A 50,903-nucleotide genomic window follows, 5' to 3' on the forward strand; every position below is an offset into this window, starting at 1 on the left:
CCATGATCCGTATGCGTATCTGAAAGATGTGTTGGAGAAACTGCCAACACAGAAGAGCAACCGGATTGAGGAATTGCTGCCGCATAATTGGAGTGAGTCGGTCAAGGGGTGATGACCGGACGCTTACAATAGTCCTGCAGCTCAGCCAGGTAGATATTTTCAGCCTCTCCCAGCAAACGGCTCACAGGCTCTTGAACATTAGGGTTCAAATGAACCGGGTAAAGTATCTGAGCGTCTGGATATGCCTGAGATACCTTGAGAAGCGCGAGACACATATCTTCAAAACCTTGTCCAAAATTCTCCCTACGGTGTCCAGTAACCAAAATAAGCTTCTTCTGAGCATCTAAAAATGGGTATAACTGCGACAGCTTTTCCCCAAGCAGCTGATCTGACTCGATTTTTCTCGACACCCAAAATAGGGCATCAATTACTGTGTTCCCCGTAATATGGACTGAAGACTTATCCACACCTTCGCCATACAGGTTATCTCGAGCAATAGACGTCGGTGCAAAATGGTATTCCGTGAGGCTTCCCGTCAACTTTCTATTCGCCTCCTCTGGCCAAGGGGAATAAATATTGCCAGTTCGTAAGCCAGCCTCTACATGCCCTACAGGGATTCGCATATAAAAAGCAGCTAGAGACACCGATAGAGTTGTAGTTGTATCTCCGTGCACGAGAACAATATCAGGCTCAAAATCTTCCAGTACAGGCTTAATAGAGGTAAGAATGCCTGACGTAACATCAAAAAGGCTTTGGCCAGGCTTCATGATATCCAGATCATAATCCGGAATAATTTCGAATAACTCTAATACCTGATCAAGCATTTCACGGTGCTGTGCCGTCACACACACTTTAACCTCAAAGCGTGGATCACTTTTCAGTTGATGGGCTAAGGGAGCCATCTTTATAGCTTCCGGCCTTGTTCCAAATGCGAGCAATACTTTCTTAATCATTGATTTTTAAGAGGTTAGCCACTTATCTCTATACTGAGCCTTTCCAGTTCCAATACTGGATTCTGCGCCTGAGTAATCGGTCGGCCAATTACCAAGTAGTCTGAGCCGTTTGTAATAGCTTGTTTCGGAGTAACAATTCGCTGCTGATCACCAGCACTGCTGCCTGCAGGGCGGATTCCCGGAGTGACAAGCTGAAAATCCTTGCCATAGGCGGCTTTCAAGCTCGATGCCTCTTGCGCTGAACAAACCACGCCATCCAAGCCACTCTGCTTAGCCAACCCTGCCAAGTGCAATACCTGTTCTGCAGGTGAGCGGGATACTCCAATTTCGCTCACATCTTCCGCAGACATACTGGTCAATACAGTTACCCCTATCAACAAAGTATCACTACTCTGCCCTTCCAGCTTGGCCTTCGCCGCCGCCATCATTTTACTGCCACCGGAGGCGTGCACGTTGACCATCCACACACCCAGATCTGCTGCGGCAGCAACCGCATTAGCTGTAGTATTAGGAATATCGTGGAATTTCAGGTCAAGGAATACATCAAAACCTTTCCCCACCAAATTACGAACCAGCTCTGGGCCAGTAACAGTGAACAGCTCTTTACCCACTTTCAAGCGGCAGAGTGATGGCTCCAGCCTGTCCACCAACTCGTAAACCGAATCGGGGTTGTTGTAATCCAGGGCAACGATAATTTTGGGATCAGAAGGCATGGGCTACTCAGAGTACCAGGAAAAAAGTCGAGGCATTCTACAACAAACAGTGAAAAGTCACGAGATTGCCGCGTCGCCTACGGCTCCTCGCAATGACGATGGTGTTACCTGTCAGCGCGAAGCGAGCCCTGTCACCTGTAGCCTGTAACCTTTCAATGGCCGTTCGGCTTTACCGCCCCCCACTGTTTACAAGTCGGACAAAGCCAGTGCATTTTCTGGGCGGAAAAGCCGCAGCTGCGGCAGCGGTAGTTATGGCGCTCGGCCAATTGCTGCTGGATAGCAGTTATTGATAATAACCCACTGTCTCGTCGCTCTCCCTGCTCGGGGCGTTCCCAATGCATCAGCTGCAGCAGCGCAGGCAGGGACGTCTTTTTGTCCAGTTGCTCACGCAAAAAGGCGATAGCCTGTTCCTCGCCCTCTACAGCTTTCAATTGCTCGGCCAAAGCAAGCAGCAATTTATCCGTGGGGTACTGACCAAACAGCTCCCTCAGATATCCCACCAGGTCTTTTTCTCTACCCAGCTCCTGATAAGCCCGGCAGATAGCATCTACCGCTTCTGGCAGCAGCTCATGATCCTGGGTCGGAATTCGCTCCAGGCGCTTAAGCGCGCCGGCGCAATTTCCCTGGTCCACATCCAATTGCGCCAACAGCAAGCTGGCCCTCACCGAGCTCTTGTCATACTTCAAAGCCTGGCGGAGGTGCTGCCGTGCCTGCACAGAGTCACCGTGCTGCAATGCCTGTTGTGCCAGTTCACAGCAAAAATGGCCACGTTCCAAGCTGCCTCCGCCACTGGAAAATAATCGCCGGCGAGGCCACAATCGGTCTGCCACACCAATGGCGTTTTGCCATTCCTGCTCGTCCCGGTAGATTTCCAGAAGGTGTTCTAGGGCTTGCTGTCGATAACGATCGGACATTTCTGCCAAGTCCAGCATTAGCCGCTCTGCCCGATCCAGCAGCCCCGCCTGCATAAAATCCCGCGCCAATTCCAACTGAACCTGATAGAGCTGCTCTCTGTTTAATCGTGGGTGAGATAGCAGGTTTTGGTGAATGCGAATGGCCCGTTCCACCTCCCCCCGGCGACGCATCAGTGCGCCCAGCGCCATATGGGTTTCCAGAGTGTCGCTATTGACTTCCAGGGAGTGGATGAAAGTATCGATGGATTCATCCGGCTCTTCGTTGAGCAGGAAGTTCAGGCCGCGAAAATAACTGTCTTTGGAAAGAGGTTTGTTGCTGGAGTGTTGCTTACGAACCCCCTTGAGCGTACCGAGATACCAGGCCGTCAACAGTGCAGCGCAGGAGGCCAGAACAACAATTGCTACTTCCACCGCCCCCATCATCAAGCGCTACTGCTGCTGTTTGGAGAGCTTCACTTCGGCCGCCAACAGCTTTTGCCGATAACGCTTGGCGGCATGACGATGTTTAAGCATGGAGGGGAGCGTTAACAGAGTACCGAAGGAAACAAACAGAATAAACAGCAAAGCCACAAACATGCCCAACTCTACACCGGGCAACTGAAAACCCAGCAAGATAAAGCTAACCTCCTGAGTATTATCGCGGCCAATCCAGATACCCAGCAGCAGGACGACTAGAAGAGAGATATAAAGGAGGATTTTTTTCAGCAGGGCCATGCCGGGCTCCGAGCAAGGAGATAGTATTACCGGGATAATAGCGGCGGATTACGCCTTTGGCTAATCTGCCCTACGGAAACCAAGGAAATTAGACAGATTGCTCACGCAACATACTGTCATTTACCCGCTCGCGCAGCTCTTTACCGGGCTTGAAGTAAGGCACATATTTGCCAGACAGCTCAACAGAATCGCCGGTTTTCGGGTTACGGCCAATACGCGGCGCCCGGTAGTGCAGGCAGAAGCTACCAAAACCGCGCACTTCAATACGGCGGTTATCCACCAGCGCGTCGGTCATACTCTCCAGGATCATTTTTACCGCAAACTCCACATCCTTGGGCATCAGCTGATCCTGACGAGTGGCGAGTCGTTCGATTAATTCGGATTTAGTCATTACTTTCCCCATTGCAACTCGCTGAAAATATTATATTTTTTGTTGAGATGCAACAAAAAGGGAGACAAATGGGCAGGATGCCCGATTTGGGCGCCGAAGGCGGGTGCAGCCCGAGCACCAAGGAAGGTGCGAGTCACTAAAGACGGGAGATGAGAGACGTAAGGACACTGTCATCCTGAGCGGCGCAGCCGCGTGAGGATCTCAGAGCTTGAAAATTTTGAGATCCTCACGTCGGCTTCGCCTCCTCAGGATGACGACCTACTAACAAAAAAGGGGCCGCCGAAGCAGCCCCTTTTTCAAGACTTGATACAAGGATACAGACTTAGTCTTTCCCTTCCATCTGCGCCTTAATCAGGTCACCCAGAGTCGCAGGCTGTGCCGCTTCAGCGGACTGCTTGCTGTGCTCTTTGATGGCGGCCTTCTCTTCGGCAAAGTCTTTGGCCTTGATCGACAGGCTGATCACGCGGTTCTTGCGGTCAACGTTAACGATCTTGGCTTCTACTTCTTCACCTTCTTTCAGCACGTTGCGGGCATCTTCTACCTTCTCGCGGCTGATTTCGGAGGCTTTCAGAGTGCCTTCGATTTCGTCCGCCAGGGTGATGATGGCTGCTTTGGCGTCAACTTCTTTGATCACACCAGTAACGATAGAACCTTTATCGTTGGCGTTCAGGTAGTCGTTGAACGGGTCACTGTCCAGCTGCTTAACGCCCAGAGAGATGCGCTCGCGCTCGGCGTCGATAGACAGGATAACGGTTTCCAGCTCGTCGCCCTTCTTGAACTTGCGAACCGCTTCTTCGCCAGTTTCGTTCCAGGAGATGTCGGACAGGTGAACCAGACCATCGATACCGCCGTCCAGGCCAATAAAGATGCCGAAGTCGGTGATGGACTTGATCTTGCCGCTGAGCTTGTCGCCTTTGCTGTGCTTGGTACCAAAGTCGTCCCAGGGGTTAACCTGACACTGCTTGATACCCAGAGAAATACGGCGACGCTCTTCGTCGATATCCAGAACCATCACTTCCACTTCGTCGCCCAATTGAACAACTTTGCTTGGGTGGATGTTCTTGTTGGTCCAATCCATTTCGGAAACGTGTACCAGGCCTTCTACGCCGTCTTCAAGCTCAGCAAAGCAGCCGTAGTCAGTGAGGTTGGTGACTTTCGCCTTGGTGCGAGTACCTTCCGGGTAACGACCAATGATGTTCACCCAGGGATCTTCGCCCAGTTGCTTCAGACCCAGAGAAACGCGGTTGCGCTCGCGGTCGAATTTCAGCACTTTCACATCGATCTCGTCGCCAACAGCAACGATTTCGCTTGGGTGTTTGATGCGCTTCCAAGACATATCGGTAATGTGCAACAGGCCGTCGATACCGCCCATATCTACGAACGCACCGTAGTCGGTCAGGTTCTTGACGATACCCTTCAGCTGTACGCCTTCTTCCAGCTTGCCCAGCAGTTCTTCACGCTCGGCGCTGTTCACTTCTTCCATCACAGCACGGCGGGAAACCACTACGTTATTGCGCTTGGCATCCAGCTTGATAACTTTGAATTCCAGCGGCTTGTCTTCCAGGTGAGCGGTTTCGCGAATCGGGCGAACGTCAACCAGAGAGCCAGGCAGGAAGGCGCGCAGGCCTTGTACGTCAACGGTGAAACCACCTTTAACCTTGCCGGAAATAACACCTTTAACAACTTCGTCCGCTTCGTGGGCTGCTTCCAGAGCAATCCAGGCTTCAGCACGGCGGGCTTTTTCACGGGACAGTCGGGTAGCACCGAAGCCGTCTTCAACAGCTTCCAGGGCAACCTGTACTTCGTCACCAACTTCGAGAGTGCATTCGCCGTTCTCATCCAGGAACTGGCTGGCGGGAATAACACCTTCAGATTTCAGGCCGGCGTGTACGGTAACCCAGTCGCGGTCAACATCGATAACAACGCCAGTAACGATGGCGCCAGGGGCCATCTCAACGGTTTTTAAACTCTCTTCAAAGAGTTCTGCAAAGCTTTCGCTCATGAACATCTACCTATAGTAGTGAGCCTGCGTCTTTTGAATAGGCGACGCGGAAGCTCTCAGCCGTACAGTCAGTTATACGGGTCATCAATATTAAGGACGTTAGCGCGCAATTCTGACTGATCACGCCAACATCCAGCTTTATAATGCCAATTTGGTTTATAAGCCCCAAGCCGGGATGCCTCGTTGAGAGACAATAAGCAACACCGAATTCAGCACTTCTTCAATGGCCATGGACGAAGAGTCAATCACCACTGCATCGTGGGCCGGTACCAGCGGCGATACTTCACGGGTTCTGTCCCGTTCGTCTCTTGCCCGCACCTGTTCCACGAGGGCGGCGAGATTAACAGATTCACCCTTATCAATCAACTGCTTATAGCGGCGTTCTGCACGCACTTCCGGGCTGGCATCCAGGAAGATTTTCACCTGCGCCAGAGGGAACACCACCGTACCCATATCACGGCCATCGGCCACCAGACCCGGTGCCTGCACAAACACCCTCTGACGGTGCAACAGTGCGTCTCGCACCGCCGGAACCGCAGCCACTTTCGAGGCATCCGCTCCCGCATCTTCCGTGCGAATATCGCGGCTAACATCTTCACCCTCCAGGCGCACTTTGACGCCCTTGTCGGTGGTATCAAACGCAATATCCAGGTGCGCTGCCAGCACTGCCAGCGCTTCCACATCGTCCAGGGCAATACCGTGGCGACGGGCCGCCAGGCCCAGCAAGCGGTATAGAGCACCGCTATCCAGATAGTGATAACCCAGGTGTTTCGCCAGCAGTTGGCAGATGGTGCCCTTGCCAGAACCGCTGGGACCGTCGATGGTGATTACCGGTACTTCTATAGTCATAAATACGTTCCGTGTGAGATTCAGTATCTCAGCTCTATTCAATAGGCACGCTTGCTGCGCAAGCTACAGCACGGGCTTCGCCCTACAGGACGCCCGCTTAGCGGGCTACAGCTTAAAGGGGTGCTTTTCCTGTAGCGCGTCAGCGCGTCCTGTCTTCTGTAACCTGTATCCCTGTTTTTTGCGCCAATTCCACAAAACCGGGGAATGATGTGGCCACATTGTTACAGTTGTTAATACGTACCGGCCCGGTGGCGCGCAAGCCTGCCACAGCAAACGCCATAGCAATGCGGTGGTCGTCACAGCTTTCTACTTCGCCACTGCCAATTTTTCCGCAACCAGAGTCGCCACCATTGATAATCATGCCGTCGGCGGTTGGCTGAGCATCCACGCCAAGAATCTGCAAACCATCCGCCATGGCCTGAATGCGGTCACTTTCTTTCACTCGCAGCTCTTCCGCGCCGGTCAATACGGTTTGCCCTTCCGCACAAGCGGCAGCCACAAACAGGGCCGGGAATTCATCGATGGCCAGCGGCACCTGATCTTCGGGTATGGCAATACCTTTCAACGGCGCGTAGCGAACACGGATATCCGCTACCGGTTCGCCGCCAATCTCACGCTCATTATGCAGGTCAATATTGGCACCCATCAGGCGCAGGATATTAATCACACCTATTCGGGTGGGATTAATGCCTACGTGTTGCAGGGTAATATCGGAGCCAGGGGCAATGGCAGCAGCCACCATAAAGAACGTAGCGGAAGAAATATCCGCGGGTACATCAATGGTGGTGGCGCTGATCTTGCCGCCGGAGCGAACCGTGGCACTGGCACCGTCCCGTTCTACCGGGTAGCCAAAGCCAGACAGCATGCGTTCAGTATGATCACGGGTGGGGGCTGGCTCGGTGGTGCGAGTCTCCCCTTGTGCATAAAGTCCTGCCAACAACACACAGGATTTCACCTGAGCGCTGGCCATGGGCAGCTTGTAGTCAATGGCTTTTAAATGGCTGCCACCTTTAATACGCAACGGCGGCCTGCCATTTTCGGCGGTTTCAATGCGAGCACCCATGGTGCGCAGCGGTTCCGCCACTCGGTTCATGGGGCGGCCAGATAGAGAGTGGTCGCCGGTCAGCTCCGTATCAAACGCCTGCCCAGCCAATAAGCCCGATAGCAAACGCATGGAGGTGCCGGAGTTGCCCAAATACAGTGGCCCAGCAGGTTGCTTCAATCCGTGCAAACCAACGCCGTGAATGGTGACGCGGCCATTCCCTTGTCCATCACCTCCACCTTGATTAGTGGGCCCTTCAATCACTACCCCCATATCCCGAAACGCCTGCAAGGTAGCGAGGCTGTCTTCCCCTTCCAGAAACCCAGTGACCTCGGTAACGCCCTCGGCAAGAGAGCCCAGCATAATGGAACGGTGGGAAATGGATTTATCACCAGGCACTCGCACAGTGCCATTAACGGCTCCGCCCGGTTGCACAGTAAAAATTACGTTGTTGTCGCTTTCTGGTTCCATATAGGCTTTCATTTCCAGCATTTTAGTAAAGTGGTTGCGGGCTTCCCGGGCGCGGGTAAACACCCCCAGCAGGTACTCGCTGTCACCAGCGTCAATGGCCTGGCGCATCTCCGCGAGATTACCCATCAAGTGATCGATTGTTGATACCAGTGCGCCCCGGTTCGCCTGGGCAATGTCGTGCCACATCACCGGATCGCTGCCAGCAATGCGGGTAAAGTCGCGAAAACCACCGGCGGCGTAACGAAATATCTCGCGGTTGTCTCGCATTCCAGCCAGAGTATCCACCAGCAAAAAAGCCAGCATATGAGGAAGATGGCTGGTGGCGGCCAACACTTCATCGTGCTCGGCCACAGACATTTGCTCAGTGGTTGCACCGGCGCCCTGCCAAAGCTGGACAATACGTTGCAGGTGTTGCTCACCGGTGGAGTCGCTCGGGGTCAGGATGACTTTGTGATTTTCAAACAGCTGACTGTTAACCGCTTCAATGCCGCTGTTTTCACCACCAGCGATGGGATGACCAGGAACAAACTGACTGGGTAGCTGACCATAAATGCGAGTGGCATCAGCAACCACGCTGCCCTTTACACTGGCCACATCGGTGATCGTGACCTGATCACTGACAATTTGCGATACCTCCGCCATTACCTTGGCAACCGCCAGGGTGGGCACCGCAATCACCAGCACATCTCCTGCCGCCAATTCCCCGGCAATATCAGCCAGTGAAGTGACTGCGCGATCAGCTACAGCGGTTTCCAAAGCACGGTCGCACACCTGCTGGCTGCGGGATACGCCGATAACTTCAGTACACAGCTGGCGCTCGCGGGCCGCCTTGGCCAAGCTACCGCCAATCAGGCCAAGGCCGATAACGACCAGTTTGTTGATTACAGGGGAAGACATGCGTTTTGTTCAGTGCTGTATGTCATCGCGAGCGCAGCGAAGCGAACCAGAGACTTTTCATTGAAGCCACTAGATTGCCGCGTCGCTTCGCTCCTCGCAATGACGGAATCATTTATTACACTCATGATGACAGTATTCAGTGGGCTGCCCGTAACCCGTAACCCCAACCCGTAACTCGCGACTCAAAGCACGCCCTTCGGATAGGAACCCAATACTTTCAAATCTGCCACTTTATCCCGCACCTGCTGCAACGCCTGACTTACCACAGGGTCATCCACATGGCCTTTAAAGTCGATAAAGAACACGTAGTTCCACTTGGTTGTGCGGGATGGCCGGGTTTCGATACGGGTCAGGTCGATACCAGCATCGTGAAACGGCAGCAACAGGTCGTGCAGAGCACCAGCCTGGTTGTGGGCGGTAACAATCACCGAGGTTTTGTCATCGCCACTGGCGGGCACATGCTCGCGGCCAATAATAAAGAAGCGGGTGGAGTTGTCCGGACGGTCTTCAATGTTTTCACGCAAACGAGATAAACCAAACAGATCTGCCGCCATATCACCGGCGATGGCCGCCGAGTTCCACTCCCCTTTAACAAACTTGGCCGCCTCCGCATTGCTGCTTACCGCTATTCGCTCGATGCTGGGGTAATTGGCGTCGAGCCACAGACGGCACTGGGCAAGGGACTGGGCATGCGAGTAAACCCGGGTAATGTTTTCCGGCCGGGTGTTTGGCCCCACCAAAAAGTGCTGGTGAATACGCAATTCCACTTCACCACTGATGCCAACGTTGGAATCCAGGAAGCTGTCCAGGGTGTTGTTCACAACACCTTCGGTAGAGTTTTCCACCGGCACCACGCCGTAGTCCACGGCACCGGCGACTACTTCGCGAAACACATCGTCGATGGCGGCCATGGGCATGGTCACCGCCGAATGGCCAAAGTGCTTTATTGCTGCTTGTTGGGTAAAGGTACCCTCTGGCCCCAGGTACGCGACTTTGATCGGGTCTTCCAGCGCCAGGCAGGCGGACATAATCTCCCGGAACAGCCGCGCCATTTCCTCGTCGTCCAGTGGGCCCTGGTTTTTTTCCAGCACCTTGCGCAATACCTGTGCTTCCCGCTCCGGACGGTAAAACGCCGATTCGCCGGCAGCCTGCTTTACTTCAGCCACTTGTTGCGCACAGTTCGCGCGCTTGCTGATCAGTTCCAGCAGGTCTTTGTCGATACCATCAATCTGCTGGCGCAGGGCATCCAATTTGTTATCGTCAGACATGTTACGACTCACTGTCAGAAGGCGCGTCGTCGCCCTCTTCGTCTTGTTCTTCAATTCGTGCCAAACCCACCAGTTGCTCACCTTCTTTAAGGCGAATCACCCGTACTCCCTGGGTGTTACGGCCAGAGGTGGAAATCTCTTCGCAGCGGGTGCGCACCAGTGTGCCCTGATCGGAGATCAGCATGACCTCGTCCCCTTCAAACACCTGTTCGGCACCTACCAGCTGACCATTGCGCTCGGAACTCTGAATGGCAATTACGCCCATTCCGCCGCGGCCTTTGGTGGGGTAATCTTCGATGGGGGTCTGCTTGCCGTAGCCGTTTTCCGACACGGTGAGTACGCGCCCGCCCTCTTGAGGAATAATCAGCGACAACACTTGCTCACCTTCCGGCAGACGAATACCGCGAACACCTCTGGAGATACGCCCCATGGAGCGCACATCCCCTTCCTGGAAGCGCATGGCCTTACCACCAGAGCTGAACAGCATCACTTCGCTGTCGCCATTGGTGATAGCGGTGCCCACCAGTCGGTCGCCTTCCACCAGGTCGAGGGCAATCAAGCCAACACTGCGGGGGCGAGAGAAAGCCGACAGCGGAGTTTTCTTCACGGTACCGAACTTGGTGGCCATAAAGATGAATTTGTCGTCACTGTACTCATCCACTGGCAGGATAGAGGTCACCCGTTCCCCCTCTTCCAACGGCAGCAGGTTGACCATGGGCCGGCCGCGAGACTGACGCCCCGCCACTGGAATCTGGTACACCTTCAGCCAATACACCTTACCGGCGTTGGTAAAACACAGAATGGTGGTGTGAGTGTTGGCGATCAGCAGGTGTTCGATAAAGTCCTCATCTTTCACCTGGGTGGCGGATTTGCCCATGCCACCACGGCGCTGGGCCTGGTAATCGTCCAGCGGCTGGGTTTTGGCATAGCCACCGTGGGAGATGGTGACCACACGATCTTCTTCGCTGATCAGGTCTTCAACGGTCAGATCGTGCTTGGATTCGATAATTTCCGTACGGCGCTCGTCGTTAAATTCGCTGACAATGGCTTCCAGTTCTTCACGAATGACTTCCATCAGCCGTTCCGGGCTGGCCAAAATGCCGAGGTATTCCGCAATTTCCGCCAGTTTGTCCTGATACTCCGCCAGCAGTTTGTCGTGCTCCATACCGGTGAGGCGGTGCAGGCGCAATTCAAGAATGGCCTGGGCCTGTTCCGGTGACAGGTAGTACATGCCATCCCGCTGACCAAACTTGTCTGACAGCTCTTCCGGGCGACAGGCGTCGGCGCCAGCGCGTTCCAGGAATTCGCTGATATTGCCCGAAGCCCAGCCGCGGGCGATCAACGCCTCTTTGGCTTCCGCTGGAGACTGGGAGGATTTGATCAGCTCGATCACTTCATCAATATTGGCAATCGCCACTGCCAAACCTTCGAGAATATGGCCGCGCTCGCGAGCTTTTCTCAGCAGGTAAACGGTGCGGCGGGTGACGACCTCTCGACGGTGGCGAACAAAGTTTTCCAGCAGCTCTTTGAGGTTGAGCAACTTGGGCTGGCCGTCCACCAGGGCAACGGTATTGATGCCAAAAACAGTCTCCAGTTGGGTTTGCGCGTACAGATTGTTGAGCACCACATCGCCCATCTCGCCGCGCTTGATTTCAATGACCACCCGCAGGCCGTCTTTGTCGGATTCATCTCGCAGTTCAGAGATGCCTTCAATCTTTTTGTCTTTTACCAGCTCGGCGATTTTCTCAATCAGGCGCGCTTTGTTCAGCTGGTAGGGAATCTCATGAATGATGATGCGCTCTTTGCCCTTGGTATCGGTTTCCACCTCTGCCTTGGCGCGCATGTAAATACGGCCACGACCGGTGCGGTAAGCCTGCAGAATTCCCGCTTTGCCGTTGATAATGGCACCGGTGGGGAAATCCGGCCCCGGCAGGTGCTCCATCAACTCATCGATGGTGATGTCTTCGTTTTCAATCAACGCCAGACAAGCGCGAATCACTTCACCCAGGTTGTGGGGCGGAATATTGGTGGCCATGCCCACAGCAATACCGGAGGAGCCGTTTACCAGCAGGTTGGGCACCCGGGTAGGCAGCACGTCCGGCATCATTTCGTTGCCGTCGTAGTTAGGCACGAAATCGACGGTTTCTTTATCGAGATCCGCCAGCAGAGAATGGGCAATCTTGTCCATGCGGATTTCGGTGTAACGCATGGCCGCCGGGGAATCACCGTCGATGGAGCCGAAGTTGCCCTGGCCGTCTACCAGCGGGTAGCGCAGGGAAAAATCCTGGGCCATACGCACAATGGTGTCGTACACCGCGGTGTCACCGTGGGGGTGGTATTTACCGATGACGTCACCCACCACACGGGCGGATTTTTTATAGGACTTGTTCCAGTCGTTCTTGAGTTCGTTCATAGCGAACAGAACCCGGCGGTGCACCGGCTTGAGGCCGTCGCGCACATCCGGCAAAGCCCGACCGACGATCACGCTCATGGCGTAATCCAGATAGGATTGACGCAGCTCGTCCTCGATATTTACCGGCAGGATTTCTTTGGCGATTTCACCCATGCTTGTGTGTATTCCTTATGATTTTTTATGGCCCACCAAGGGCCAGACACAAGCGCGGGATAATAGCATAAAAAAGGTGTCAGGACGCAGGCTTTACCCGCTTATAAAACAGGCTTTGGCCGACAGCTTGGAGGGTGTTCTACTGCCTGTATCCCCGCACCTTAGCCCTGTATACTCCGCGGGTCGTCAACAGGTAGAAAACCATTATGACCCCCACTCCCGTGGACCTGATTATCAACGCCCGCTGGCTGGCTCCGGTGGTGCCCCGCAACCAACTGCTGCAAGACTGTGCTGTGGTGGTTGAGCGCGGCGACATTATCGCCATCACCACGCAAAAAGAAGCCGCCAAACAGTATCAGGCCAGCGAAACCGTAAACCTGGATGAGCACTTGCTGATTCCCGGCCTGGTAAACGCCCACGGCCACGCTGCCATGAGCCTGTTGCGCGGCTACGCAGATGATCAGCCACTGCACACTTGGCTCAGCGAGCATATCTGGCCGGCGGAGCAACAGTGGGTAGACGAGCACTTTGTACGCGATGGCACTAATCTGGCTATGGCGGAGATGATTCGTAGTGGCACTACCTGCTTTGCGGATATGTATTTTTTTCCGGAAGCCATTGCCGAAGCCGCCAGCCGCACCGGTATGCGCGCCCAGGTCGCCTTTCCGGTATTCGACTTCCCAAGCAATTGGGGCAGCGGCCCCGACGATTACATACACAAAGGCCTGGCGCTGCGGGATGACCACAAAAACGACAACCTGATTCAGATTGCCTTTGGCCCTCACGCGCCCTACACCATTTCCGATGAGCCGCTGCAAAAGGTAGCCACCTATTCCGAGGAGCTGGCTACACCTATCCATATTCACCTGCACGAAACCGCGCAGGAAATCAGCGACGAAAAAAGCAAAAGCGGCCTGCGCCCTATCGAACGCATCAACCAGCTGGGGGCGTTGTCACCGCTGACCCAGTGCGTGCATATGACTCAGGTAAACGACAACGACCTGACGCTGCTGCAAAACACCGGCGCCCATGTGATTCACTGTCCGGAATCCAACCTGAAACTGGCCAGCGGCCTGTGCCCGGTTCAGCGATTGCTGGACAGCAACATCAATGTGGCCCTGGGTACCGATGGCGCCGCCAGTAATAATGACCTGAGCTTGCTGGGCGAAATGAAAACCGCCGCTCTGCTCACCAAAGCCGTTGCCGACAACGCCGCCGCACTGGACGCTCACAGCGCCCTGCGCATGGCCACCCTCGGTGGCGCCCAGGCACTGGGCATGGCAAATCGCATCGGCTCCATTGAAGCAGGCAAAGCCGCAGACCTTACCGCTGTGCGACTGGATGAACTGGAAGCCCTGCCGCTTTACAACCCGGTGTCGCAGCTGGTGTATACGGACTGCAGCCACCGGGTCAGTCATGTGTGGGTAAATGGCAAGGCGCTGTTGAAAGATCGTCAGCTGACAACACTGGATCAAAGTGAAGTCATTGCAAAAGCAAAAGAATGGCAAGAAAAAATAACTAACCGTTAGCGTCATTCTGAGCGCAGCGAAGAATCTCGTACTTCGTATACAACACAGAGATCCTTCGCTACGCTCAGGATGACGTAATGACAACGAAGTGAATTTATGTCCGAACAAAACGTAGACCAGGCCGAAATCGCCAAATTTGAAGCACTGGCCAGCCGCTGGTGGGATCCAAACAGCGAATTCAAACCCCTGCACGACATCAACCCGTTGCGCGCCAACTGGATTGATCAGCATTCCCCGGTAGCCGGTAAAAAAATTCTCGATGTGGGCTGCGGCGGTGGCATTTTAAGTGAATCCCTGGCCCAGCGTGGCGCACATATGACTGGTATTGATATGGGCGAGGCACCACTTAACGTCGCCAAACTACATGCACTGGAAAGTGGCGTTGCGGTGGATTACCGACAAATCACCGCTGAACAACTCGCGGAACAAGAAGCCGGCGAATACGATGTGGTGACCTGCCTGGAAATGCTGGAGCACGTGCCAGAGCCTGCTTCAGTGATTAACGCCTGCGCACAACTGGTCAAACCCGGCGGCCATATTTACTTTTCCACCATCAACCGCAACCCCAAAGCCTACCTGTTCGCCATTTTGGGAGCGGAATACGTACTCAAGCTACTCCCCAAAGGCACCCACGAGTACAGCAAGTTTATTCGCCCTTCCGAACTCGGCAATTGGGCGAGGGAGTCGGGGTTAAGCGTCGAGCATATGACCGGCATGGTCTACAACCCACTCAGCAAAAAGTATCGCCTGGATAACCGTGATGTGGATGTGAATTATCTGGTTCATTGCCATAAAGAAAGTTGATGCTTTACGTCATCCTGAGCGGCGTAGCCGCGTGAGGATATCACAAGCCCGAAAGTTGTGAGATCCTCACGGTCGCTACGCTCCCTCAGGATGACATTATCCAAAGAGACAAATATGCCAAAAATCGACGCAGTACTTTTTGACCTGGACGGCACCTTATTAGACACCGCGCTGGACTTTACCGATGTGGTTAATCAACTGTTGCAGGAAGAAAATCGCGCCACCATGGACTATTGCCAGGTGCGCAGCGCGGTTTCCCACGGCTCTGTGGGGCTGATCGAAACTGCTTTTCAGTTATCTACCGACGACCCAGCGTTCAACCCCTTGCGGCAACGACTGCTGGATTTGTACATCAACTGTCTGACCAACAAAACACGACTGTTTCCCGGCCTGGAAAAATTGCTCAGCCGCCTTGCGAAAGGCAGTATTCCCTGGGGCATCGTTACCAACAAGCCGGTGCTCTACACCACGCCTATCGTTGAAGGCTTACAGTTAAAACCAGCAGCAGTTATCTGCCCGGATCATGTCACCCATACAAAGCCCCACCCGGAATCGGTGCACCTCGCCTGCCAGCAGATTGGCTGCTGTGCCGAGAATACCGTCATGGTAGGCGATCATTTGCGGGATGTGGAGGCAGGTCGCAATGCAGGAGCAATCTCCATCGCCGCCGCCTATGGATATCTCAATCAAAACGAAGATGCCAGCGATTGGCAGGCAGACTATATTGCCCACCACTCGGAAGACCTTCTTCCTATTCTGGAACCACTGTTATGACCGATAGCTCCATCGCAAAAAACTACCAGGCAAACGACAACTGCCTGGCCAACCGCATTATTCTGGTAACCGGCGCTGGCGATGGCATTGGTCGTACTGCGGCTCTGACCTTTGCCAGTTACGGCGCGGAAGTGATTCTGGTGGGCCGAACTGTTGCCAAGCTGGAACAGGTGTATGACGAGATTGTCGCATCCGGCGCCCCGAAGCCGGCTATTTACCCCATGGATCTGGAGGGAGCAACGGAAGATCACTACCAGGAAATGGCAGGAAAGTTGTTCGAAGAATTTGGCCGCCTGGATGGCCTGTTACACAATGCCGGGTTGCTTGGGCAACGCACCCCCATCGCCAATTACAAACTCAGCACCTGGCAACAGGTGATGCAGGTAAATGTTACCGCCGGGTTTGCCATGACCAAAGCGCTGCTGCCACTGCTGGAAAAATCTGAAGACAGTTCCATCATTTTCACCAGCTCCGGTGTAGGCCGCGTGGGCCGGGCCTACTGGGGTGCTTATGCGGTATCAAAATTCGCCACGGAAGGGTTGTGTCAGGTACTGGCTCAGGAGCTGGAAGGCGTTGGCAATATTCGCGTCAATTGCATCAACCCCGGTGCCACCCGCACCGCCATGCGTGCCGGAGCTTACCCGGCGGAAGATCCAGGCACACTGCCTGCACCAGCAGACATTATGCCAACCTATCTGTATTTGATGAGTGCAGAAAGTCAGGGAGTATCGGGAGAGAGTTTGGATGCGCAGTAATACCAGAATACGTCATTGCGAGCGCAGCGAAGCAATCTCGTGACGCTTCTGGAGATTGCTTCGCTACGCTCGCAATGACGGGTTTGACTTAGAACTTAACCGTTGCCTGAATTGCCACGCTGCGGTCGCGGTTAATAAAGCCGTAGTAGGCGTTACCGCTACGCTGGGTTAGCAGTGAAGCCAGCGGTGCATCGCCACCGAAATTAATCACTTCTTCATCCGTCAAGTTGCGACCCAGCAGAGACACTTCCCACTTGCCATCACTGGGGCCAAAGCCAATACGGGCATTTACTTCAGTGTAGGCATCCTGCACATTGCGCGGGTCGAGCGTTGGATTCCACAGGTAGTCATCCACATAGAGAACGTCTACCGTGGTACGCAATTGATAATTATCCATAACCGTTGCCGTGTGATCGGCCACAAAGGTGGCTCGCCATTCCGGCGTGTATTCGCGGGTTGAGCCCGCCACATTACACAAGCCTCTAACCGGATCAGTCACCGAACCGGGGTCAGTAACAGCCTGGCCGAAGAAGCACTGACTGTCGTTAAAACTGTCGTACTCAAAATCCAGGTAAGAAAGCGAGCTGCTCAATACCAAACCATCGGTGGCCTGCAGGCGCCCTTCCAATTCCAAACCTTTGATACTGGCTTCCGCGGCATTGGTAACATTAAAGCCCAGGGTGCCATCGAATTGAGAGACTTGAAGATCTTCATAGTCGGTAAAGAAAATCGCGCCATTTAATTCAGCAGCACCATTGAGTAGTGTCAACTTGGTACCCAGCTCAAAGTTGGTGGCTTCCTCTTCCTCAAACTCAAAACTGCCCTGAGGGCCGGGGTTAAATACAGGGCCAAGAGCACTTAGCACGGTCACACCAACCGCTGCATCCGGGTGGGCATTGGAACGCACATCGAAACCGCCGGATTTAAAGCCGCGCGTCCAGCTGGCGTACAGCAGTGCATCATCAGAGGCTTGCCACTCCAGGGTTACCAGTGGCGTGAAGGAGTTTTCACTGCGGCTGCCACTCAATGGATCGTAGGCCTCAATACCAACGATGCCGTAAAAAGTGTTGAGAATCGGGTCTGCATTGCCAACATCAACACCCGCCTGATTGACATTAAACTGGCGTCGGGTGGCGTCTTTATCTTCACTGGTATAACGTCCCCCGGCTGTCAGGCTCCAATCCTCAGCCAGTTGCCAAGTGCCTTGGGCAAACACCGCCCACACATCGGTATCCTGTTGGAAGGAACGTTGAGATGAGGAGTTGGGCAAAAAGCCAATAATGGGTGCCAGTGCAGCGTTAGCGGCAGGCAGTGCCACATTGAGCAAGGAATCCTGGGGAATAAACAGGCGGTCGTTAAAATCCAGCTCGCTGCTTTGGTAATAAATGCCAGTGATGTATTCAAAGGTATCGCTGGCAGGGGAAGTCAGGCGAATCTCTTGGCTAAATTGTTCGAAACTCTCGTCGCCAAACGCCTGGAATAGAGAGGCACCGGTAAAATCGCAATCACACAATTCACTGTGATCATACTCGAACCAACCGGTAACAAATGTCAACTCATGGTCGCCCGCCTGATAGTCCAGCTCCACCACGTAACTGTCGACGGTGTCGCTGCTGTTATCGCCGTTGGAATCACGCACCCGATCCAGGGTGCTGTCAACCAGTGGACGTCCGAGAAGCGCCTGTAGACCATTAACTGCTTGCACATGGGTAATCGCACCGGGAACCGGCAGAGTGACCGGATCAAACAATTCAATATTGCGCCCATCTACATCAAATTCGGTGCGCTCGGCTTTAAAGTACAGCGACAAATCGTCGTTGATATCCCACTCCACGCCCAAGCGGAATACCTGCTCATTTTCGCCTTTTTCGTCACGATTGAGGGTGGTGTTGCGTACAAAGCCGTCGATACTGCGATCCATTAACGCCACTCGAGCGCGCACGTTATCGGAAAATGCTCCGGACGCTACAAAACGCAGTTCCTGCTCACCATCGCTGGGTTCGTAGAGGGCGGAAACAGAACCTTCAAATTCTTCTGTGGGTCTGGCGGACTGAATACTGATGGCACCACCAATGCTGTTTTTACCAAACAGGGTGCCTTGGGGACCACGGAGTACTTCGATGCGTTCCAGGTCAAGGAAAGGAGCGCGACTGACCGCTGCACGGCCGTAGTAAACGCCATCTACATATTGGCCAACGGATTGTTCAAAACCCTGGTTGATACCGGAGCTGATGCCGCGAATGGTAATGGTGGAACCGATACCGGTCTGGTTCATGCTGAAGTTGGGAACGTAAGCGGTGAGCTTTTCCAGATTGGTAATACCAGTATCTGCCAGTTTGGCACCGCTGACGGTATTTACTGAAATGGGAACACTCTGCAGGCTCTCTGGCCTTTTTTGAGCAGTAGAGACAATCTCCTCAAGAACACCTGATCTGGTTTGTTGTTCTTCCGCTACAGCAACTTGGCTGGCCACAATCGCGGCCACACAGGCGGCCAATGACTTACCAGAGAACCCTCGACAAAAACCTGATGGCTTCACCATACCGCTACTCTCCTTCATCTATTTAGTATTTTTATTTCGTCCAGCGCGACCACAATGGAGTTCCGCAGCTTCTGTGACCAACCGGTATTTATCTGTGGCAGGCGCGCTGAATGCAAACTGCTTTTTAGCGTTTTATCGAGTGTATACGGGGTCACTATTGGTGGCAAATCCGTTAGATACAGGTCGGTTTTAGCCGAGTGGCATTGATTTTAGTTTGTCACCCCCGCGAATGCGGAGATCCATAGCAATGGAAGCACGAAATACAGAGATATCTGTATTTGTAAGAAGAATGTAAAAGCATAGATGATTTAGTTTTTGCGGCCGCGGGCACGCAGGCGCTCTTCCTGGCGTTGGCGTTTTTTACGTTCTTGGGGAGTGATATTGGCGATACGCACATTGTCGATGCCCGCCTGGCGGCAGAGTGCTTTGATGTCCTGCGGTTCCAGGTCCATCCACTGCCCTTCGCGCAGGTAGGATGGAAAGAATATGGGGCCGAAGCGCACCCGCTTCAGGCGGTTAACTTCCACCCCCTGAGATTCCCACAACCGGCGTACCTCGCGGTTACGCCCTTCCATCAAGGCAACGGTAAACCAACGGTTGGCGCCATTGGCCTCACCAGGAACAATATCGCTAAACTTAGCCATACCATCATCCAGCAACACGCCGTCACGCAGGCGTTTAAGGCCATCTTCATCCACATCCCCGTGAACCCTCACCAGATATTCACGATCCATGTTGCTGCTAGGGTGCATCAGCTTGTTGGCCAGCTCGCCGTCATTAGTAAACAGCAGTAAGCCACTGGTATTGATGTCCAGGCGGCCAACAGACACCCAGCGCTCGCCACTGAGTTTTGGCAGGCGTTCGAATACCGTGGGCCGACCCTCTGGGTCGTTGCGCGTGCAAATTTCCCCCAGGGGTTTGTTGTACAGCAGCACTCGTAGGCGAGAATCGGCGGATTTGCGGGCAAAGGGTTTGCCATCTACCTGAATGTTGTCTTCCGGAGCAACGCGATCCCCCAAGGTTGCTGGCTGGCCATTGACCATCACACGGCCATCAGCAATCCACTGTTCCATGGCCCGGCGCGATCCCAATCCGCCCGCTGCCAGGACTTTCTGCAGTTTTTCAGTGACCACGCCCTCAGACATCGTTGTGCCTGTCCGGGTTGTGCTCCTGCTGTTGCTGAGTTGGCAGCTCGCTATGGTCGATTTGATCCTCGTCCATATCCGCCTCGGCGGCCTGTTCCTCTGTACCCTGTTGAGGCTGATCAATATCCAGGCTCAGCTCCGGGTCGATGTCTTCCAAATCCCGAAGCTCTCCCAGAGTAGGAAGTTCTTCCAGGCTGGCCAGATTAAAGTAGTCGAGAAACTGTTTGGTGGTGGCGTACAGTGAGGGGCGACCCGGCACATCGCGATGGCCAACCACCCGTATCCACTCTCGTTCGTGCAGTGTTTTGATAATCTGGGAGCTCACCGACACCCCGCGAATTTCTTCAATATCGCCGCGGGTAATGGGCTGGCGATAGGCGATCAGCGCCAGGGTTTCCAACATGGCCCGCGAGTACTTCTGAGGTTTTTCTTCCCACAAGCGGTTCACCCACTGGGAGAGTTCCTGACGCACCTGAAAGCGATAGCCGCTGGAGACTTTTTTCAGTTCAAAACCGCGGCCGGCACAGTCTACTGCCACTTCTTCCAGAGCAGCGCGAATGTCGTCGCGGCTGGGGCAGGCATCTTCTTCAAAGAGCTGCTCGATGTGGGATATATCCAGCGGGCGCGCTGCCGCCAGTAAAGCACCTTCGATAATATTTTTTAGTCGGGTGATATCCATAAACACTATCTTTGTTGTCCGTCATCCCCGCGAAAACGGAGATCCATCTTGCAGATGGTGGATTATACGCTTCACTCGCCCTACGGGCGCTCAATGCAAAAAGCGCATTAGTCCCGCCTGCGCGGGAATGACGAAAATTAATAATCAGGCAGATCGGGCCTTTACATGTATCGGGCCAAACATTTCGCTCTGCACAATTTCCACCAGCGATTCCTTGATCAGTTCCATCACCGCCAGGAAAGTGGTTACCACCCCCACTTTGCCTTCGTGGGCGGTGAAAAGGCTGACGAAGGGAACAAATTGCTGGCCTTTCAAGCGCTCCAGCACTTCGGTCATGCGCTCCCGTGTCGACAGCAACTCCCGTTGCACCTGGTGACTTTCAAACATTTCCGCACGGTGCATAACTTCCGACAGCGCCAACAGCAATTCCTGCATGGACACATCCGGGTGGGGACGCTCGCAGTTGCGATCCGGTTCCTTGGCAGAGGCAATAAAGGTGTCCCGCCCTACTCTGGGCAGGTCGTCGATATCTTCTGCGGCCTGCTTGAAGCGCTCGTACTCCTGCAGGCGACGAATCAGCTCGGCGCGGGGGTCGTCTTCGTCTTCTATCTCTTCCTGGCGGGGCAGTAACATGCGGGATTTGATCTCCGCCAGCATGGCCGCCATCAACAGGTATTCCGCCGCCAGTTCAAAGTGCATGGCTTCCATCAATTCGATGTAAGCCATGTACTGGCGGGTAATTTCCGCCACGTTGATTTCGAGAATATCGATATTCTGGCGCTTGATCAGGTACAGCAGCAGATCGAGCGGGCCTTCAAACGCCTCAAGAATCACTTCCAGCGCTTCTGGGGGGATATAAAGATCCTTGGGCAGCTCGGTGACCGCCTCGCCGTAGATCATGGCGAACGGCATCTCCTCCTGGCTGGGAGGCTGCGGGTGGGATTCGTTATCGATAACGGGAGTGTCGGTCACAGGGTTTAACCGGTTAAATAAAGATGGGGATTATACAGGGAATGTCATTCTGAGCGCAGCGAAGAATCTCATAGGCCGTCACAAACACAGAGACCCTTCGCTGCACTCAGGATGACACAAAGCGCATCCTGTCAGTCTTCAAACAGACTCACATCCCCCATACCGCGGCGCAGAATAACCGGGGTGTCGTCGGTCATGTCCACCACTGAGGTAGGTTCCAGGCCGCAGTAGCCGCCGTCGATAACCAGGTCGATACGATGCTCCAGCAGGTCACGAATGTCGTAGGGATCGGTGAGCGGGTATTCATCGCCAGGCAGTTGCAGGGTGACACTCATCAGCGGTTCACCCAGTTCTTCCAGCAGCGCCAGCGCTACATTGTTTTCCGGCACCCGCAGGCCTACGGTCTTGCGCTTGGGGTGCATCAGCCGTCGCGGCACTTCCGATGTGGCCTGTAACACAAATGTATAGGGCCCCGGCGTCAAACCCTTGAGCAAGCGAAAGCGCACATTGTCCACTTTGGCGTAGCTGGCCAGTTCAGATAAGTCGCGGCACACCAGGGTAAAGTTGTGGCGTTTTTCCAGCTGGCGGATGGCGCGAATTTTGTCCAGCGCCGTTTTGTCACCAATATGGCAACCGAGGGCATAGGCAGAATCAGTGGGGTAAGCGATAACACCACCGAAATGCACGATCTCTACCGCCTGGCGAATCAAACGAGGCTGGGGGTTATCCGGGTGGATGGAGAAAAACTGGCTCATGGAGGTTAAAAAAGGCCGCTGCCGAAAAAACGCGCAGCTTACAGAATTTCACTGCCTTCTGTCTCGCCCTTTCTGTCACCTTCACCTTGATCAGGGCTCTTATCACGCAAAAACCGTTCGGTAAACTCGTCCGCTGGTATCGCTTTGCTGAACAGGAAGCCTTGCAAAAGGTTACAGCCCAGCTCTTTGAGCATCTGCCGCTGTTCCTCGGTTTCCACCCCTTCAGCCACGGTTTCCAGCCCCAGGTTATCTGCCAAAGCAATAATGCCGGCAACAATGGCGCGGCCGGATTTGTCTCTCTCTTCCAGATCATTGATAAACGCGCGGTCAATTTTCAGGGTATCTACCGGCATGTGTTTCAGGTAATTAAAGGAGGAGTAGCCGCTGCCAAAGTCATCGATGGCAAGAGTAATGCCGGTGGCCTTGATGTCATTCAAGCTGTCGATAATGTGGTGACTCTCCTCCAGCAACATGCTCTCGGTGATCTCCAGCTCCAACAGCCGCGGGGGCACACCAAATTCTTCGAGCGTACTTTCCAGGTGACCCTGCAGGCCCTCTGCCTGTATCTCGCGGCCAGAAATATTTATCGCCACTTTCAACTCATGGCCCAGGTTTTGCCATTGGCGAATTTGCCGGCAGGCGGCGCGCAATACCCAATTCCCCAACTCCGCAATCAGGCCCGATTCTTCCGCCAGAGAAATAAACTTGTCTGGCATCATCAGGCCGCGATCCGGGTGATTCCAGCGCACCAGTGCTTCCGCTGACACCACCTCGCCACTTTCCGCATCCAGTTTTGGCTGGTAGTACAGTTGCAGATGATCGTCTTCCAGGGCATGGCGCAGCTCCCGCTCCAATTCCAGACGACGATACACTTCATCTTCCATGCCCTGTTCGTAGAAGCAGTAGCTGTTACCCTTCTCTTTGGCGCGGAACATGGCGGAGTCTGCGTGTTTGATCAATGCGCCCACGTCTTCACCATCTGCTGGCGAGAGAGAAATCCCCACACTGGTGGTGATAAACATTTTCTGCTGCAGGAATACAAAGGGCTCGCTCAGGCTTTCACAAATTTTTTGCGCCACGGTGGCCGCCACGTTGGCGTTGTGCAGTCCTTCCAGTACCACAGTGAATTCATCGCCACCGAGACGAGCGACAAAATCCTGTTCCCGCAAACAGCGGCGTATACGGTCGGCCACCGCCTTCAATAACAGGTCACCAGCATCATGCCCCAGGGAATCGTTGATCACCTTAAAGCGATCCAGATCCAGGAATAGCACCGCCACCATTTCGCCGTTGAGCAGCGCCCGGTTGATCATAGGCCTCAGTTGCTGCATCAGGCTCGCGCGATTAGGCAGGCCGGTAAGTGGATCGTGGTAAGCCATCTTCTTGACGTGTTGTTCGGCCTTGCTGGCCTGCAACAGGCGCGCCACCCGCTGGCGCATCACCGAGAAATGAACCGGCTTGGGAATATAATCACTGGCACCGGCGGTAAAGGCTTTAACGATGGATTTTTCGTCTTCCAGGCCTGTAATCATCAATATGGGTATTTCTGAACCGTTGGGCAATTCGCGAATCTGCTCACAGGCCTGGAAGCCGTCGATTTCCGGCATCAAAGCATCAATCAGAATCAGATCCGGCATCTTGCGACGGCAGATAGCCACCGCATGTTCGCCATTATTGGCTTCTTCAATACTGTAATCATCGGCTTCCAGCGCATTGCGCAAAGCCATGCGCATGGAACGGTCGTCGTCAGCGATAAGCACACTGTAACCGGTGCCGCTGCGCTGCACTCTCTGGCTGCTGGTGGCGGTATCACTCAATTGCTGCTCCAGGGCCCGGCTCAATTCCCGATAGGCCCCTACCAGTTCGGTGACGGCATCCACTACCGGTTCCAAATCATCAACCTTGGCCAATTCTTCAATAGAGCGGCTCAGGGCAACCACCCGGTCGGCACCAAAGTTAGAAGCACTGCCCTTGAGCATATGGGCCAGTTCGCGCACCTGTTTGGCATCGCGATCCGCGGAGGCGTGTTTGAGGGATTGCAGATAAACCGGGGTATCTTCCAGGAACGCCTGGATCATGGAATCGACCACCTCGCCAACGCTGTGGCGCAGTTCATCCATAATGGCCAGGTCCAGAGTGACATCCATGGACTTTTGCACCTCTGCTGAGGCTGAAACGCTGGCAGGTCTGCTGCCCGATTCCAGCTCCAACCAGCGCTGCAAGGTAATTTCAAGGTCCTGTAAACGCAGCGGCTTGGGCAGAAAGTCATCCATACCCGCACTGCGGCAGCGCTCTTCCTCGCCCTCGCTGTTGTTGGCGGTCATGGCGATAATCGGCAGAGCATTGCTACTTGATGATGTGTCGCTGTCTTCCAGACGACGAATGCGGGCGGTGGCCTCATAGCCATCCATCACCGGCATCTGGCAATCCATAAAGACCAGATCCACCTGCTCGCGCACCACTTTGTTGAGTGCCTGTTCGCCACTTTCCGCTACCAATACTTCACAGCCCAGGCGCTCCAGCATACCCACAGCCACCTGCTGATTGGCGCGATTGTCATCGGCCACCAACACTCGCTTGCCAAAGTGGCTGAGGGGTGTTGCAGTTTGTACAGACGCTGCAGCCTGGGTGACACCAGCAAGGGCTCTCAGTGCTTCGTAAAGCACACCGGTACGCAACGGCTTGGGCAATTGCACCACTGCATCCGGATACAGGGCCTGGTATTCGCTCCAGGGATTAACTAACACGATCAGTTGCACCTGATCAGCGGCCGGGTTGTCGCTGAGCAACTTGATAAAGTCCAGCGCCTTGATGCCGGCCAACTCCTCGTCCAGGATCAACAGCTGAGGCGCTTCATTCAGCGCCAGGCGGCTGCGCACCAGGTCGAGCCCTTCCATGCCATTATCCAGTGCCGTGTGCTGAACACCCCAAGCTCCCAGCCTCGCCGCCAGAAACTCCCGGGCCACTTCGCTGCCATTAATAGACAACACTTGCAGCAGGGAAAATTCCTCCGGCAATCGTTTGTCCGCACTGGGTTTACTGAGGATGTCATCACTCTGCAAAGGCAGAGTGAAACGGAAGGTGCTGCCCTTGCCGAGTTCACTGGTAAGGGATATCGCCCCACCCATCAGATCCACAATGCGGCGGCTAATGGCAAGCCCCAGACCAGTGCCCCCGTATTCGCGAGTGGTGGAGGAATCCGCCTGGGTGAAGGCGTCGAAAATTCTCTCCTGAGCTTCAGGGGCAATACCAATGCCGGTATCGCGAACGTCAAACTGAAGCTGCTGTTCACCGGTGACCCGGTCTTCACCAAGATTCAGCCAAACCGAAACCTCTCCCTGGTTGGTAAATTTAATGGCATTGCCAATCAGGTTGATCAATACCTGACGCAGGCGGGTGCTGTCGATGCGAATATGCTGTGGAACATCGACGGCGCAAACATATCCCAGTTCCACTTGGCGTTTAACCGCATTACTGGACAACAAGCCCACCACTTCGTCCAGCAAGTCCTCAACAAATACCTCTTCCTTGTTGAGCACCACTGCACTGGATTCCACCTTGGAAAAATCGAGCACATCGTCGATCAGGCTCAGCAGAATTTCACCAGAAGATTTCGCCGTCTCCACATACTCCACTTGCTTGGGCGACAGCCCCATGGTCATCAGCAAATCGAGCATACCGAGAATGGCATTCATGGGCGTGCGCAACTCGTGACTGACATTGGCGGCGAATTCGCCTTTCACACGAGCGGATTCCAGGGCGGCGTCTTTGGCCTGCAGCAGTTCCATCTCGCGTTTTTCCAACACCGCCATCATGGTGTTGAACGCGTGTTGCATATCAACAATGTCTTTGGGGCCAGACATTTCCGCGCGCAGCTTTTTCTCACCACCTTCAGCACGGCGCATGATGGATGACAGGTATTCCAGCGGTTTGGTCAGTTTGCTGGCAAGCCCCAACAAGGCCAGCAGGAGCAGAAGAGCCACACCCAGAGAGGCCAGGGTGTTGTTGCGCAAAATATCGCGGAACATAGCATCGAGAAGGCTTTTGTCGACCACCAGAACAACATACCCCACCAGTTCGCGAATGGGCTCTTCGCCGAACTCCGCCATGGAATCGTCTTCGCTGTAAACCGGTGCAGCAAAGTGCCAGTGATCGCCTTCTTCGTGCAATAAACGGGCACTGCTGGTGACATCGTCAAATAAATAACTGCGTAACAACTGGCCGTTTTGGCGATATTCATAGCGCGTGCCATTGGCATTGTAGATGGCTGCACCGTCGACGTTTTCAAAACCCAGCACCAGGTCAATGGCATTGGTGGCCATCTGGCGGGTTGATGAAAGCAAAGCAAAATCCGCCTGGCTGGCGAAGTTATCTGTCAGCTGGCTGCTCTGTTCCAGCAATTTTTCCCGAATGGTATCGGTGGCTGTTTTAGAAACAACCAGTGAGGTAACCAGTGCCAGAATCAGCACACCGACAAAGACAGCCAAGACCAGCTGTCTGCGAAAATCCAGTTTCTGAAAAATTGATTCAGAATCAGACAATTTAATACCAGTTCTTAATAATTTCAGGTTTCATACACTTCAATCCCTGAAGGTAAAATCAATTTTTTTACGTATATCGCCATCCAGCTTCAAACCAAAGTGGCGACTTTTCTTTTGGTTAACCCAGAGTTTTACGCTCTGCAGTTCTGCCACTTGCGCTGACTGGCCGTTGAGCCGCTGGCTGGACATTTCCGCCAGCTGTTGCCCCAAACCCTGCCAATCCGGCAGCAGGATAAAAGGAAAGAGTTCAACGTCTTTCGAGTTAACCGTATAGTGAAATGGCACCACTGGCTGGCCCCAGCTGTTCTTTATCAAATTTTCCTTAATTGCCGTATCAAACTTGGTGCCGAGCATAACCCAGATAGCACTGCGCGCATTTACATCGCTGGACAACGAATCTTCAATGGCTTTTTGCGTGTGCTTACTCTGGGAACTGGCGTGGGGCAGAACGTCAATTTTAACCGGCGCACTGGATTTCTCTGCACTAGAGAGCGCAGCTTGGTGCTTTTTGGGGTCGTAAATCAAATGCAAGGCACTGACATCCGGCGCCAATTTGTTCAGATAATCGAAAACCACTTCGCTGGAAGGCTGCAACACCACTGCACCCACCCCTTCCACTGGAACCGACGACACAGCACCCATCACTACCGGGTACTCTGAACTGAGCATGGCGGCAACTTTTCTGCCACTGCCACCCAAAACCACAACGCCGGTTACCCCGTCAGAGCGCAGATCATCCTGCAATCGGGATTCGGAAAAGCCCGCTTTCAACGCGTAGTTTTTAACCTTTCCTGAAAAGCCAGCCTCTACACCTTTGACGATATCCTCAAAAATTGGCGGCACACCACGCTTACCAGCCACAGAAATAATGGCCAGCACCGGCTCATCCGCCGCCTGTATCGCCGGACACAGCACTAGTGCCAGAGACAGCAACAGCGTCTGGAAAAATCGTTTTCCAACAAATAGTAGTGAACAATTACACACGATAACTACTGCTCATCCGTGATGGATTTATTATCGAAAATCACAAAAGTATTCTGCTATTCAAACTATCGAATAACAGCTACTGCCCAAAGCGATAGCGGAACTCCCCAAAAATGGCTCGCCCGGCCAACGGTAAATCGTTGGGTATCAAAGCTGGCAAAGGTATGGGCATGGCGGTGATGTCTCCACTGGGAGACGGCTCACGAGCATCTTCATCAAACAGGTTTTTTACAATAACGGCAAACTCCCAGTCACGATCGCCAGGGGCGAAGCGCAAAGTGGAATCTACCATCAGATAATCATCAATTTCCGGGCGAATATCTACCGCCACCCGCTCACGGCCCATTACCCAGTTGGCTTGCACGTTGAGATGCCAGTCCGGTGCCAGCTGCCAATCGGAGCGCAGGTAAACTTGCTGCTCTGGGGCATTGCCCGCCGAAGTTCCAGTACGCTCATCGGTAGTGTCAATCAAGGACAGGTTACCCGACAGGGTAAATTGATCGGACACCTCCCACTCGGCATTCAACTCCAGACCATAGCCTGTCTGCTCACCAGCATTCTGAGCCCTGCGACCTGCGGGGTCGGGCTCAAACAGAATAATGTCGTCCCAGCGGTAGAAAAACAGGTTGGCGTCCAGATGCACATCTACAGAGGGTTTGTAGTCAAACGCCAGTTCGTAGCTTTCCAACTCTTCGGGCATCAAGTTCGGATTGCCGAGAATTGATGGATTATTAATGGCGCGGGTCTGAGCAAATGAGGGCGCACGAAATGCCTGGCCATAGAGGAACTTGGTCGTCAGGTTATGACTGGTAGACCACACCAAGGCAAGACGGGGATTTACAGTACTGCCAAAATCCGAGTAGTCGTCGTAGCGAATCCCTGCCGTCAGCTCCCAATCATTGTCCAGATGCCATACATCCTGAATAAACAGGTATTTGTTGGTGCGGGCGCCTTCGGTAATAAAGGCAAGGGGGGTATCGCTAACATCTACCACCGATGCATCTGGCTGTAACGGAACTATTACCGGAAACTGCCCAATAAGCGTTTGGGTAAAATTGCGCTCATCCCTGACTCTGTACAAATCCCCAAGATAGTAACCAGAACCAATTCTAATTTCGTGATCAGCTAACGCTGTATAAAGCGCAGAGGCATCGAAGTAAAAATGATGCTCATACACTTCTGGATTGCCAATAATGCCGTTTGAAAAAGGAAAGGGAGAAGGGCCACCGGTAGAGCCCGCAGGAAATAGTAAAATATCCTGCTCCACTTCTTGAGTTGTAGAACGGTAGCTTGCGTTGGCTTCCAGCTGCCAATCGTCTGCCAGATCCGTCTCTTTGTAACCGATGGAAACTCCATAGCGATCACTGGAAACCAAGCCACTGGGGTCGAGAGCCTGAACCACACCAACACCTACCTGTCCTTCCCGGTTTTGATAATCGGCTTGAAAGCGCCAATCGCCCCAGCTGACATCAGCTCGAAAATCGTAGGCTTCACGGCCCAGGTTTACGGAGTCAGGAGCTAAACTTAAAGATGTACCGCCGAGAAAATCCAGTACAGATTGCGCATCACTATCAACCGCTTCACGCTGTCCGTCGGTATCTTCGTACTCAAAGCTGAATAGATACTTAAGGCCATTGGATTCGCCACCATAAGAGGCCCAAAATTCCGTTGTATCAAAACTGCCCGTACGCAGGCCTGAATGTAGCCCTTTGGCCTCATCCCCCTGTTTGGTAATCACATTGATAACGCCAGCAAAAGCATCAGCACCATAAACGGCAGAACCAGGGCCGCGGATAATTTCGATACGGGAAACATTTTCTACCGGGTAGCCAGCCCAAACCAGGTGTCTATCCCCTTGAAACAAACTCTTAAAAGGCACCCCGTTAATTAACATGAGTACTTGGGGGTTTAACGAAGAATAGATACCTCGAAAGGTATAAATTGGGTTGTACCCAGGAACATCTCTGGCAACATGAAGCCCGGGTACAGCTTCCAGGACTTCATCAATATCTGTGGCACCCATTTTGCGAATATCACTAGCAGTTATAACTGTTGCAACTGCTGGAGCTTTCGATATTGGTTTTTCATAACCAGTAGCAATACTGATTAAATCTTCATCATCTCCAAAGTCTTCAAAAAATTCAGGTTCATATTCGCTTCCTGCGAAAGCTAGAGAGCCAGACAGGTAAAAAGCCAGCAAACTCAAACAAGGTGTCAATTTCATTATTATTCTCCTACCAAGTTCTGCGTCCTTTGCCTACGTAGTTAATTTTTTTGCATGAAAGTGGGAAAAAACTGCCTTCAGGTTTTTCAGTAGCATCGGTATAGCACGGGAATATGCCACCCAAAAAAGACAACCACGAAAACATATAGAAATCTCGCATACTTACATTCATATCCGCTGCCAGAGCGCACACAAGACCAGCTGCGTTCATTCCCTGCTTATATCGGCTGTTTTTCAAAAAACTTTCAACCGAAAGCGCAAAAGCCAAATGAGGCCCTCCATCCAGTGATAATTTTTTAGCAACGGCTAATAATGGCCCTAAACGCTCATCAACATCTGTGATTGGCCGCCCAAAACCAGGAACTCGTCGTGCTTTTTTCATCCAGGAAAGCGTAAATTCCTCTAAATTAGCCCCATTTGCAGTTGCTTTCGTTCCTGCCTCAATAAATTCAAAAGCCTTTATAACCGCTCCGTGGCCATATATTTGCGCTTCAGTAACCGCTGTTGCCGCACTAAAACCCAAACTGGCAGTTGACCTGGCAGTGCCAGCAAGGGCAGAAATTCGATTATTCCAAATCCTCGGGTCTGGAAAGCTCCCGCTGATAACCATCATCGCCTCAAGCATTTCAAGCTCTGGCTTGCTGAATTCACGCCCTGAAATGCCGTAAAAAAGCAGGCCAACCCAACCCAGGTCATAGGCATCCGTAAAAAGATCTTTCCCTCTAAAAATTACTCGTTCACCGGGGATACAGGCGCCTACAGACGTTTCCCAGCGATCTTCGTATTTCTTAAGTTCTTCTAAAGACATATTGCTACTCTTAGCGGGAGGCCGAATTGGGGTCATCCGTCAACACAAGTCCGCTTCCAAAAAACGGGTATTTTCTCCAGCCATTCTTCTCTTGCTCCAAAGCGTGAGCTGCAGCCCCCGGCAATCGCAAAATCATATACAGCATTTCTGCCTGTTCAGGCTTCAAATCCAAGTCAAGAAATACCGCTGCCGCCAGGCCGGACATGGCAAGTGGGTAGCCAGCAGTCTCCTCAAGCGCTGCCCTATTATTAAAAAGCCACTGTAAGTGGCTTTCGGGTTCTGGATAAGTTGATATTAAATAGGATAAGGACTGTTTTATTGGCAATGGACAACTAGAACCATTGGGGTCAAAGCCCGGTATATGTTCCCTCTCGGGCCAAACTTCCACTTCCTGTGAAGAAAAGTACTCCACAGTGGAAGGCCACTGGTCAATTTGGCGGTCGCATTTCTGAAAATACTGAACAGCCCAATAAACATCTCTGCCACCGCCAAGATTTCCTGCACCAACAGCTATTGCCGCCATTAGAGCTGAGGCATGGGTTGAACCACCCACGCCCGCATTCATGGCGGCTCTCACTGAATGATCTCTGAGACCAGGGTTCGCCAAAACAACTGCCAGCCCCTCCAAAAGGGCCGCTTGCTGCCGAGTTGGTTTTTCCAGTTTAAATAAAAGGTATATGTACTCTGACCAACTGGCCTTGCCAAGAAGGTCGCCATATACATCATATCCTGCGCAGTAACAGGTTTTAGCTGCAAACGGGTTGTCCTCTTCCGGAACCTCATCCCATATTTTTGTTGTTATTTTTTCAGTCACAGTCTTGTTCTGATTGGCCATAACTTTTTAACGCGTCCGTCCGCATACCAATCGGTGGAACTTCCTCTGGATCTATTCTGACATCCAACAAAGTGGGTTTACCTTGTGAACATATTTTATTGATATCCAGAGACAGCAGGTCTTCTGGAGATTGGATCACATAGCCATCTGCCCCCATTGCATTTGCAACTGTCGAGAAATCGACAAACGGAAGCTCCGTACCCACGGGTTCAGCCCCTGTGAGCTTCTGGCCATGACGAACCATTCCATAGGCTGAATCATTGAGAACAACAAAGACCACTGGCAGGCCTTCCTGAACAGCTACCGTTAACTCCTGGCCACTCATCAGCATACTGCCATCACCTGCAATACAAACTACCGGGCTGCCAGGTCTGGCCAATGCAGCACCAACCGCGCTACCTATAGCCCACCCCATGGACGCAAATTCCAAGCATGTGCGATAAAGTCCATCGTGGGCATCACGTTTTCCTGCCATACGGCGGTCAAATGGATGCAAGTAGTGAATCGACCACGCGAGGCTAGCCCCGGAATCTGCCATGTATCGAGTGCAAGGGGGAAATAGCTTGGGCAACTCTGCCATTAAACGCTGCGGCTTAATGGGTGTCGCATCTGACTTGCATTTTTCCGGCTCCATCACTTCAAAGTGCTTACCCTTTTCTGCAGGTTGACTGGATTTTTTGCCATCCACCAGATCATCTACAGAGCAAATCGTCAGTCTGGGCTCATGCTCAAGTCGCTCCACAATATTCTCAAAAATTGACTCCAGGTGGCCTCTTACATGAAGTCTTGCCATAGGCGATCGAGTCAAATTTGTTTCGGCAGATTCCACATGCACAAGTCGGTTATTCATCAACATGCTTTGATCCCAGCCACTGGACGCAAATTCGCTCAGGCTTGAGCCAACAGCAATAACCAAATCGACTTCCGGATCGAGCAGGGCTTTGCGAGCACTCTCATGGCCTGCAAAACCAATAACACCTTTAAACAATGGATGGTATGGACTAACCAGCCCCTTACCGTGTGGTGTAGTGATTATCTGCGCACCCAGTTTTACCGCCAGGGAAAGCAAACTACCAACACTCTCACTGGCCTCATCACCAATCAGCAAAATCGGATTGCGCGCTGTCACCAGCTCTTCATAAAGAGCATCCAGTGCTTCATTGTCTACATAGTGGGGTTTATTAAGGAGTTTTGAGAGATCGAAGCTAGGTTCAGTGGTTGAGCTAAAGCTACTCATCACATCGAGCGGCACACTCAAGTGAACAGGCCCTGCAGGCGCCTGGAAAGCTGTCATCACAGCTGCTGCGAGCTTATGCTCAAACTGCTCAGCGTGGGAAACCAGAGTATTGTACCGAGTACAGTGTTCAAACAAGCCAACAGTATTGATGCCAGTACAGGATGACTCTTGCAGTGCACCTCGCCCAAACGTTGAAAGAGCTGTCTGGGCTGTAATGACCAACATAGGGGTATGGTTGTCATAGGCAGATGCAACACCAGTAATCAGGTTAGTAGCACCGGGCCCAGTGGTTGCACAACACACGCCAAGTTTGCCTGTATGATGAGCGTAACCATCAGCCATAAAGGCAGCGCCAGTCTCATGTCTGGCAATGATGGCGCGAGGTCCGCCGCTTCTTTCGCTACGGGCCAGGGCGTTGTAGAGAGGCTCTATCGCCCCACCTGGTACCCCGAAAACATACTCAACATCCAACTGTCTCAGGTAACTAACCAGCAGGTCACCTAGCTCAACACCCTGCTCTTCAGCCACCTGCCTTCGGCTATCTATCTGGATAACGTCCACAACCAACCTCTAAAGTTACTTATTATTCAAATAGTTACAGCTTTTTCTTCACAAACTGTTTTGACTTTCGCCATTATCATCGCATTTGTCGCCAGAATTCAACCTGTTTTTCATACTAATTCACTAGTTCTCACTCCTTCTAACACGCTATAGACTCCACAAAATCTAAGGCTACAATAGCCGCCTTTATGAATTTGTGACTGCTCCATGAATAGCCCTGCAAGCAAGCCGCCGGTGCGACACAGCCTCCTCGCGAACCTGGCCTTTAACATCCTTATCCCCACCCTTATCCTCACCAAACTGAGTGGCGACAAGTACGAGCTGTTGGGCTTTAACCTGGCACTGGGGATTCAGTGGGCGCTGATTGTGGCACTGGCATTTCCATTGATTTACGGGGGTCGCGACCTGCTGCAAAGCGGCAAGGTCAATATCTTTTCCGTACTGGGCATTTTCAGCGTGCTGGTCAATGGTGGCGTTGGCCTTTTGGAGGGTGATCGCCACATTATTATCATCAAGGAGGCAGCCATCCCGGCATTGATTGGCCTTGCCGCGCTGATCTCCCTGAAAACCCGCTTTCCGCTGATTAAAACTCTGTTGTTCAACGACCAGGTTATCGACATACAAAAAGTGGATAACGCCCTCCAGCAGCACAACAGCCACAAGGCATTCAATCAACGCCTGGTCAATGGCACCTATATGCTGTTTGCCACTATGATGTTGTCGGCGTTGCTCAATTACCTGTTGGCGGATTACATGATCGTCGCCCAGTCCGGCACCGAAGAATTCAACGCCCAAGTGGGTAAATTTATGGGTATGCAGTTGCCGGTTATTGGCATTCCCATTGCCATCGCCACCACCGCCACTCTGTTTTACCTGTTCCGGGGCGTTACCCAACTCACCGGTCTGCCACTGGAAGAAATTATTCTGACAGCGCCAAGTAGCGACACTAAAGAGGAATCCAACTGATGTGGTACGCCATCATAAGTGAAGACGTGGCAGATAGCCTGGAAAAACGCCTGTCCGTGCGCCCCGATCACCTGGCACGTTTGCAGGAGCTGAAACAGCAAGGTCGCTTGTTAATCGCCGGCCCCCACCCCGCCATCGACAGCGAAGACCCAGGCAGTGCCGGCTTTAGCGGTAGCCTGATAGTGGCCGAGTTTGATTCTTTGAACAGCGCCCAAAAGTGGGCTGATGCAGACCCCTACGTGGCCGCTGGTGTTTACCAGAAGGTTACTGTAAAACCCTTTAAGAAAGTGCTGCCCTAAGTACGGACAATAGGTACCAACAACAAGTACCGGCAACATCACCATAGAAACGGAACAGATATGAAACACGCCCTGATCGGCTTGGTATTACTCACCACCTGCACTCTCAGCCTGGCACAAAGCGCCGAAACCACTCGCTATATCACCGATGAATTTCGCGCCGACCTGCGCAGCATTCCCAGCAACCGCGGCAAAATCATCAATTACCTGAGAGCAGGCACTCAGCTCAGTGTGCTGGAAGAAAACGACGATGGCTGGAGCCACATCCGCACCAGCCGGGGTACCGAAGGCTGGCTGCTGAGCCGCTATCTGGTAGAACAGCAAGTGGCCAAAGCCCGCATTGTTGGCGTCGAACAGCGCAATCAACAGCTGCAGCAACAAAGCAGTGAATTCAAGCAAAACCTTCAAGACAAGGATGCGGAAATCAAGCAGCTGCAGGATCAGCTTGCACAGCTGGAAAACCGCAATACCAGCACCCAAAGAGAACTTACAGAAATCAAAACCATCTCCGCTAACCACATCGCCCTGAATGACCAGAACCAGCAACTGCTGACCATGAAAAGCGAACTGGAAAGCGAGCTTGACTCCCTCAAAGCAATGAACGACAAGCTGGAAAACGACCAGCGCTACCGCTGGTTTCTCTACGGTGCCCTGGCGGTGTGCCTGGGTGCCGCCCTGGCCATAATCCTTCCGCAACTGAAGCGCAAACGGCGCTTTTCTGAGTGGGGATAGCCTGAAATGGGGATAAGCGTTTTAAAGCCCCTAAAAACTCTGCTACTGGCGGCCCTGCTGGCAGCCAGTAGCGCTTATGGCGAAAAAGCCGCCAGCAACGCCCCAACCATCGCCGTGATTCAAACCAATCTGGGAGAAATGCGGGTCGAGCTCAACCGCAAAGCGGCGCCAATCACCTGCGACAACTTTATTGGCTACGCCAAAAACTACTTTTACGATGGCCTGATTTTCCACCGGGTAGTGGACAACTTCGTTATTCAAACCGGCGGTTACTGGTTCGATTACCGGCAGAAAAAACCCAGCGGCGAGAATATCGTCAATGAATCCGCCAACGGCCTGAAAAACACCCGCGGCACCATTGCCATGGCGCGCTATGATGATCCTGACAGTGCCCGAGCCCAATTCTTTATCAACCTGCAAGACAACCCTCACCTGGATGCCAGCAAAGACGAAGCCGGTTACACTGTATTTGGGAAAATCGTCTCCGGTATGGATGTGGCAGACAGCATTGGCAAAGCCCCGGTAAAAGCCATTAACAAAGACCTTACCCACGTACCGGTAGAAACCATCCAGGTAGAGCACATCGCCATCGAAGAGCCCGCGCCATGACCACCTCCAATGTAAAAACGGCCCTCAGCGTCAACCTCAACAAAATCGCTTTATTGCGCAACTCTCGTGACGGCAATTACCCCAGCGTGGTGCACCACGCCCAAGTGTGTATTGATGCCGGAGCCGACGGCATTACTGTTCACCCGCGCCCGGATCAACGCCATATCCGCCCTCAGGACGCACGCGATCTGTCAGCGCTACTCAAACAGCACCCCGCCCTGGAATTCAATATAGAAGGCAATCCGTTCGCCGGGCCTGCAGATAATGGCTACCCAGGGTTCGTAGAACTGGTCACCGAGCTTTGCCCTCACCAGGCGACTCTGGTGCCAGACAGCGACGATCAGCTGACGTCCGACCACGGTTTTGACCTGCGCATCTCCGGGGAATCACTCAAACCCATTATTCAGGCACTCAAGGAACGTGGCATTCGTGTCAGCCTGTTTATGGATCCGGATGTGGAACAAATCGCCCTTGCCAAGGAAGTGGGCGCCGACCGCATTGAACTCTATACCGGGCCTTACGCCGCTGCCTGGGGCAGCGATCAACTGGAAGACATTTACCAGCTACACCACGCAGCAGCCCAGTACGCTGCCGACATCGGCCTGGGGTTGAATGCCGGTCACGACCTCAACCTGGACAACCTGGGCAAATACGCCACCATCCCCAGCCTGCTGGAAGTTTCCATCGGCCATGCACTCACCGTAGATTCCCTGGCCATGGGCATGAGCAATGCGGTAGCGGCCTACCGGGAAGTGTTACAGCAATAGAGGCCATCCTGGGTTATGCTTCAGTAAAACACGGTTCATAAAAGACGGTTTATAAAACAAGGTTCGCAACCAGAGGCCACCGCAATGCAATCACTGCGTGTAAAAGACTACATGGAGTTGGACAGCCACTCCATCCCATCCACTCTCAACGTGGCCGAAGCGGTGGATGTGCTGCTTAACGACCATCTCAGCGGCGCCCCGGTGGTGGATCGCAATCGTCAACTGGTGGGCTTTTTGTCGGAAAAAGACTGCATCAAGCACCTGATCAACAGCTCCTATTACCGCGATGGTTCGCCATCCGTGGAGGAAATCATGAACAGAGACGTGATTTCTGTCGCCCCTGACACCAGCATTCTGGAACTCGCCGAAGTCATGCTGCAACACGCCCCCAAAATCTATCCCGTATGCGATAATGGCAAACTGATTGGCGTTATCCAGCGCCACCATGTATTGCAGGCATTGCGCAAAGACGAGAGCAGCGTTTCCCTCGACGCGCAAAACTAGGCCAGCCACATTAACCCCGGCAAAACACAAGCCCTGCAAAACACGCAACGCCCTGTTAACACAGGGCGTTCTACTAATACACTGAGCCCACTATGAAACGACTGCATCTGATCGAAGTGGAAGATCAGACTTGGTGTCCAAAAGCCATTCGCAATGGCATAACCGATATTCTGCGCTTTAACCTCAACATCGGGAAAATCTACCACCCGATTATCCCGCTCTTTAAAGAAACCCTGGAAAAAACCGGCTCAAATCAGGTCATCGACCTTTGCTCCGGTGGCGGCGGCCCCTGGCCCAGCCTGCTGAAAGCCCTGGACGACAGCCGCAATCTGCACGTTCACTTCACCGACAAATACCCCAATACCGACACGCTGCAAGATGTAAAACAGGGGTTTGAAGATCGAGTAACCGTACACTCAGATAGCCACGACGCCACTGATCTGTCTCTTGATTTAAAAGGGCTGCGCACCCTGTTTACCTCGTTTCACCACTTCACCCCGGAAGGAGCTCGAAGCATTCTGAAAGACGCTGTCGCCAAAAATCAGGCCATTGCTATCTTTGAATTCACCCACCGCAGTCCACTGGCGATATTTATCATGCTGTTTGCGTTTATTGCGGTGTTTTTCGTCGCACCTTTTGCGCGCCCGTTTCGTTGGTCGCGATTGCTGTTTACTTACCTGGTGCCACTGCTGCCGCTGATCGGCACCTTCGACGGTATTGTTTCCTGCTTGCGCACCTACAATCCCAAAGAGCTGCAACAGATGATCGCCAGCCTTGAAAATACTGATCACTATCACTGGGAAGTGGGCGAACACAAAAGTGGCGGCCCTATTCCCATCACTTACCTGATCGGCTACCCAAAATCCAACACACCAGCCAGCGATGGATAGCACCACGGCACACATCAATATTATCGGTGGTGGTCGCCTGGGGCGCAGCCTGGCCAAACTGTGGCACAGCCACAACGCTGCACGCATCGCCGCCGTTTGCAATCGCTCCTTGCAAAGCGCCACTGAAGCAACCACCTTTATCGGCGCTGGCCAGCCTTGCTCTGCACTTGAACAACTAAAACCGGCACCGTTATGGCTGATTGCCACCGCCGATTCAGATATTGAAAACACTGCTCAACAGTTGGCCGAAACCGGCACTTTGCGCCGTGGCGATATTGTCTTTCATTGCAGCGGCTCACTTTCATCCAAATGTCTCGGAACGTTCGAAGCCACAGGTGCTTACACCGCCAGCGTCCACCCGATTCACAGCTTTGCCGACCCGGACAAAACCCAAACCAGTTTTGCCGGCACCTACTGCGCTATAGAAGGCAGCCAAGAGGCACTGGATCAGTTACAACCCCTTTTCCAGACCATCGGCGCCATCACTTTTTCCCTGCGTAGCAGCGAACACAAAGCGCTTTACCATAGCGCTACCGTGATGGCCTGTAACTATCTGGTGACCTTGCAAGACTGCGCCCTGCACCTGCTGCAGCAGGCGGGTATTGAACGCAACCAGGGGCTTGAGTTACTGGCACCCATCGTGCGCCAGACCGCAGACAACGTCACCCGACAAGACACCACTACCGCTCTGACCGGCCCCATCGCAAGGGGCGACAGCAGCACCATCGCCCAACACCTTCAGGCAATACAACAACAGGCTCCGGACTTGCTGATACTCTATAGTCAACTGGGCCTGCACACCCTGCCAATAGCAGCGCAACAGGGCAGTGCCAACAGCGACCAACTGCGCAACATTGAAAAGCAGCTGAAGGCCGCTACTGACAACGAGAAACCATGAGCGACAAAAATTACCAAGACCGCAAACGCTTTTTCGACAGCCTGCTCACCATCTACGGCCGCAAGCCGGTGCTGGAAGCACTGCGCTCGCCGGAATTGACGGTCTACCGCCTGCATCTGGCAGACAGCAATCGCATGGAGGGCACTCTCAAGGAAATTGTTCAGGTGGCCCAGCAGCGGGGAATAGAAATCCTCTACCACAGCCGTAAGGAACTGGCACGCATTTCCCGCAACGGCAAACAGGATCAAGGAGTGGCCGCCGATCTGCAATGCAGCAATTACCGCCACTATCGAGAGTTCTTGCAAAACCCCAACAAAGCAGCGTTTCGAGTAATCGCCCTGGACGGCATTACCAACCCACAGAATCAAGGGTTTTCAAACATATCCTCTCGCGAAGAGGAAAAAGGGCTTCGATACCTACGTTTACTGGCGCTTTGCGGCATTCACAACCCACAAAATTTGGGCATGATAATCAGATCTGCCTGTGCTGGAAATATTGATGGAATCCTGATTCCTAAAAAGGGCTGTTCCGCTATATCTCCCTTGGTGATCAAAGCTAGTGTGGGCACTCTCTTTAAAGCCCCGATACTTGCATGCGATGCCCTTGGAGAGGCCTTGAATGATTTCAAGAATACCGGCTTCTCAGTTTGTGTGCTTTCTTCGCATGCTCAAGAATCACTTTTTGAGCACACACTTGACCAGCCAACGGTCTATGTATTGGGAAATGAATCAGAAGGTGTTAGCGATGACATTTTCAATCTTGCTGACAAACAACTCATGATTCCAATGAATAATGGTGTTGAATCATTGAATGTCGCTGTAACAGCAGCGTTAATCGCATTTAGTTGTTGATTTCATTGAGCTAATGTCGATGAGCTAAGGAGTCAGGTATAGACCATTAAACAATTTTTTTGCAGACACAATCACTCCAGATTGATTAATCCGGGCAACGACAACCTAAAAAAACATGCAGTGTATTTTCTTAGCAAAGCCAGGCGAGAGTTCTGTCACTCTCGGCGAATTGAACAGAGCACATTCATTTTGAAAATTAGTTATGTACTCGATGCGCTCTAAAGCCATAAATGGCAATAACTACAAAGCAGAGGAAAGGCAGTAAAAACGATGTTTTAACGGAGGGTATGCTGCCAATAATAGAACTGCCGTCAATCATGGCCCCCTGTAATAGTGGCATCAGAGCACCACCAACGATGGCCATGACCAACCCTGCAGAAGCCAGGCTTGCATCATCTCCCATGCCCTTAAGGGCAATTCCGTAGATGGTAGGAAACATCAGCGACATACAAGCTGAGATAGCGATAAGACTATACAAACCAGCCATACCGTCTAAAAAGATAGTCCCTAATACGCAGCTCATACCACCAGCCGCCAACACGTACAGTAACTGGCCAGGCTGTATGTAGCCCAACAAGAAAGTACAAATAAAACGACTGCTCAAAAACACGGTCATGGCAATCAAGTTATAGCTTTGAGCCTGCGCGGCGGTTAAACCAACAATTGCCATTCCATAATGGATGATAAAGGTCCAACACATAATCTGCGCGCCCACGTAAAAGGCCTGTGCTATTACTCCTTCCAAGTAGCGCTTGTTGCGGAATAAACGACCAAAGGTTTCTTTCAGCTCTTTCCGCGTGAGAGGTTTATCGTGGGTCATAGTTTTTGGTAGTTTGCTGAATAAAAACACCAAAAATAAAACAGCGACTACAATCGCAATGGCAATATAAGGACCGCGAACAGTAATCAGGTCTGCAGCGACCATTGCCTGGTGGGCCACTGGATCATTAACCGACAGCTGTTGAAGTGACTCAGTCAATTTGCCATCGACCACAGAAGGCAACATGGTTTCATATTCAGGGTTTGCGGCCCGCTCCTCCTGACGAAACTTTTCTACTTCGAGTTGGCTAAGAATTACCGTTTTGGCGATATAAATACCAGTCAATGCACCCATTGGGTTGAACGCTTGAGCAAAGTTAAGACGTCGCGTTGCAGTATCCTGGTGTCCCATGGAAAGTATGTATGGATTAGCAGTCGTCTCAAGCAAGGCCAAACCGGTAGTGAGAACGAAGAGTGCAATCAGGAAAAAGTTAAATTCTTGGTAGAGACTGGCTGGTATGAATAACGATGCACCAATTGCGTACAACCCCAACCCTAAAAGAATTCCAGCCTTATATGAGTAACTGCGGATAAATATAGCCGCGGGGATGGCCATGATGCCGTAACCCAGATAGAAGGCGAACTGCACCATACTGCTCTGAGCGTTGCTGATTAGAAAGATGTCTTTGAAGGCTCTAACCAATGGATTAGTTACATCGTTGGCGAATCCCCATAGTGGAAACAGCAGTGTTACCAGAATAAAAGGGGCAATCATGTCTCTGGTTAGTATTTTCGGCTTGCTAGAATCCTGCCCGTCACCAACTGATGCATCAGCCATAGTAATACCCGCCTATCGTTGTGGTTATAAGCTGGCAATAATTACACAGATTTATATATAAATAAATCTTTCAAATATAAATTAATTACATTTTAGTGATTACTGGCAAACAAGCACTAAAGCTGGCTACTCCGACCGATACCCCAAAGCATCTGAAATTTCAGCAGCTGCAAGTTTGACCTGCTCCAGGGTTTCATCAATGCTTTTTGGATGGGAATCATCCATGTACGAAAGAAAGGGCACAACCAGGGCAGCGGCAATATAGCCGTTGTGATCGAACACTGGGCAACCTAAATCCACAACTCCCTGGATCTGAGCACTGGAGATGCTTTCATGCCCCTGACTGCAAATGCGATCACTCAACTCGTCCAGCATTTTCTTATTCACTTTTTTATGGCCTTTGGGGACGCAAGCTAACATCGAACTGCGTTGCATCTCGTCAGCAAAGGCCAGCAGAATATGTCCGGAGCAAGTATCCACCAATGGTGCTTCCGCGCCCAAGCGAACGCTGAAAATACGTGCCGAAGGCGCATCTTGTTGCACCAAGACATGCCCTTTACCTTCGTAATAAATCACTAGATGACAAGATTGCCCAGTAGAATGAGCCAGGTGCTTCATAACTGCTTTTGCAGCAGAGGTAAGCCTTTTTACTGGGGGATGTTGATGTGAAAGATCAAACAACTTTAGCGACAGTTGGTATCGGTCAGTATCGGCGTGCAGAACCAGATAATCTCTCTGTTCAAGAACTACCAACATACGAAAAAGCTCACTAACCGAGCGGCCCAGACGCTTGGCAATCTCTATGCGATTAAGCCCATCAGGCTCCCCAGCAAGGAGTTCCAGAATATCTAGCCCCTTATCCAGGGCCGGAGCGGTGTAGTTTTTACCCTTCTGCTCTTTAGAGTCCTGATCGGATTGAGCTCGCCTAGCCATGTTTATGAATTCGCCCTTTAATTCTATGAAAAGACATTTTGAACTATACAGCCGCAGGGCGAAAGCACCTGCTTGACTTACACATACAATCGGAGTCTAATTTATATTCAAATTATTATTTTATATATAAAATGTCAAAATCTTTTGTAGACTCCCGCTTCCCTGGCACTGCTGATCTGAAAAAACAGGCGAAAAAGCGCATCCCCCGTTTTGCTTTTGATTACATCGAAGGAGGCTGCCACGAGGAAATTGGCCTGCTGCGAAATCGCCAGGATATACAGGCGGTACAGTTGCGTAGTGAGCTGCTAAAGTCCTTTGGGGGAAGCTCTCTGGAAGTGGAGCTGTTCGGTCATACCTATTCAGCACCGTTTGGCGTAGCCCCAGTGGGTTTACAAGGCCTCATGTGGCCAAAAGCACCAGAAATTCTGGCCAAGGCGGCCGCTGACAAGAACATTCCATTCGTGCTGAGTACCGTTTCTTCCGCCAAACTGGAAGATATTGCTGAGATATCCGAAGGAAAAGCCTGGTATCAGCTGTACAACCCCACCGACCCGGAAATTCGCAGAGATCTCCTAAACCGCATTGCCGCTGCACATTACCCGGTACTGGTGGTTACTGTTGATGTTCCGACTTTTGGCTACCGACCACGGGATATTCGCAATGGTTTAGCCATGCCACCCAAAATGTCGCTTTCCAATATCCTTCAAATGCTTGCCCGCCCTGCCTGGCTGTTGGCGACCGCCAAAGCCGGCAAACCTGAAATGCAAACCCTCAAACCCTATATGCCCGAAAACATGCCTACCGATCAGCTTGCCAAATTTATGAACAAAACGGTGATGGGCCGGGTGGATATTGAGGGCTTGAAGCCCATCCGCGACTTCTGGAAGGGCCCACTGGTCGTCAAGGGCCTGATCAACGAAAAAGACGTGGCCAGCGCTGTGGAACTGGGCGCCGATGCTGTGGTGATGTCCAATCACGGCGCGCGTCAGCTTGATCAGGGAGAGTCACCGGTTCCGGCCCTGAAAAAGGCAGCGCGGTTATACGGCGACAAAATCAAGATCTTTATGGATTCCGGACTACGCTCCGGTACCAATATTGCCAGCGCCCTGGCCTGCGGCGCGGACTTTACCTTTTTGGGGCGCCCTTTCGTTTACGGCGTCGGCGCTCTGGGTAACAAGGGCGGCATCCACACCATCAATATGCTTCATACACAGCTGACACAAGTAATGAACCAGCTGGGTTGTGCCACAGTGGCAGACTTGCCCGGCTGCCTGGTGGAGAACAGCTGATGAGTTTTGAGCGGCGTAAAGTTGGCAATACCAATCTGGAACTGGATGTTCTGGGCTTTGGCTGCGCGTCCTTAGGCAATTTGTACCGAGCCATAACCGATGTTGATGCCCACGACGTTTTAAACACTGCTTGGGATGCGGGCTTTCGCTATTACGACACTGCACCTCATTACGGTCAAGGTCTCAGCGAGAGGCGCACTGGTGATGCCCTTAGGGGCCGTGATTACATACTTTCCAGCAAGGTTGGACGCCTTTTAAAGCCTGCTGGTTACGCTAGCGAACGCCATGGTTTTGTGTCACCCATGCCATTCGATATTGAATACGACTACAGCTATGACGGTGTCATGCGCTCATTTGAAAGCAGTTTGCAGCGCACCGGCTTGGACCGTATAGATATCCTGTATATGCATGATATTGGCCCCTTCACCCACGGCGCAACCAACGAACAGCTGTTTCCCATTGCTATGGATGGCGGTTACAAAGCCATGGCAAAGCTGCGCGACCAAGGCCTGATAAAAGCCATTGGCCTTGGGGTAAATGAGTATCAAGTGTGCGAACAAGCGCTGGAATACGGCGACTGGGACTGCTTTCTGCTGGCCGGTCGTTACACCTTGCTGGAACAGGAATCCCTCAATACCTTTTTGCCCAAGTGCAAGCAGCGCAACTGCTCCATAGTAATTGGCGGTGCCTATAACTCCGGTATTCTTGCCACCGGCACCCGCAAAAGCGGCACGATTCATTACGATTACGGGCCAGCGCCTCAAGACGTTATAAACAAAGTCGCACAGATAGAAGCTCTGTGTGACGAACACAATATTCCCCTGCCTGCCGCTGCGCTGCAATTTCCTTTGGCTCACCCCGCCGTAGCCAGCGTGATCCCCGGTATGGGCAATGCAAAACGCATTCAACAAACTCTGGATTTATTCAACACTTCCATTCCACAAACATTCTGGCAAGCGCTTCGCGAGCAACACCTAGTGCACGAAGCCACCCCCCTGCCCGGAGGCGCTTAACCCATGGGCAACATACAAGTCGACAGCCACCAGCACTTTTGGCAAATCAATCGAGGTGACTATCGCTGGCTAACAGCAGATTTGGATGTGCTTTATCGGGACTTCTTGCCAGCGGATATCGCCCCTCTGCTCGCTGAAAATGGCATACACAAAACCGTTTTAGTACAGGCAGCTGACAGTGAGGCAGAAACTGACTTTATGCTTTCACTGGCTGAGCAATACGATTTTATTGCTGGTGTTGTGGGCTGGGTAGACATGGCCTCCCCGGATGCAGCGAATCGTATTCACGAATTGGCTAAAAACCCTTTCTTCAAGGGTATACGCCCAATGATCCAGGATATTAACGACCCGAACTGGATGTTAATGGCGCAATTAAACGAAGCATTTGTTGCCCTTCAGGAAAATAACCTGAGCTTCGATGCACTGGTGTTACCCCACCACTTGCCCAATCTTCTGAAGTTGCTCAAACGGCACCCAGAACTGCGCACTGTTATCGACCATGGCGCCAAGCCAAATATCGCAGCAGGTAATAACACCCAATGGTTTAACGACCTTGAGGATATCGCTGGCCACACACACGCCTTTTGCAAAGTCTCAGGGCTTGTCACTGAAGCCGGTGAAAATGCCAATGCAGACACTCTTCAGCCTTATTTTGATCATCTCTACAACTGCTTCGGTCCAAACCGGCTGCTCTGGGGTAGCGATTGGCCGGTGGTTAATCTGAGCATGAACTATGGTCACTGGCGCATTCTCACAAATACTCTGTTTTCCGCGCTCAGCGATAGCGACAAACAGAGAATTCTGGGCGATAACGCCTGTGAGTTTTATCAATTACAGGACTAGCCATGACAGCCCAAAGTAACAACGACGTAATAGCCCTACACCCTGCAGACAACATCGGTGTCAGTCGACGTAATTTGTTAGTGAACGAAACCATCATCATTGACGGTGCACTGATCCGGATTGCAGAAGAGATTCCAGTGGGCCACAAAGTCGCACTGGGAGAAATTTCCGCAGGCAACAAAATCATTAAATACGGCGCCTCCATTGGCTCAGCGACTGCAGACATTGCCACCGGGCGCCACGTACACCTGCACAATATGAAAAGTGATTACATCGCCAGCCACACACGGGATGTGGTCAGCCATTAGGAGCAAAGAAGCATGAACGGTTATTTACGCCAAGATGGCCGCAAAGGCATTCGCAATATTGTTGCCGTTGCTTACCTGGTGGAGTGCGCTCACCACGTGTCTCGTCAGATTGTCAGCAAAAGCAACAACGACAATGTGCACTTGATCGGCTTCCCAGGCTGTTATCCCAATGAGTATGCGCTGAACATGATGGAGCAGCTTTGCACTCACCCCAATGTGGGCGGCGTACTGCTGGTATCGCTGGGATGTGAGGGCTTTAACCGAGAATCTTTGCAAGCAACGATTGCAGCTAGTGGTCGCCCAGTGGAAACATTGGTGATCCAACAGCAAGGCGGCACCCTTAAAACCATCCAAGCCGGAGTTTCCAAAGTACAACAGCTGTTAGCCCAAGCCGAACAGACCGAACTGGTGCCCATGGATGTCAGTGAATTGATTGTTGGCACTATATGCGGCGGCTCAGATGGCACCAGCGGGATTACCGCCAATCCGGCAGTAGGCCGCTGCTTTGACAAATTGGTAGAAGCCAATGCTACCTGCATCTTTGAAGAGACCGGCGAGCTGATTGGCTGTGAAGACACTATGTATCAACGCGCTGCCACTCCGGAGCTGGCGAAGGAAATTGAAGCGGCCATGATTAAAGCCGCCAACTACTACACCACCATGGGTTACGGCAGCTTTGCCCCAGGCAATGCCGAGGGTGGCCTTACTACCCAGGAAGAAAAATCCATGGGGGCTTACTGTAAATCCGGCGACTCGCAGATTCATGGGCTGATCAAGCCCGGCGATGTACCACCTCAAGGCGGGCTATACCTGCTGGATGTTGTACCTGATGGCGAACCGCGATTTGGTTTCCCCAACATTTCTGACAACGCGGAAATTGTCGAACTGATCGCCTCCGGCAGCCATCTGGTACTGTTTACCACAGGGCGCGGCTCGGTGGTGGGCTCCGCCATCTCGCCAGTGATCAAAATCTGCGCCAACCCGGAAACCTATGAACGTATGGCAGACGATATGGATATTAACGCTGGCAAAATCATGAATGGAGAAGGAGACGTAGACAGCGTCGGCCAGGAAATTTACGACCTGGTTATTGAGGTGGCTAACAAGGCGCCGAGTAAATCTGAAGCCATGGGTCACCAGGAATTTATTTTGACCTACAAGCAATTCGAACCAATCGGCCCCGGTTGTTTACCGGCAACAGCCTAGGAGAAATCATGCAACGACTTGCGAACAAAACCGCCCTGGTTACCGGTGGCGGCAGTGGCATTGGCCAGGCGGTTTGCCAACGCCTGGCCGGAGAAGGCGCCCATGTACTGATTGTGGATCTTAATATGGACACCGCTCAGCAAACTGTTGAGCAAATTCAAGCCAGTGGCGGCACAGCAAGCGCTCACAGCTGCGATATTGCCAACACCCAGGCAGTGAAAGAACTATTTAGCGAACTGGACGAGCAGAATCCGATCGACATATTGGTAAACAGTGCCGGTATCGCCCATATAGGCACTATCGAACAGTGCAATGAAGACGACTTGGACAGACTCTACCAGGTGAACGTAAAAGGCACGTACAACTGCATGTCTGCTCTGGTTCCGACCATGAAAGCCCGCCAGCGAGGCGCTATTGTCAACCTGGCTTCAGTAGCCTCATCGGTGGGCATTGCAGACCGCTTTGCCTACTCCATGACCAAGGGCGCAGTATTAACCATGACCTACTCGGTGGCCAAGGACTATATCGGCGATGGAATTCGCTGTAACTGCATTGCACCGGGGCGAGTTCATACGCCCTTTGTGGACAACTTCCTGGCCAACAACTATCCGGACAATGTGGATGAAATGTTCGACAAACTTTCTAAAACCCAACCTATTGGGCGCATGGGCAAACCGGACGAAATGGCAGGCTTGGTCGCCTATCTCTGTTCTGATGAATCAGCGTTTATTACAGGCTGTAACTTCCCTATCGACGGTGGCTTTGTCACCCTCAACAACTGATCCAAGGTGAATAACCGATGAAACTATTACGTTATGGAACCCCCGGCAAAGAACAACCTGGCCTTCTGGATGACCAAGGCAATATCCGCAGTCTGGCTAGCCATGTCAGTGACATTGACGGAACTGTGCTGGATTCTGACAGCCTGGCAAAACTGCAATCTCTGGATGCCAAAGAACTGCCACAAGTGGAAGGCGAAGTACGTCTGGGTGCCTGTGTCGGCAATATAGGTAAATTTATTTGCATCGGCTTGAATTACGCCGACCACGCCGCCGAAACCGGTGCACCGATTCCACCAGAGCCAGTCGTATTTATGAAAGCTACCAGCTCTGTGATCGGCCCCAACGATACCGTAGTGATTCCTCGCAACAGCGAAAAAACTGACTGGGAAGTAGAGTTAGCCATGGTGATTGGCAAAACTGCCTCTTACGTCAGTGAAGAGGAAGCCGCCGAGTGCATTGCCGGCTATTTTGTTTGCAACGATATATCCGAGCGGGAATTTCAGCTGGAACGCAGCGGCCAATGGGATCTTGGCAAAGGCTGCGATACCTTTGGCCCTATCGGCCCTTATCTCGTTACTGCCGATGAAGTCGGTGATGTAGCAAACCTGAGCATGTGGCTGGAGGTTAATGGTCACCGCTTCCAGGATGGCAACACTTCTACCATGATTTTCAGCCCGGCATTTATCGTCAGCTATTTAAGCCAATATATGAGCCTGCAACCCGGTGACGTTATATCCACAGGCACACCTCCTGGAGTTGGTCTTGGGCAAAAGCCGCCAATTTACCTTAAACCAGGCGATGTGATGGAACTAGGTATTGAAGGACTTGGCAGCCAGAAGCAAATCGTAACGGCTTGCCCGAAATAAACTCAGCGCCTCTTTTTCAAAAGCGCAAATCCACCGTCACTTCCCTTGGTGGATTTTCGCTTTTGAGAAATGGAAAAAGGCCTTTTAATTGCTGAACATCTTTCAGCCTTAAAATTCGATGGTTCATTATAGCCCCACAAATACATTAGGAACCATTATGCTACGTAATCAAACACAGCGAGACATCAAAGTACAATCCACAACTGAAAGAAAGAAAATCTACGCGATAAGCATACCGCCTTTAGGAATCGTCAGCTTTGTTTGAATTACTCCATCTTTCTTGTCCACTTTCAAATAATCGAGCATTATTTTTATCGATTGTTAAATAACCATCATCGAATACTGTTTTTAAAAAAAGTTGTTGATCATCATTTAAGGTATTAAAAACTTCTCGCCCTTCATCACCCCAAAGTGGCCCATATCGATATATTTCGAGTATAAAATCTCTAAGAATATCTCGAACAAAAGATTGAGAATTAGCATAAGCCTCGGACAGATCTACTAAACAATCGCTAGCATTATCCGGACTTATAAGCTCCCTCGACCAAGAGAGGAGTGTTGCCGCATAGCTTGACCCTAAAAAACAAATCAAAAAAATTGCCGCATCAACAAGCATTTTTGCATCAATAACCGCATCCTTAGGAATATCTTTATTTTCAGAAACTAGTTTATCTTGCCGAGAAAGACATTCGCGAAGATAATCAGTAATTATTTCATCTGCCGTTTCATTTTCATCATCACGCAATCCGGTAGCGAACCATTTCTTTTCATTGAGCTTTAACAAAGATTCAGAATCTACTCCACTTACATCTATTGGCCTCAGCCACCTAAGAATAGCCTCGTCAGGATTCTCTAAATCCTTATTTAAGTCATTCAAGTGCTTCTTAGGGTTTAATATCATGTTCATTGAACAACATAACTTAGAGATTCCGCCAGCTTTTCTGAATCACATTCATAACCTTTATCTTCATTAATATACACCCTTATATTTAACCTCCTCTATCAACTCTTATAAACTCCTTGTAGCTAATCCCGTTTTTTTACATTTTCTTAGGTCTTTTAAATACTTAAAAATATCCAACGGTATTGAAATTATAAGAACTGCCGGAACTACATACGCCAAGATATGTAAATACAGAGAAAGACTTAGACCCCACTCGAAATAATCGAATAGCTGATCTATAGCCCATAACCCACTCAAACAAAGTATGACCATAGGAGCAAGCAGCGCACTAATTGTAAAAATATTAACAATTACAAATAATCTTTGTTTCACTTGAATCGAAGGCCGGCATATACACTTGGTTGGAATTTTTGTTAAAAGCTACGATATACCCCAAATTAGATTGGGCAGGATGAAGATTAGGAGAGCCTTTCAAAAGTGCTTTTATCTTATTGGTTTTAATATCCAGATTGATTGCTTGAAAACTCTCCCATTTACCACGAAAGTTGATGTTTTGTGAAATTGTTGAGGCATGTAATATTACATACCTGTTAGGGCAACTCTGATTAATTCATCGATTGAGCGATAATAGCAGCATATCCACAACCCCGAGATACGAATGCGCCAACAATCCCTGACCGATGGTTTTGAAAAACACCGCAAGAAAACTCGCAAAGAGCGT

The 50,903-nt window shown here is 52.0% G+C and carries 45 protein-coding genes; 21 read left to right on the forward strand and 24 right to left on the reverse strand.

Annotation, left to right across the window (positions count from 1 at the left end; all coding sequences use genetic code 11):
* On the forward strand, positions 1-112 hold a 112-nt coding region (locus QSV34_RS12050; RefSeq protein ID WP_289152310.1), incomplete at its 5' end, for a transposase domain-containing protein.
* Here QSV34_RS12050 and wecB read toward each other — a convergent pair.
* The 10 genes from wecB to gyrA form a co-directional block, all read right to left on the reverse strand.
* On the reverse strand, positions 102-953 hold the full coding sequence (gene wecB / locus QSV34_RS12055) for a non-hydrolyzing UDP-N-acetylglucosamine 2-epimerase (RefSeq protein ID WP_353738390.1): 852 nt from the start codon (positions 951-953) through the stop codon (positions 102-104). The genes QSV34_RS12050 and wecB overlap by 11 nt on opposite strands.
* Before the next feature lie 14 nt (positions 954-967).
* Complete coding sequence (pyrF, locus tag QSV34_RS12060; RefSeq protein WP_289155037.1) at positions 968-1,666, reverse strand: orotidine-5'-phosphate decarboxylase; 699 nt, start codon at positions 1,664-1,666, stop codon at positions 968-970.
* A 152-nt stretch (positions 1,667-1,818) separates the two neighbouring features.
* On the reverse strand, positions 1,819-3,003 hold the full coding sequence (gene lapB, locus QSV34_RS12065) for a lipopolysaccharide assembly protein LapB (protein ID WP_289155039.1): 1,185 nt from the start codon (positions 3,001-3,003) through the stop codon (positions 1,819-1,821).
* A 6-nt stretch (positions 3,004-3,009) separates the two neighbouring features.
* Positions 3,010-3,294, reverse strand: a complete 285-nt coding sequence (locus tag QSV34_RS12070) for a lipopolysaccharide assembly protein LapA domain-containing protein (protein WP_289155041.1) — start codon at positions 3,292-3,294, stop codon at positions 3,010-3,012.
* An 88-nt stretch (positions 3,295-3,382) separates the two neighbouring features.
* A complete protein-coding gene (locus QSV34_RS12075) occupies positions 3,383-3,685 on the reverse strand; it encodes an integration host factor subunit beta (protein ID WP_289155043.1) in 303 nt (100 codons plus the stop codon).
* 322 nt (positions 3,686-4,007) lie between these two features.
* Positions 4,008-5,687: a 30S ribosomal protein S1 gene (gene rpsA / locus QSV34_RS12080; protein ID WP_289155045.1), complete on the reverse strand. Its 1,680-nt coding sequence runs from the start codon at positions 5,685-5,687 to the stop codon at positions 4,008-4,010.
* A 156-nt stretch (positions 5,688-5,843) separates the two neighbouring features.
* Complete coding sequence (gene cmk, locus QSV34_RS12085; protein WP_289155047.1) at positions 5,844-6,536, reverse strand: (d)CMP kinase; 693 nt, start codon at positions 6,534-6,536, stop codon at positions 5,844-5,846.
* Positions 6,537-6,675: 139 nt separating this feature from the next.
* Positions 6,676-8,946, reverse strand: coding sequence for a bifunctional prephenate dehydrogenase/3-phosphoshikimate 1-carboxyvinyltransferase (locus tag QSV34_RS12090; protein WP_289155048.1), 2,271 nt, complete (start codon positions 8,944-8,946; stop codon positions 6,676-6,678).
* Positions 8,947-9,128: 182 nt separating this feature from the next.
* On the reverse strand, positions 9,129-10,214 hold the full coding sequence (gene pheA / locus QSV34_RS12095) for a prephenate dehydratase (RefSeq protein ID WP_289155049.1): 1,086 nt from the start codon (positions 10,212-10,214) through the stop codon (positions 9,129-9,131).
* Between the two features lies 1 nt (position 10,215).
* On the reverse strand, positions 10,216-12,780 hold the full coding sequence (gyrA, locus tag QSV34_RS12100) for a DNA gyrase subunit A (protein WP_289155051.1): 2,565 nt from the start codon (positions 12,778-12,780) through the stop codon (positions 10,216-10,218).
* Positions 12,781-12,983: 203 nt separating this feature from the next.
* On the opposite strand from gyrA, the gene QSV34_RS12105 reads away from it, so the two are divergent.
* The 4 genes from QSV34_RS12105 (at position 12,984) to QSV34_RS12120 (ending at position 16,642) form a co-directional block, all read left to right on the forward strand.
* The gene (locus tag QSV34_RS12105) at positions 12,984-14,309 is read left to right on the forward strand and encodes a TRZ/ATZ family hydrolase (protein WP_289155113.1); all 1,326 of its coding nucleotides are present in this window, start codon (positions 12,984-12,986) and stop codon (positions 14,307-14,309) included.
* A gap of 96 nt (positions 14,310-14,405) precedes the next feature.
* Positions 14,406-15,113, forward strand: a complete 708-nt coding sequence (gene ubiG / locus QSV34_RS12110; protein WP_289155052.1) for a bifunctional 2-polyprenyl-6-hydroxyphenol methylase/3-demethylubiquinol 3-O-methyltransferase UbiG — start codon at positions 14,406-14,408, stop codon at positions 15,111-15,113.
* A gap of 114 nt (positions 15,114-15,227) precedes the next feature.
* Positions 15,228-15,887 carry an HAD family hydrolase gene (locus QSV34_RS12115; RefSeq protein WP_289155054.1) on the forward strand — a complete coding sequence of 220 codons (660 nt, stop codon included), beginning with the start codon at positions 15,228-15,230 and terminating at the stop codon, positions 15,885-15,887.
* Positions 15,884-16,642, forward strand: a complete 759-nt coding sequence (locus tag QSV34_RS12120; RefSeq protein ID WP_289155056.1) for a YciK family oxidoreductase — start codon at positions 15,884-15,886, stop codon at positions 16,640-16,642. Before QSV34_RS12115 ends, QSV34_RS12120 begins: the two co-directional genes overlap by 4 nt.
* Before the next feature lie 88 nt (positions 16,643-16,730).
* Here the strand turns inward: QSV34_RS12120 and QSV34_RS12125 are convergent, their stop codons facing one another.
* From QSV34_RS12125 to QSV34_RS12175, 11 genes are all read right to left on the reverse strand, one after another.
* Positions 16,731-19,184: a TonB-dependent receptor gene (locus QSV34_RS12125; RefSeq protein ID WP_289155057.1), complete on the reverse strand. Its 2,454-nt coding sequence runs from the start codon at positions 19,182-19,184 to the stop codon at positions 16,731-16,733.
* Positions 19,185-19,492: 308 nt separating this feature from the next.
* Positions 19,493-20,329 carry a 23S rRNA pseudouridine(2605) synthase RluB gene (gene rluB / locus QSV34_RS12130; protein WP_289155059.1) on the reverse strand — a complete coding sequence of 279 codons (837 nt, stop codon included), beginning with the start codon at positions 20,327-20,329 and terminating at the stop codon, positions 19,493-19,495.
* On the reverse strand, positions 20,322-21,008 hold the full coding sequence (gene scpB / locus QSV34_RS12135; protein ID WP_289155060.1) for an SMC-Scp complex subunit ScpB: 687 nt from the start codon (positions 21,006-21,008) through the stop codon (positions 20,322-20,324). Before scpB ends, rluB begins: the two co-directional genes overlap by 8 nt.
* A 144-nt stretch (positions 21,009-21,152) precedes the next feature.
* Positions 21,153-21,920, reverse strand: coding sequence for a segregation and condensation protein A (locus QSV34_RS12140; RefSeq protein WP_289155115.1), 768 nt, complete (start codon positions 21,918-21,920; stop codon positions 21,153-21,155).
* A gap of 191 nt (positions 21,921-22,111) precedes the next feature.
* Positions 22,112-22,735: an L-threonylcarbamoyladenylate synthase gene (locus tag QSV34_RS12145; RefSeq protein ID WP_289155062.1), complete on the reverse strand. Its 624-nt coding sequence runs from the start codon at positions 22,733-22,735 to the stop codon at positions 22,112-22,114.
* 38 nt (positions 22,736-22,773) lie between these two features.
* Complete coding sequence (locus tag QSV34_RS12150) at positions 22,774-27,276, reverse strand: EAL domain-containing protein (RefSeq protein WP_289155064.1); 4,503 nt, start codon at positions 27,274-27,276, stop codon at positions 22,774-22,776.
* Between the two features lie 39 nt (positions 27,277-27,315).
* A complete protein-coding gene (locus QSV34_RS12155) occupies positions 27,316-28,260 on the reverse strand; it encodes a hypothetical protein (RefSeq protein WP_289155066.1) in 945 nt (314 codons plus the stop codon).
* 79 nt (positions 28,261-28,339) lie between these two features.
* Entirely contained in the window at positions 28,340-30,484 is a 2,145-nt protein-coding gene (locus QSV34_RS12160; RefSeq protein WP_289155068.1) for a TonB-dependent receptor plug domain-containing protein, read from the reverse strand.
* Between the two features lie 10 nt (positions 30,485-30,494).
* Positions 30,495-31,292: a citrate synthase family protein gene (locus tag QSV34_RS12165; RefSeq protein ID WP_289155071.1), complete on the reverse strand. Its 798-nt coding sequence runs from the start codon at positions 31,290-31,292 to the stop codon at positions 30,495-30,497.
* A 10-nt stretch (positions 31,293-31,302) separates the two neighbouring features.
* Positions 31,303-32,106 carry a citryl-CoA lyase gene (locus QSV34_RS12170; protein ID WP_289155073.1) on the reverse strand — a complete coding sequence of 268 codons (804 nt, stop codon included), beginning with the start codon at positions 32,104-32,106 and terminating at the stop codon, positions 31,303-31,305.
* On the reverse strand, positions 32,099-33,925 hold the full coding sequence (locus tag QSV34_RS12175; RefSeq protein WP_289155075.1) for a thiamine pyrophosphate-binding protein: 1,827 nt from the start codon (positions 33,923-33,925) through the stop codon (positions 32,099-32,101). The genes QSV34_RS12170 and QSV34_RS12175 overlap by 8 nt, the downstream gene beginning before the upstream one ends.
* Before the next feature lie 207 nt (positions 33,926-34,132).
* On the opposite strand from QSV34_RS12175, the gene QSV34_RS12180 reads away from it, so the two are divergent.
* The 9 genes from QSV34_RS12180 to QSV34_RS12220 all read left to right on the forward strand — a co-directional run bounded on the left by QSV34_RS12180 (position 34,133) and on the right by QSV34_RS12220 (position 40,441).
* Entirely contained in the window at positions 34,133-34,891 is a 759-nt protein-coding gene (locus QSV34_RS12180; RefSeq protein ID WP_289155077.1) for a VC0807 family protein, read from the forward strand.
* Positions 34,891-35,190 (forward strand): YciI family protein, encoded by a 300-nt coding sequence (locus QSV34_RS12185; protein WP_289155080.1) that lies wholly within the window; start codon positions 34,891-34,893, stop codon positions 35,188-35,190. The genes QSV34_RS12180 and QSV34_RS12185 overlap by 1 nt, the downstream gene beginning before the upstream one ends.
* Positions 35,191-35,250: 60 nt before the next feature.
* Positions 35,251-35,922: a TIGR04211 family SH3 domain-containing protein gene (locus QSV34_RS12190; RefSeq protein ID WP_289155081.1), complete on the forward strand. Its 672-nt coding sequence runs from the start codon at positions 35,251-35,253 to the stop codon at positions 35,920-35,922.
* A gap of 6 nt (positions 35,923-35,928) precedes the next feature.
* On the forward strand, positions 35,929-36,531 hold the full coding sequence (locus QSV34_RS12195) for a peptidylprolyl isomerase (RefSeq protein ID WP_289155083.1): 603 nt from the start codon (positions 35,929-35,931) through the stop codon (positions 36,529-36,531).
* Complete coding sequence (locus QSV34_RS12200) at positions 36,528-37,298, forward strand: pyridoxine 5'-phosphate synthase (protein ID WP_289155085.1); 771 nt, start codon at positions 36,528-36,530, stop codon at positions 37,296-37,298. Before QSV34_RS12195 ends, QSV34_RS12200 begins: the two co-directional genes overlap by 4 nt.
* A gap of 84 nt (positions 37,299-37,382) precedes the next feature.
* The gene (locus QSV34_RS12205) at positions 37,383-37,802 is read left to right on the forward strand and encodes a CBS domain-containing protein (protein ID WP_289155087.1); all 420 of its coding nucleotides are present in this window, start codon (positions 37,383-37,385) and stop codon (positions 37,800-37,802) included.
* A 92-nt stretch (positions 37,803-37,894) separates the two neighbouring features.
* Positions 37,895-38,692: a hypothetical protein gene (locus tag QSV34_RS12210; RefSeq protein ID WP_289155089.1), complete on the forward strand. Its 798-nt coding sequence runs from the start codon at positions 37,895-37,897 to the stop codon at positions 38,690-38,692.
* Complete coding sequence (locus QSV34_RS12215; protein ID WP_289155091.1) at positions 38,685-39,590, forward strand: Rossmann-like and DUF2520 domain-containing protein; 906 nt, start codon at positions 38,685-38,687, stop codon at positions 39,588-39,590. Before QSV34_RS12210 ends, QSV34_RS12215 begins: the two co-directional genes overlap by 8 nt.
* Positions 39,587-40,441 carry a TrmH family RNA methyltransferase gene (locus QSV34_RS12220; protein ID WP_289155093.1) on the forward strand — a complete coding sequence of 285 codons (855 nt, stop codon included), beginning with the start codon at positions 39,587-39,589 and terminating at the stop codon, positions 40,439-40,441. Before QSV34_RS12215 ends, QSV34_RS12220 begins: the two co-directional genes overlap by 4 nt.
* A gap of 196 nt (positions 40,442-40,637) precedes the next feature.
* On the opposite strand, the gene fucP is transcribed toward QSV34_RS12220, so the two are convergent.
* Together fucP and QSV34_RS12230 are read right to left on the reverse strand one after the other, a co-directional pair.
* Positions 40,638-42,038 (reverse strand): L-fucose:H+ symporter permease, encoded by a 1,401-nt coding sequence (gene fucP / locus QSV34_RS12225; protein ID WP_289155095.1) that lies wholly within the window; start codon positions 42,036-42,038, stop codon positions 40,638-40,640.
* A gap of 126 nt (positions 42,039-42,164) precedes the next feature.
* On the reverse strand, positions 42,165-42,971 hold the full coding sequence (locus QSV34_RS12230) for an IclR family transcriptional regulator (protein WP_289155097.1): 807 nt from the start codon (positions 42,969-42,971) through the stop codon (positions 42,165-42,167).
* A gap of 131 nt (positions 42,972-43,102) precedes the next feature.
* On the opposite strand from QSV34_RS12230, the gene QSV34_RS12235 reads away from it, so the two are divergent.
* From QSV34_RS12235 to QSV34_RS12265, 7 genes are read left to right on the forward strand one after another with little or no spacing between them, the layout of a single operon-like run.
* Complete coding sequence (locus tag QSV34_RS12235) at positions 43,103-44,260, forward strand: alpha-hydroxy acid oxidase (protein WP_289155099.1); 1,158 nt, start codon at positions 43,103-43,105, stop codon at positions 44,258-44,260.
* Positions 44,260-45,273, forward strand: coding sequence for an aldo/keto reductase (locus QSV34_RS12240; protein ID WP_289155101.1), 1,014 nt, complete (start codon positions 44,260-44,262; stop codon positions 45,271-45,273). The genes QSV34_RS12235 and QSV34_RS12240 overlap by 1 nt, the downstream gene beginning before the upstream one ends.
* A gap of 3 nt (positions 45,274-45,276) precedes the next feature.
* On the forward strand, positions 45,277-46,116 hold the full coding sequence (locus QSV34_RS12245; RefSeq protein WP_289155103.1) for an amidohydrolase family protein: 840 nt from the start codon (positions 45,277-45,279) through the stop codon (positions 46,114-46,116).
* Between the two features lie 2 nt (positions 46,117-46,118).
* On the forward strand, positions 46,119-46,424 hold the full coding sequence (locus tag QSV34_RS12250; protein ID WP_289155105.1) for a UxaA family hydrolase: 306 nt from the start codon (positions 46,119-46,121) through the stop codon (positions 46,422-46,424).
* Between the two features lie 12 nt (positions 46,425-46,436).
* Positions 46,437-47,630 carry a UxaA family hydrolase gene (locus QSV34_RS12255; protein WP_289155107.1) on the forward strand — a complete coding sequence of 398 codons (1,194 nt, stop codon included), beginning with the start codon at positions 46,437-46,439 and terminating at the stop codon, positions 47,628-47,630.
* A gap of 8 nt (positions 47,631-47,638) precedes the next feature.
* The gene (locus QSV34_RS12260) at positions 47,639-48,412 is read left to right on the forward strand and encodes an SDR family NAD(P)-dependent oxidoreductase (RefSeq protein ID WP_289155108.1); all 774 of its coding nucleotides are present in this window, start codon (positions 47,639-47,641) and stop codon (positions 48,410-48,412) included.
* Between the two features lie 17 nt (positions 48,413-48,429).
* Positions 48,430-49,278 (forward strand): fumarylacetoacetate hydrolase family protein, encoded by an 849-nt coding sequence (locus tag QSV34_RS12265; protein ID WP_289155110.1) that lies wholly within the window; start codon positions 48,430-48,432, stop codon positions 49,276-49,278.
* Positions 49,279-49,519: 241 nt separating this feature from the next.
* Here the strand turns inward: QSV34_RS12265 and QSV34_RS12270 are convergent, their stop codons facing one another.
* Positions 49,520-50,185 (reverse strand): hypothetical protein, encoded by a 666-nt coding sequence (locus QSV34_RS12270; protein ID WP_289155111.1) that lies wholly within the window; start codon positions 50,183-50,185, stop codon positions 49,520-49,522.
* Between the last annotated feature and the right edge of the window lie 718 nt (positions 50,186-50,903).

The organism is Porticoccus sp. W117, assembly GCF_030341905.1.
GTDB lineage: Bacteria > Pseudomonadota > Gammaproteobacteria > Pseudomonadales > Porticoccaceae > SCSIO-12696.

Bases quoted from the DNA above. Each gene is read 5' to 3' on its own strand.
- gyrA (WP_289155051.1), bottom strand. From the start codon at position 12,780: ATGGGTGAAATCGCCAAAGAAATCCTGCCGGTAAATATCGAGGACGAG.
- ubiG (WP_289155052.1), top strand. From the start codon at position 14,406: ATGTCCGAACAAAACGTAGACCAGGCCGAAATCGCCAAATTTGAAGCA.
- wecB (WP_353738390.1), bottom strand. From the start codon at position 953: ATGATTAAGAAAGTATTGCTCGCATTTGGAACAAGGCCGGAAGCTATA.
- QSV34_RS12260 (WP_289155108.1), top strand. From the start codon at position 47,639: ATGCAACGACTTGCGAACAAAACCGCCCTGGTTACCGGTGGCGGCAGT.
- scpB (WP_289155060.1), bottom strand. From the start codon at position 21,008: ATGGATATCACCCGACTAAAAAATATTATCGAAGGTGCTTTACTGGCG.
- QSV34_RS12070 (WP_289155041.1), bottom strand. From the start codon at position 3,294: ATGGCCCTGCTGAAAAAAATCCTCCTTTATATCTCTCTTCTAGTCGTC.
- QSV34_RS12205 (WP_289155087.1), top strand. From the start codon at position 37,383: ATGCAATCACTGCGTGTAAAAGACTACATGGAGTTGGACAGCCACTCC.
- fucP (WP_289155095.1), bottom strand. From the start codon at position 42,038: ATGGCTGATGCATCAGTTGGTGACGGGCAGGATTCTAGCAAGCCGAAA.
- QSV34_RS12125 (WP_289155057.1), bottom strand. From the start codon at position 19,184: ATGGTGAAGCCATCAGGTTTTTGTCGAGGGTTCTCTGGTAAGTCATTG.
- QSV34_RS12160 (WP_289155068.1), bottom strand. From the start codon at position 30,484: ATGAAATTGACACCTTGTTTGAGTTTGCTGGCTTTTTACCTGTCTGGC.
- QSV34_RS12250 (WP_289155105.1), top strand. From the start codon at position 46,119: ATGACAGCCCAAAGTAACAACGACGTAATAGCCCTACACCCTGCAGAC.
- QSV34_RS12235 (WP_289155099.1), top strand. From the start codon at position 43,103: ATGTCAAAATCTTTTGTAGACTCCCGCTTCCCTGGCACTGCTGATCTG.
- lapB (WP_289155039.1), bottom strand. From the start codon at position 3,003: ATGATGGGGGCGGTGGAAGTAGCAATTGTTGTTCTGGCCTCCTGCGCT.
- rpsA (WP_289155045.1), bottom strand. From the start codon at position 5,687: ATGAGCGAAAGCTTTGCAGAACTCTTTGAAGAGAGTTTAAAAACCGTT.
- QSV34_RS12265 (WP_289155110.1), top strand. From the start codon at position 48,430: ATGAAACTATTACGTTATGGAACCCCCGGCAAAGAACAACCTGGCCTT.
- QSV34_RS12210 (WP_289155089.1), top strand. From the start codon at position 37,895: ATGAAACGACTGCATCTGATCGAAGTGGAAGATCAGACTTGGTGTCCA.
- QSV34_RS12145 (WP_289155062.1), bottom strand. From the start codon at position 22,735: ATGAGCCAGTTTTTCTCCATCCACCCGGATAACCCCCAGCCTCGTTTG.
- pyrF (WP_289155037.1), bottom strand. From the start codon at position 1,666: ATGCCTTCTGATCCCAAAATTATCGTTGCCCTGGATTACAACAACCCC.
- QSV34_RS12090 (WP_289155048.1), bottom strand. From the start codon at position 8,946: ATGTCTTCCCCTGTAATCAACAAACTGGTCGTTATCGGCCTTGGCCTG.
- rluB (WP_289155059.1), bottom strand. From the start codon at position 20,329: ATGTCTGAGGGCGTGGTCACTGAAAAACTGCAGAAAGTCCTGGCAGCG.
- QSV34_RS12180 (WP_289155077.1), top strand. From the start codon at position 34,133: ATGAATAGCCCTGCAAGCAAGCCGCCGGTGCGACACAGCCTCCTCGCG.
- QSV34_RS12120 (WP_289155056.1), top strand. From the start codon at position 15,884: ATGACCGATAGCTCCATCGCAAAAAACTACCAGGCAAACGACAACTGC.
- QSV34_RS12165 (WP_289155071.1), bottom strand. From the start codon at position 31,292: ATGTCTTTAGAAGAACTTAAGAAATACGAAGATCGCTGGGAAACGTCT.
- QSV34_RS12075 (WP_289155043.1), bottom strand. From the start codon at position 3,685: ATGACTAAATCCGAATTAATCGAACGACTCGCCACTCGTCAGGATCAG.
- cmk (WP_289155047.1), bottom strand. From the start codon at position 6,536: ATGACTATAGAAGTACCGGTAATCACCATCGACGGTCCCAGCGGTTCT.
- QSV34_RS12215 (WP_289155091.1), top strand. From the start codon at position 38,685: ATGGATAGCACCACGGCACACATCAATATTATCGGTGGTGGTCGCCTG.
- QSV34_RS12220 (WP_289155093.1), top strand. From the start codon at position 39,587: ATGAGCGACAAAAATTACCAAGACCGCAAACGCTTTTTCGACAGCCTG.
- QSV34_RS12140 (WP_289155115.1), bottom strand. From the start codon at position 21,920: ATGCCGTTCGCCATGATCTACGGCGAGGCGGTCACCGAGCTGCCCAAG.
- QSV34_RS12255 (WP_289155107.1), top strand. From the start codon at position 46,437: ATGAACGGTTATTTACGCCAAGATGGCCGCAAAGGCATTCGCAATATT.
- QSV34_RS12230 (WP_289155097.1), bottom strand. From the start codon at position 42,971: ATGGCTAGGCGAGCTCAATCCGATCAGGACTCTAAAGAGCAGAAGGGT.
- QSV34_RS12270 (WP_289155111.1), bottom strand. From the start codon at position 50,185: ATGAACATGATATTAAACCCTAAGAAGCACTTGAATGACTTAAATAAG.
- QSV34_RS12190 (WP_289155081.1), top strand. From the start codon at position 35,251: ATGAAACACGCCCTGATCGGCTTGGTATTACTCACCACCTGCACTCTC.
- QSV34_RS12115 (WP_289155054.1), top strand. From the start codon at position 15,228: ATGCCAAAAATCGACGCAGTACTTTTTGACCTGGACGGCACCTTATTA.
- QSV34_RS12185 (WP_289155080.1), top strand. From the start codon at position 34,891: ATGTGGTACGCCATCATAAGTGAAGACGTGGCAGATAGCCTGGAAAAA.
- QSV34_RS12245 (WP_289155103.1), top strand. From the start codon at position 45,277: ATGGGCAACATACAAGTCGACAGCCACCAGCACTTTTGGCAAATCAAT.
- QSV34_RS12240 (WP_289155101.1), top strand. From the start codon at position 44,260: ATGAGTTTTGAGCGGCGTAAAGTTGGCAATACCAATCTGGAACTGGAT.
- pheA (WP_289155049.1), bottom strand. From the start codon at position 10,214: ATGTCTGACGATAACAAATTGGATGCCCTGCGCCAGCAGATTGATGGT.
- QSV34_RS12200 (WP_289155085.1), top strand. From the start codon at position 36,528: ATGACCACCTCCAATGTAAAAACGGCCCTCAGCGTCAACCTCAACAAA.
- QSV34_RS12195 (WP_289155083.1), top strand. From the start codon at position 35,929: ATGGGGATAAGCGTTTTAAAGCCCCTAAAAACTCTGCTACTGGCGGCC.